At 42.7% G+C, this 57,671-nt stretch carries 49 protein-coding genes and 1 pseudogene (2 of these 50 cut by a window edge); 42 read left to right on the top strand and 8 right to left on the bottom strand.

Annotated elements, in window-relative coordinates; genetic code table 11:
- On the bottom strand, positions 1-687 hold the 5' portion of the coding sequence (locus A5868_RS13630; protein WP_086305245.1) for an epoxyqueuosine reductase QueH. 57 nt of this gene lie to the left of the window's left edge; only the first 687 of its 744 coding nucleotides appear in the window; its start codon is at positions 685-687; its stop codon lies beyond the left edge, outside the window.
- A gap of 273 nt (positions 688-960) precedes the next feature.
- Here A5868_RS13630 and A5868_RS13625 point away from each other — a divergent pair, with 273 nt between their 5' ends.
- The 9 genes from A5868_RS13625 to A5868_RS13585 all read left to right on the top strand — a co-directional run bounded on the left by A5868_RS13625 (position 961) and on the right by A5868_RS13585 (position 9,462).
- Positions 961-1,692 (top strand): GntR family transcriptional regulator, LSA1692 subfamily, encoded by a 732-nt coding sequence (locus tag A5868_RS13625; protein ID WP_086305243.1) that lies wholly within the window; start codon positions 961-963, stop codon positions 1,690-1,692.
- Positions 1,693-1,723: 31 nt separating this feature from the next.
- Positions 1,724-3,025 carry a Sapep family Mn(2+)-dependent dipeptidase gene (locus A5868_RS13620; protein ID WP_086305241.1) on the top strand — a complete coding sequence of 434 codons (1,302 nt, stop codon included), beginning with the start codon at positions 1,724-1,726 and terminating at the stop codon, positions 3,023-3,025.
- A gap of 171 nt (positions 3,026-3,196) precedes the next feature.
- Positions 3,197-4,150, top strand: a complete 954-nt coding sequence (locus tag A5868_RS13615; protein WP_176281347.1) for a N(4)-(beta-N-acetylglucosaminyl)-L-asparaginase — start codon at positions 3,197-3,199, stop codon at positions 4,148-4,150.
- Between the two features lie 24 nt (positions 4,151-4,174).
- Positions 4,175-4,507, top strand: a complete 333-nt coding sequence (locus tag A5868_RS13610) for a PTS sugar transporter subunit IIB (RefSeq protein ID WP_086305239.1) — start codon at positions 4,175-4,177, stop codon at positions 4,505-4,507.
- A gap of 21 nt (positions 4,508-4,528) precedes the next feature.
- A complete protein-coding gene (locus tag A5868_RS13605; RefSeq protein ID WP_086305237.1) occupies positions 4,529-5,872 on the top strand; it encodes a PTS sugar transporter subunit IIC in 1,344 nt (447 codons plus the stop codon).
- A gap of 11 nt (positions 5,873-5,883) precedes the next feature.
- A complete protein-coding gene (locus tag A5868_RS13600) occupies positions 5,884-6,405 on the top strand; it encodes a GrdB-related putative oxidoreductase (RefSeq protein WP_086305235.1) in 522 nt (173 codons plus the stop codon).
- Positions 6,406-6,427: 22 nt separating this feature from the next.
- A complete protein-coding gene (locus tag A5868_RS13595; RefSeq protein WP_086305233.1) occupies positions 6,428-7,492 on the top strand; it encodes a M42 family metallopeptidase in 1,065 nt (354 codons plus the stop codon).
- Positions 7,492-8,607 carry a M42 family metallopeptidase gene (locus A5868_RS13590; protein WP_254908344.1) on the top strand — a complete coding sequence of 372 codons (1,116 nt, stop codon included), beginning with the start codon at positions 7,492-7,494 and terminating at the stop codon, positions 8,605-8,607. Before A5868_RS13595 ends, A5868_RS13590 begins: the two co-directional genes overlap by 1 nt.
- A 114-nt stretch (positions 8,608-8,721) precedes the next feature.
- On the top strand, positions 8,722-9,462 hold the full coding sequence (locus A5868_RS13585) for a class I SAM-dependent methyltransferase (protein WP_086305231.1): 741 nt from the start codon (positions 8,722-8,724) through the stop codon (positions 9,460-9,462).
- Positions 9,463-9,497: 35 nt separating this feature from the next.
- Here the strand turns inward: A5868_RS13585 and A5868_RS13580 are convergent, their stop codons facing one another.
- Positions 9,498-10,040 carry a helix-turn-helix domain-containing protein gene (locus A5868_RS13580; protein WP_086305229.1) on the bottom strand — a complete coding sequence of 181 codons (543 nt, stop codon included), beginning with the start codon at positions 10,038-10,040 and terminating at the stop codon, positions 9,498-9,500.
- Between the two features lie 264 nt (positions 10,041-10,304).
- On the opposite strand from A5868_RS13580, the gene A5868_RS13575 reads away from it, so the two are divergent.
- The 13 genes from A5868_RS13575 (at position 10,305) to A5868_RS13515 (ending at position 25,120) form a co-directional block, all read left to right on the top strand.
- Entirely contained in the window at positions 10,305-11,084 is a 780-nt protein-coding gene (locus tag A5868_RS13575; protein ID WP_086305227.1) for a radical SAM protein, read from the top strand.
- Positions 11,085-11,161: 77 nt separating this feature from the next.
- Positions 11,162-13,564, top strand: coding sequence for a trans-4-hydroxy-L-proline dehydratase (hypD, locus tag A5868_RS13570; RefSeq protein ID WP_086305225.1), 2,403 nt, complete (start codon positions 11,162-11,164; stop codon positions 13,562-13,564).
- 563 nt (positions 13,565-14,127) lie between these two features.
- Positions 14,128-15,057 carry a thioredoxin-disulfide reductase gene (trxB, locus tag A5868_RS13565; protein ID WP_086305224.1) on the top strand — a complete coding sequence of 310 codons (930 nt, stop codon included), beginning with the start codon at positions 14,128-14,130 and terminating at the stop codon, positions 15,055-15,057.
- A gap of 80 nt (positions 15,058-15,137) precedes the next feature.
- Positions 15,138-15,455: a thioredoxin TrxA gene (gene trxA / locus A5868_RS13560; RefSeq protein WP_010778953.1), complete on the top strand. Its 318-nt coding sequence runs from the start codon at positions 15,138-15,140 to the stop codon at positions 15,453-15,455.
- Between the two features lie 46 nt (positions 15,456-15,501).
- Positions 15,502-15,966 carry a glycine/sarcosine/betaine reductase complex selenoprotein A gene (gene grdA, locus A5868_RS13555; protein WP_086305222.1) on the top strand — a complete coding sequence of 155 codons (465 nt, stop codon included), beginning with the start codon at positions 15,502-15,504 and terminating at the stop codon, positions 15,964-15,966.
- Between the two features lie 83 nt (positions 15,967-16,049).
- Positions 16,050-17,585, top strand: coding sequence for a glycine/sarcosine/betaine reductase complex component C subunit beta (grdC, locus tag A5868_RS13550; RefSeq protein ID WP_086305220.1), 1,536 nt, complete (start codon positions 16,050-16,052; stop codon positions 17,583-17,585).
- Positions 17,586-17,588: 3 nt separating this feature from the next.
- Positions 17,589-18,749 carry a glycine/sarcosine/betaine reductase complex component C subunit alpha gene (gene grdD, locus A5868_RS13545; RefSeq protein WP_086305218.1) on the top strand — a complete coding sequence of 387 codons (1,161 nt, stop codon included), beginning with the start codon at positions 17,589-17,591 and terminating at the stop codon, positions 18,747-18,749.
- Between the two features lie 107 nt (positions 18,750-18,856).
- Positions 18,857-20,182 (top strand): glycine/sarcosine/betaine reductase component B subunit, encoded by a 1,326-nt coding sequence (locus tag A5868_RS13540; protein ID WP_086305216.1) that lies wholly within the window; start codon positions 18,857-18,859, stop codon positions 20,180-20,182.
- A gap of 49 nt (positions 20,183-20,231) precedes the next feature.
- Entirely contained in the window at positions 20,232-21,551 is a 1,320-nt protein-coding gene (gene grdH, locus A5868_RS13535; protein WP_086305214.1) for a betaine reductase selenoprotein B, read from the top strand.
- Between the two features lie 75 nt (positions 21,552-21,626).
- Entirely contained in the window at positions 21,627-23,090 is a 1,464-nt protein-coding gene (locus A5868_RS13530) for a BCCT family transporter (RefSeq protein ID WP_086305212.1), read from the top strand.
- A 175-nt stretch (positions 23,091-23,265) separates the two neighbouring features.
- Positions 23,266-23,964 carry a GntR family transcriptional regulator gene (locus A5868_RS13525; protein ID WP_086305210.1) on the top strand — a complete coding sequence of 233 codons (699 nt, stop codon included), beginning with the start codon at positions 23,266-23,268 and terminating at the stop codon, positions 23,962-23,964.
- A 41-nt stretch (positions 23,965-24,005) separates the two neighbouring features.
- Entirely contained in the window at positions 24,006-24,563 is a 558-nt protein-coding gene (locus A5868_RS13520; RefSeq protein ID WP_086305208.1) for a DUF3841 domain-containing protein, read from the top strand.
- Positions 24,521-25,120 carry a DUF3841 domain-containing protein gene (locus A5868_RS13515; protein ID WP_086305206.1) on the top strand — a complete coding sequence of 200 codons (600 nt, stop codon included), beginning with the start codon at positions 24,521-24,523 and terminating at the stop codon, positions 25,118-25,120. The genes A5868_RS13520 and A5868_RS13515 overlap by 43 nt, the downstream gene beginning before the upstream one ends.
- 52 nt (positions 25,121-25,172) lie before the next feature.
- On the opposite strand, the gene abc-f is transcribed toward A5868_RS13515, so the two are convergent.
- Entirely contained in the window at positions 25,173-26,666 is a 1,494-nt protein-coding gene (gene abc-f, locus A5868_RS13510) for a ribosomal protection-like ABC-F family protein (protein WP_086305204.1), read from the bottom strand.
- A gap of 637 nt (positions 26,667-27,303) precedes the next feature.
- On the opposite strand from abc-f, the gene A5868_RS13505 reads away from it, so the two are divergent.
- The 8 genes from A5868_RS13505 (at position 27,304) to A5868_RS13470 (ending at position 38,691) form a co-directional block, all read left to right on the top strand.
- Complete coding sequence (locus A5868_RS13505) at positions 27,304-29,052, top strand: glycoside hydrolase family 13 protein (RefSeq protein WP_086305202.1); 1,749 nt, start codon at positions 27,304-27,306, stop codon at positions 29,050-29,052.
- 98 nt (positions 29,053-29,150) lie between these two features.
- The gene (locus tag A5868_RS13500) at positions 29,151-29,522 is read left to right on the top strand and encodes a DUF1304 domain-containing protein (protein WP_086305200.1); all 372 of its coding nucleotides are present in this window, start codon (positions 29,151-29,153) and stop codon (positions 29,520-29,522) included.
- Positions 29,523-29,605: 83 nt separating this feature from the next.
- Positions 29,606-30,118 (top strand): DUF1456 family protein, encoded by a 513-nt coding sequence (locus A5868_RS13495; RefSeq protein ID WP_010778968.1) that lies wholly within the window; start codon positions 29,606-29,608, stop codon positions 30,116-30,118.
- A gap of 243 nt (positions 30,119-30,361) precedes the next feature.
- Complete coding sequence (gene ppdK / locus A5868_RS13490; protein ID WP_086305198.1) at positions 30,362-32,992, top strand: pyruvate, phosphate dikinase; 2,631 nt, start codon at positions 30,362-30,364, stop codon at positions 32,990-32,992.
- Between the two features lie 418 nt (positions 32,993-33,410).
- The gene (pepV, locus tag A5868_RS13485) at positions 33,411-34,829 is read left to right on the top strand and encodes a dipeptidase PepV (RefSeq protein WP_010778970.1); all 1,419 of its coding nucleotides are present in this window, start codon (positions 33,411-33,413) and stop codon (positions 34,827-34,829) included.
- A gap of 86 nt (positions 34,830-34,915) precedes the next feature.
- A complete protein-coding gene (locus tag A5868_RS13480; protein ID WP_010778971.1) occupies positions 34,916-36,835 on the top strand; it encodes an OPT/YSL family transporter in 1,920 nt (639 codons plus the stop codon).
- Positions 36,828-37,193: a PqqD family peptide modification chaperone gene (locus tag A5868_RS13475; RefSeq protein WP_086305196.1), complete on the top strand. Its 366-nt coding sequence runs from the start codon at positions 36,828-36,830 to the stop codon at positions 37,191-37,193. The genes A5868_RS13480 and A5868_RS13475 overlap by 8 nt, the downstream gene beginning before the upstream one ends.
- Positions 37,194-37,530: 337 nt before the next feature.
- On the top strand, positions 37,531-38,691 hold the full coding sequence (locus A5868_RS13470) for an MFS transporter (protein WP_086305194.1): 1,161 nt from the start codon (positions 37,531-37,533) through the stop codon (positions 38,689-38,691).
- Between the two features lie 39 nt (positions 38,692-38,730).
- On the opposite strand, the gene A5868_RS13465 is transcribed toward A5868_RS13470, so the two are convergent.
- Positions 38,731-39,009 carry a zinc ribbon domain-containing protein gene (locus tag A5868_RS13465; protein ID WP_010778974.1) on the bottom strand — a complete coding sequence of 93 codons (279 nt, stop codon included), beginning with the start codon at positions 39,007-39,009 and terminating at the stop codon, positions 38,731-38,733.
- A gap of 211 nt (positions 39,010-39,220) precedes the next feature.
- On the opposite strand from A5868_RS13465, the gene A5868_RS13460 reads away from it, so the two are divergent.
- From A5868_RS13460 to A5868_RS13445, 4 genes are all read left to right on the top strand, one after another.
- Positions 39,221-41,611, top strand: coding sequence for a Xaa-Pro dipeptidyl-peptidase (locus A5868_RS13460; protein WP_086305193.1), 2,391 nt, complete (start codon positions 39,221-39,223; stop codon positions 41,609-41,611).
- A 98-nt stretch (positions 41,612-41,709) separates the two neighbouring features.
- A complete protein-coding gene (locus A5868_RS13455) occupies positions 41,710-42,624 on the top strand; it encodes a DMT family transporter (protein ID WP_086305191.1) in 915 nt (304 codons plus the stop codon).
- A gap of 84 nt (positions 42,625-42,708) precedes the next feature.
- A complete protein-coding gene (locus tag A5868_RS13450) occupies positions 42,709-43,653 on the top strand; it encodes a TMEM175 family protein (RefSeq protein ID WP_086305189.1) in 945 nt (314 codons plus the stop codon).
- A gap of 95 nt (positions 43,654-43,748) precedes the next feature.
- The gene (locus A5868_RS13445) at positions 43,749-44,297 is read left to right on the top strand and encodes a hypothetical protein (RefSeq protein ID WP_176281346.1); all 549 of its coding nucleotides are present in this window, start codon (positions 43,749-43,751) and stop codon (positions 44,295-44,297) included.
- A gap of 59 nt (positions 44,298-44,356) precedes the next feature.
- On the opposite strand, the gene A5868_RS13440 is transcribed toward A5868_RS13445, so the two are convergent.
- Positions 44,357-44,686 carry a hypothetical protein gene (locus A5868_RS13440; RefSeq protein ID WP_010778979.1) on the bottom strand — a complete coding sequence of 110 codons (330 nt, stop codon included), beginning with the start codon at positions 44,684-44,686 and terminating at the stop codon, positions 44,357-44,359.
- 236 nt (positions 44,687-44,922) lie between these two features.
- Between A5868_RS13440 and A5868_RS13435 the strand changes: the two genes are divergently transcribed.
- Positions 44,923-45,417, top strand: a complete 495-nt coding sequence (locus A5868_RS13435) for an Lrp/AsnC family transcriptional regulator (RefSeq protein WP_010778980.1) — start codon at positions 44,923-44,925, stop codon at positions 45,415-45,417.
- A complete protein-coding gene (locus A5868_RS13430) occupies positions 45,414-46,577 on the top strand; it encodes an aminotransferase class I/II-fold pyridoxal phosphate-dependent enzyme (protein WP_086305188.1) in 1,164 nt (387 codons plus the stop codon). Before A5868_RS13435 ends, A5868_RS13430 begins: the two co-directional genes overlap by 4 nt.
- 65 nt (positions 46,578-46,642) lie before the next feature.
- On the opposite strand, the gene A5868_RS13425 is transcribed toward A5868_RS13430, so the two are convergent.
- Complete coding sequence (locus A5868_RS13425) at positions 46,643-47,833, bottom strand: AI-2E family transporter (RefSeq protein WP_086305186.1); 1,191 nt, start codon at positions 47,831-47,833, stop codon at positions 46,643-46,645.
- Between the two features lie 207 nt (positions 47,834-48,040).
- On the opposite strand from A5868_RS13425, the pseudogene A5868_RS13420 reads away from it, so the two are divergent.
- A pseudogene (locus tag A5868_RS13420) lies at positions 48,041-49,148 on the top strand (AI-2E family transporter).
- Positions 49,149-49,401: 253 nt separating this feature from the next.
- Here the strand turns inward: A5868_RS13420 and A5868_RS13415 are convergent.
- Positions 49,402-50,796 carry an amino acid permease gene (locus A5868_RS13415; RefSeq protein ID WP_010778984.1) on the bottom strand — a complete coding sequence of 465 codons (1,395 nt, stop codon included), beginning with the start codon at positions 50,794-50,796 and terminating at the stop codon, positions 49,402-49,404.
- Between the two features lie 318 nt (positions 50,797-51,114).
- On the opposite strand from A5868_RS13415, the gene A5868_RS13410 reads away from it, so the two are divergent.
- Complete coding sequence (locus tag A5868_RS13410) at positions 51,115-52,107, top strand: hypothetical protein (protein ID WP_086305183.1); 993 nt, start codon at positions 51,115-51,117, stop codon at positions 52,105-52,107.
- Positions 52,108-52,124: 17 nt separating this feature from the next.
- On the opposite strand, the gene A5868_RS19475 is transcribed toward A5868_RS13410, so the two are convergent.
- Complete coding sequence (locus A5868_RS19475) at positions 52,125-53,090, bottom strand: response regulator transcription factor (RefSeq protein WP_010778986.1); 966 nt, start codon at positions 53,088-53,090, stop codon at positions 52,125-52,127.
- Between the two features lie 273 nt (positions 53,091-53,363).
- Here A5868_RS19475 and ptcA point away from each other — a divergent pair, with 273 nt between their 5' ends.
- The 4 genes from ptcA to arcC all read left to right on the top strand — a co-directional run.
- A complete protein-coding gene (gene ptcA / locus A5868_RS13400) occupies positions 53,364-54,383 on the top strand; it encodes a putrescine carbamoyltransferase (RefSeq protein ID WP_010778987.1) in 1,020 nt (339 codons plus the stop codon).
- 121 nt (positions 54,384-54,504) lie between these two features.
- Positions 54,505-55,926 carry an APC family permease gene (locus tag A5868_RS13395; RefSeq protein WP_086305181.1) on the top strand — a complete coding sequence of 474 codons (1,422 nt, stop codon included), beginning with the start codon at positions 54,505-54,507 and terminating at the stop codon, positions 55,924-55,926.
- Positions 55,880-56,977, top strand: coding sequence for an agmatine deiminase (aguA, locus tag A5868_RS13390; protein ID WP_010778989.1), 1,098 nt, complete (start codon positions 55,880-55,882; stop codon positions 56,975-56,977). The genes A5868_RS13395 and aguA overlap by 47 nt, the downstream gene beginning before the upstream one ends.
- A gap of 9 nt (positions 56,978-56,986) precedes the next feature.
- Positions 56,987-57,671: the 5' portion of a carbamate kinase gene (gene arcC / locus A5868_RS13385; RefSeq protein ID WP_010778990.1), read on the top strand. 245 nt of this gene lie beyond the right edge of the window; 685 of the gene's 930 nt are visible here — the first part of the coding sequence; its start codon is at positions 56,987-56,989; its stop codon lies beyond the right edge, outside the window.

The following is a 57,671-nucleotide window of genomic DNA, read 5'->3' as shown; positions in this document are numbered from 1 at the left end:
GATCGTTTTCAAATCACAGCCCTGTTGTTTTGCGGCAAACACACATCCGCAGTAGCATTGACGGTAAACATCGTATTCTTTACACATTTCGATCGACCGTTGATAGCCGGAATTTTTCTTGAAATCGCTTGGCAGATAATGAGTATTGTAAATTTTTTGAATATCCATCCCGATCTGATTGATCAACTGGCTGTTCTTTTTCGGCGAGATCGTCAAGGCGCTGCCGAAATAATCGTACCCGCGGTCCAGTGCTTCTTTTGCGGCCAAATCTAGGCGCATATTGAAACAAGCCGTGCAGCGTTTGCCGCCCTCGGGCTCTTCGGTCAGTTCTTTTTTCTGCATCAATTGAATAAATTCATTCGGCTTATAATCATCAATGATCAAATCTACATGATTCCCCGTTGTCGCATTAAAGTCATTGATAAACTTTTCTTGGACCAAGACGCGACGTTGGTATTCACTTTCAGGATGGATGTTTGAATTTGAGAAAAAGATCGTCACATCTGCATGCTGGGTCAAAAACTCCAATGTATAGGTACTGCAAGGAGCGCAACAAGAATGAATCAAAATTCGGGGGCGAACGTCTTCTTTTTCCCACGATTGGATCATCTTATGGAGCACACGATCATAATTTATTTTCTGATTGCTCATTTTTTCAACGATTTCCGTTGCATCTATTGTATTCATCAAATCACCTGAAGGTATTATAAGCGAAAAAACTGTGGAAGGAAAGCGGACTTTGAGGCCGTAATGATTAAATTTAGTTACGATAAAAGTAAAAAAATCTGATAATGATTGAAATAATAGCTATTTGGATATAGTATATACTACAAGGTATATACCGATATAGAATCGAAAAACTCTAGCCAAGAATTTCAAGAATCCACTATAGTAAACTTGATATAGTAAGGAGCGGAACACTGTAGTTTAATGAAATAATTAAAATAAAAAGGAGAATGTATGGAAGAGAAGAAAACAACAAAAGCGAAGTTTGATCAAGTTTCCGCTGAGATTGAGAAGCGGATACACGAGGGCATTTATGTTAGCTCGCAAAAATTGCCCTCGGAATATGATTTAGCTAAAGAATTCGGCTGTAGTCGCTTAACGATTCGAAAAGCCATTGATGATTTGATTAGTAAAAATATTTTAGTGAAGCGCCGAGGCAAAGGCAGTTACGTTATGTCGCAGCCCAAAATACAAAGTGGACGTTCTGGATTACAAGGTTTTACAGAAGCTGCAAAAGCGTATGGAAAAACGAGTAGTACAGAAGTCATTTCATTTAAAAAAGTCAATGAACCATCAGAAGAAATTCTGAACGCTTTGCAATTAGAAGAGGGACATCCAATCTATGAATTGGTTCGCCGTAGAATTTTAGACAATGAACCGATGACGGTGGAGAAGATTTATTTGTCCGAGTATTATGTTAAAGGTTTGAAAGCAGAAGACTTCAGCGGTTCTTTATTTAAATTGCTGGAGGAAAAAACCGAGATCGCTTATTCTCATCAAGAAGTCGAGGCAATTCTGGTTAAGCCAGAATTATCGAAATTATTAAATGTTCCGATGGGCGATCCGCTGCTGCAAGTTTTTTCAGTGACCTTTTCATTGGATGCGACACCGATCTTTTATGATATCTCTTATTATCGTTCAGATCGTTATGTATTCAAAACAACACTTACTCGCTATGGCAACTAAAAGTATATTCCAGTGAATTAGGAGGTATCTTATGTCCATTGATTTTAGAACAGTCATTGAAGAAAACAAAGAACAGTTTTATCACGATCTTGACAAAGTGATGCAAATCGAAAGCGTCAAAGGTTCACCTACAGAACACGCGCCTTTCGGAAGAGGACCGAAAGAAGCATTAGAAGCAGTCATGACTATGGCAGAAGAATACGGATTTAAAACAGCAATCGTTAATGATGCGGTAGGCTACGCTCAGTGGGGGGAGGAAGAGGAATATGTAGGAGTATTCGGTCATTTGGACGTTGTTCCTGCTGGAGAAGGCTGGTCGTATCCTCCATTTAGATTAAGTAAAAAAAATCACCGTTTTTATGGACGAGGTATTTTAGATAATAAAGGTCCAATCTTTGCATGTCTGTTTGGTTTGAAACTGTTAAAAGACATGAATCTACCTATCAAAAAAACGATTCGAATTGTTTTTGGTACAGATGAAGAAAATGGTAGCGGTGATATTCCGAAGTATTTAAACGAAGAGAGAGTCCCTCAATTTGGATTTACACCTGACTGCAAATATCCAGTTGTCTATGGAGAGCGAGGCATTGTTAATTATGAAATATTGACACCGCTTCCTGAAAATGAAATGGAGTATCTTGGTGATTTTATCGGTGATCAGGCGCGTGATCATGTGCCCGATGTGTTATCCGTGACCTTAAATGGGAGGAACATCCATGTAATCGGGAAAAGAGCTCCCTCAAATGCGCCAAAGCTTGGTGAAAATGCAATCACTTTACTAGCTGAAAAAATAGTTCGTGAACAATCTGCTTCGGAAAAGTTGACTGAGTATTTTTCGTGGATTGTGGAAAGCTTAGCGAATAAACACTATGGTGAAGGTTTGGGTATCGATTTTTTTGATGCTGATAGTGGAAAATTAATGATTACCCCTTATCAATTAGTCAAAAAAGACAATCAATTATCCCTTTCTCTAGCAATTCGTTATCCGGTAACTATTACGGAAGAAGAAGTAACTGAAGCATTAGAAAAGCATCTGCCAGTTAAAAGTCAACTAACGATCACTCGCCGGATCAAAAGTAGTCATTTTTCTAAGAACGATCTCAATGTCCAAAAGTTATCTGCTGTTTATGAAGAAGTAACGGGATTAGATGGAACGCCTGTCACTACAACAGGAGCTACCTATGCGCGTTTTGTGCCGAACATCGTCGCATTTGGACCTTCTTTCCCGGGACAGAAAGGAATCGCTCATAATCACGACGAATATATGGGTGAGAATGACCTGCTAATAAATATGGAAATTTATATGCGAGGAATGCTAAGCTTAATTGAATAATGCCTTAATGAAGACGCAGCAGTAGTAGCTGGGTCTTTTTTTGCAATTTTTTAACTTAGAGAACGCTAAAAAATAAAAAAATTTTACTTTTAGTATATACAAAAAAGTATATACTATCTATAATGAATTCAGATTTTAAAAAATGTAAACGGTAACGAAAGGGGTGCGACGATGACATGGGGAGCGATTGCCACATGGCGGATGGCACATGATGGCGTAGTGGAAGCATTGCGGTTGCTAGAAAAAAAAGAAGAAGCTGGTGATGCAGTAGAAACCTTGATCAAAACGGTAGAGGATTATCCTTACTATAAATCGGTCGGTTATGGCGGATTGCCTAATGCAGAGGGTATTTTAGAAATGGATGCTGCTTTTATGCATGGCGACACATTTGAAATCGGTGCAGTGGCCGGCATCACTGATGTAAAAAATCCGATTTCCGTCGCGCGGAAACTTAGCAAAGACAAATTCAACAGTTTTCGTGTCGGTGAGGGGGCAACAAAGTATTCAATGCTAGAAGGCTTTGAAAGAAGGAGTATGCTAACTGAGCGCGCGCATAAAATATGGGAAAAGCGTCTTAAAGAAATTCACGAGAACAATTTAAACCCTTATGATGGGCACGACACAGTTGGAGCGATTGCCTTGGATCAAATGGGAACCATGACAGTAGGAACTTCTAGCTCTGGCTTGTTTATGAAAAAACCAGGACGCGTCGGAGACTCTCCCTTATCAGGCTCTGGTTTTTATGTTGATAGCGAAATCGGGGGTGCGGCGGCTACAGGTCTGGGAGAAGATCTGATGAAAGGTTGCTTGTCGTACGAAATTGTTCGGCTGATGAGCGAAGGATTAAGGCCACAGGAAGCTTGCGACAAAGCGGTTTACACATTCCACGACAAGTTGACTGATCGTTATGGAAAAGCTGGAGCTTTTTCATTGATTGCTATGAACACACAAGGCGAGTGGGGTGTAGCAACCAATGTGGAGTTTACGTTTAGTGTCGGAAGTGATCAAGAAGAACCACAGATATTTATTGCCAACATGGGCAGCAATCACACCACCGATATCCAACCAATTACACAGGAATGGCTAGAAGCGTATGAAAAAAGAATCAAGGCACCGATTAATTAGTTATACGAAGGGGAGAACGAATTTATGAAGAAAAAAGTTTATCTATTTTGTAGTCAAGGAATGTCAACAAGTATGTTAGCACAAAAAATGCAAAATGTGGCAGATGAGCACAATTTGCCGATGGAAGTTGCGGCATACTCTCATGGACTCTTAAATCAAATCATTGCCGAAAAACAACCAGATGTTATCATGTTGGGTCCTCAAGTTAAATACTTATATGAAGATACCGTCAAAAACTTTGGTTCTTATGGTGCCCCAATCTTAATGATCAGTCCAGAAGACTATGGTGTGATGAATGGTGAAAAAGTTTTAAAGCAAGCAATTTTAGCTTTAAAAAAGAAAAAACAACAACAATAAATCAATAGAGGGGGATATCAAATGTTTGATGCACTAGAAAGAACAATGATGCCATTAGCGGAGAAATTAGGGAAGAACAAAGTTTTGGTCGCAATCAGGGATGGCTTTTTAATCACTACACCACTGATTATCGTAGGATCTTTATTCTTGTTATTCAGTAATTTTCCGATTCCGGGTTGGGAAAATTTTTGGACTGGAATTTTAGGTTCACAATGGAGTTCTTGGTTTAGTAATGTTTCAGGCGCAGTTTTTGATGTTGTTGGTTTCTTGTCATGTCTAGGTACAGCCTATGCTTATGGCAGAGAGTTGGAAGTTGATCCGATTCAATCTGCAGCGGTGGCAGTTGTTGGTTTCTTAATTTTAACACCGATGAGAATGACAGTTGAGGGAGCCGCAGATCCAGTTGGTGCGATTGATTTACAGTATTTAGGCACTAATGGTATTTTCTTAGCTTTAGTAGTTGCGATTGTTTCTGTTCTAATTTATGCTTTTGTATCAAAAAGAGGTTGGACGATCAAGATGCCTGATGGTGTGCCGCCAGCGGTAGCAATGTCTTTTGAAGCGTTGATCCCAAGCGGAATAGTTATGTTATTATTTTTCTTCATACGAATTGGATTTGAATTTACTCCATATGAAACAGTGCATAATTTTATTTTTGAAATTCTGCAGACACCGTTAAAAGGTGCTGGAAATACTTTATTTGCACAAGTTATTTATTCAATCGCTTGTACTGTTTTTTGGTTTTTCGGAATTAATGGGCCAGCTGTAGCAAATTCAGTGTTTGCACCAATCTTAAAAGTGTTGACGTTTGAAAATTTAAACGCTTTTCAAGCAGGCAAAGAGTTGCCTAATATTTTCACTGATCCTTTTTCTAATTTCTTCACTAATTATGGTGGTGGAGGTAGTACATTATCACTTGTCATCGTCATGATTCTATTCTGTAAATCTGAACGGATTAAAAAATTAGGAAAACTATCTCTTATTCCAGGTTTCTTCGGTATAAATGAACCGATCATCTTTGGATTGCCGATTGTGCTGAACCCAATCATTATTATTCCGTTTATCCTGACGCCAACAATTAATTTATTGCTTTCTACTTTAGTAACTAATCTTGGTATCATCCCTTATACTAATGGGGTAGCGTTACCTTGGACAACACCAATCGGTTTTTCGGGATATTTATCAACCGGAAGCTTCGTTGCAGCTATATGGCAATTCATATTATTGGCTTTAGGTTGTGTTATTTACTATCCATTTATTAAAACTTTAGATAAACAATATTTAAAAGAAGAAGCAGAAGCTAGTAGTAAAAAAGATGAGGAAGAAGACATTTCATTTGATGACTTATCTTTTGATGACTTATAAAGAGGTGCAGCATGAAAATTTTAATGATATTTGATCAAATTCAAGCAGGGTTTGGCGGAAAAGAGAACGGTGATCTGGAACTAGGTGGTAAAAAAATGCCGATTGGTTCGGCGAATATGTTTGAAAAATATTTATCTGATGTTGATGGGCAGATCGTTGCAACGCTATATTGTGGAGATGATTTCTATTTAAGCAATAAAGAACTGGTTACTAAAAAGTTAGTGGCAATGACAAAAAAAATAGCTCCAGATATCGTAATTTGCGGTCCAGCGTTTAATTATGAAAAATATGGTTTGCTGTGTTCCGAAGTTGGCTATGCAATTGAACAGCATACGAACATCCCAGTTGTTGCTGCCATGTCAGCAGAATGTACAGCCGCTATTGCTGCTCATAAAGAGGATGTCACAATTGTCAAGATGCCGAAAAAGGGTGGGATTGGTTTGACGGACTCATTAAAAAACATCCTAGAATTAGCATCATTAAAAGTAGAGAATCAATCAATCGTAGAGTTTGTTCAAAAAAACTGTTACTAGTTTGAGAAGAGAGGAATAGCTTATGGCTTTAGATGAAGCTTTACTTAACAAGTTGTGTGAGATTGACAGTGTTTCAGGAGATGAAAAGGACCTTTCACTTTCGCTAAAAAAGGAATATGAACAGCTAGCAGATAATGTTATCTATGATAATTTGGGATCAATTATTGCAGTGAAGAAGAGCAATCAAGAAAATGCTCCACGAGTTATGGTTGTTGGGCATATGGATGAAGCGGGGTTCATTGTTAAAAAAATCAATCAAAACGGTACAATAAAAGCTTTAGCTCTTGGAAATATTACCTCAAATAGTCTTTTGGGAGCTACAGTGAAGTTAAAAACAAGAGATGGCGAGGCGATCATTGGAACTTTGCTTGCCTATAATGAAACAGGAGATGTTTTAGATGAGTCAAAAGAAGTTTTAGTAGATTTTGGCTTTGAAAATAGAGAAGCTGCCTTAGAAAGTACCCTAACTTATGGCGACCGCATTTCTTTTGTTAGTCAAGTTAAAAAATCACCGAGCAAACAACGCATATTTGCAAAAAATTGGGATGGTCGCTATGCTCCCTTAATGGGAATTGAACTATTAAGAGCAGTCAAGGATCTTGAATTTGATTTTGATTTATATGTTGGGTGTACTGTTCAAGAACAAGTTGGTTTTAGAGGAGTACAGACTGCCACGAACCTTGTAAAGCCGGATCTAGGTATCATTTTGGATACTAATAAAGCTTTTGACTATCAATCTGATCTTAAAGAGAAAAATGGCGAACTGGGAAAAGGAGTTCTAATTAATTTTTACGATACGACTGTATTGCCTAATCGCTTGTTATTGAACACGTTAAAAAATATTTGTAAAGAAAATGACCTGCCATATCAGTATTACTATTCAATGGAAGGCTCCGATGCAGCTTGGATCAATAAATTAAGAACAGGAGCACCGACACTTTTTGTAAATGTTCCAATAAGAAACATGAATACTCCGTGCTCGATTTTGGATGTCAGAGATTATCAAGTAGCTAAAGATGCTTTGCTTCTATTTTTAGAACGTCTTAATGCTGAAAAAATCCAAGAGTTCAAAGAAGAAAATCGTTGATGGAGGAGATTGATATGACGCACTTCAAAGAAATTGATCTCGACTTGTTAAAGCGACTATCTGAGGCTGATGGTATTGGTGGGATGGAAAGAGAAGTAAGCAGAATTGTTACCTCTTATGGGAGAAAATATTGCGATGAAATTCAATACGATAATCTTGGTTCTGTTATTCTGAAAACAACTGGTGAAGCGGACGGTCCTAAAATCATGCTTTCCAGCCATATGGATGAAGTTGGTTTTATGGTTAGAAGTATAACTGATGATGGGTATGTTAATCTTTTGCCGGTCGGAGGCTGGTGGGGACACGTTATGCCCGCGCAAGAAATGACAATAACTACTGCTAATGGGGATAAAATATTTGGGGTGGTCGGTTCAAGAGCCCCCCATGGATTACCTGCTGAAATAAAAAATAAAGTCATTCAACCTATGGACCTCTATTTGGATTTAGGAGTCACTTCGATTCAAGCAGTTGAACAATTAGGCGTAGAAATTGGTGATATGATCACACCCAATGTTCTATTTAGAGAGTTGAACGATCCCAATTATCTTATGGGAAAGGCATGGGATGATCGTTGTTGTGTTGGGGTAGGCTTAGAGGTTTTAAAAAATCTAAGCAACAATAGTCACGAAGCCAATGTTTATTTTGCAGCGACTACTCAAGAAGAAGTCGGTATTAGAGGCGCGAGAACAGCAGTTCATACAATAAAGCCTGACGTTGCGATTGCTTTAGATGTAACAACGGCGACAGATACACCTTTTGATAAGAACGGAATGAATCTAGGTGGCGGTGTCGTTTTATCAGTCTTAGATTCATTAACACTCGGTAATAGTGGGTTGGTCCAAATGATGGAGGAAATCGTAAAGGACTTAGATTTAAATGTTCGTTATGATTTTATGACTGTCGGCGGCACAGATGCCTGTAATATTCATAAGATGATGGAAGGCGTAGTAAGTATGACCTTATCCATACCAACCCGATATATGCATTCACCCCGACTGATTATCCATAAAGAAGACTATATTCAAACGATTAAATTGGTTACTGAATTTTGCAGAAGAATAAACTGGGAAAAATTAAAACAATTAAAATCTTCGATAGGAATCTCAAATCATTAAGCTTTTAGAAGCTGACAAAGAAATTTCTTTGTCAGTATTTTTTATTCATAAAAGCGAGTAGGACATCTATAATCAATAGAAGATATAAAAAATTCACTGGAGGAGATTTAAACAATGACCGATCGTAACGCGTTTACGAGAAAATTATTACTTGATTCAGGGATAGAAAAGGGACTGAGAGTGCTAGATGTTGGCTGTGGCAACGGTGCGGTGAGCTTCTTGCTTCAAGAGCTCATGGAAGGAACGGGTGAAATCATCGGTATCGACAGCAACGAGGCTGCAATTGCGGCAGCAAAGAACATGGCGGATGAAAAGCAGTTGATCAATGTGCGATTCATGGCAATGAATATAGAGGATGTGGTATCAACGTTAGGGCCATTTGATAGGATCGTCGGCAGACGCATAGTGATGTACTTGCCTGATCCGTTGCAGGCGATCAAGGCATTGGCGAAGGTGTTAGACGAAGAAGGCCGCATGATTTTTCAAGAAAGTGATGCGACGGGTTCTGGATCGCAGAGCGAGACTTTTCCGCTGCATACCATGGCCCAGCAGTGGGTCTGGCAAACAGTAGTTCATGAAAAGGGCAACAGTCATATTGGCACAGAGATGTACACGTTATTTAAAAAAGCGGGCTTACAGGTGGAAAGTGTCCGTGCAGAGCCTGTGCTGCAAACGGCTGAAACAGGGAGTGATCTAGGCTGGTTGCTAGGTGTGATGCGTGAGCGGATCGTTGCGGCAGGAGTCTCTGAGTCAGAAGTGGCACGTGTGACAGAAGCGGCTCTATCGGAAGAAATGGCCAATTCTCAAGCGATCTTCATCAGAGATATGAATTTCGGAATTTGCGTTTCTAACTAAAAAAAGCGTTCGATCATCAGTGATCGAACGTTTTTTTAATAATCATTTGGGTAATGGACCACGATGAATTTAACGATATTATTGGTTTGATTGTCCCAATTGTGGTTGATGGTTGAAAAATAATGGGCAGAGTCACCTGGGTATAGCTGGTACGTCGCCTCTTCGATCACTAACGTTAGAATCCCTTCTAATACATAGACAAATTCCTCTCCATGATGTGGGTAGGTCGTTGGAAGCTCTCGTTTTTCATGAGGCATGATCTCGATCATTTTTGGTGCGATTTTTTTGTCCTGTGGCGTGCGACTCAGTTGTTTGTAGATCATGTTATTCAACTTGTGGATCACAGGCTGATCATAGCCGCGAACAATGGGTTCGACCTCCGCTTCCTCTTCAAAAAAGTAATTGATTTTTACTTTGAATAACGCCGCGATCGTTGCCAAATGTTCGACTGCGATGGTGGTGATTCCGCGTTCAAATTGGGATAGAAATCCCGTAGATAAGCCTGTAGCTTCAGAAAGTTGTTTGAGGGTCATTCCGCGCTCGTTGCGTAAATTCTTCACTTTTTCACCAATAGTCATATGTATGCTCCTATATTCTCGTTCGGTTTAAAAAACGTTCCGTCCATTCATTTTACCAAATGAATCGGGGAATCGAATAGCGAACTAAAAAATTTTTTTGAATAGTAAGAAAATTGAAGATGTATAGTAAGTATACCTAAAAAGCGCACAAGCGTCATTGAAATGAAAAATATAGAAAAAAAAGCGCCAATAATTCACTATTATGAATAAAGCGCTTGCAACTGTTGTGGTGAGACTTTATAATAAAAGGTGGGAGGGAAGCACGTGAAAAAGCCGACGATTTTTAATATTCAGAAGTTTTCGACCCATGATGGGCCGGGCATACGTACGACGATTTTTTTCAAAGGGTGTCCGATTAGATGTGAATGGTGTCACAATCCTGAAAGCCAAATGTTTGGACCAGAGATCATGGTAAACAAATATGGGAAAGAGGAGCTAATCGGGAAAGAGTATTCATTACGAGAATTAGTGAAAAAGATTCAATCTGACCAAATTTTTTATGATCAATCCGGTGGCGGTGTGACGTTTTCTGGAGGTGAGGTCATGGCCCAAGATATGGATTATGTTGTGGCTTTGGCGCAGGAGTGTCAGCGTTTGGGAATCACTGTGACGATCGATACGTGTGGGGTAGCGCCAACGGAAAATTACCGCAGGATTCTGCCGTATACGGATTTATTTTTATATGATTTAAAGTTCATAAATTCACATATTCATCAGTTGTATACAGGCGTAGGCAATCAGTTGGTTCTGGAGAACTTGCGATTTTTATCTGAACAACAAGCGGAGATCAACTTGCGACTGATCCTATTAGAGGAAATCAATGCCGATGAAGTCGATGCCAAGGAGATTATTGATTGGCTGGCAAGTGAAAAAATTCATGTGAGTGAAATCTCGCTGCTTCCGTATCATGATTTTGGCCGAGACAAGTATGAGCGATTAAAACGAGTATGCACGCAAAACTTTGTCAAACCATCGGATGATAAAGTCGCTGCACTTCAAAAGGTTTATCAAGACGCAGGGTATCAAGTGACGATTGGCGGCTAAGTTGTAACATAAAGCCTAAACGTCAGGGGAAATAGTTTTTATCAGTTATTCCTAAAAATGGGACAGGAGGAAAATTAATGGCGGAATTAACACTGGAACCAACGAGAAGAGGAAGTACGGAACGGATCAAACGATTGCGGGAAATCAGCGACAAGGAATGTACACCGAGTATTTCTATGGAACGGGCAGTCCTATTGACGGAAGCCTATAAAAAATGGGAGGGCAAAGTTTCCGCGCCTGTATTACGAGGGAAAGCCTTCAAGTACATTATGGAAAATCGGACGAATTATATTGAAAAAGGGTCTTTAGTTTTAGGAGAAAAGGGCGATAAGCCGTGGGCGGCTCCGACGTTCCCAGAACTGTGCTGTCACACCTTAGAAGATTTTGAAAACATGAACAATCGTGAGAAAGTCTTTTTCCGTGTAAGTGAAGAAGATCGACGCATTCAAGAAGAAGTCATCATTCCTTATTGGCACGATCGTGCGATGATGACTCGAATGAATCGTCTGCTGCCGGAAGAGTGGCATTTGTTGTTTGATGCAGGATTATACACTGAATTTTTAATGCAGCGTGGACCAGGACATACGGTAGCCGATGGAAAAATGTATCAAAAGGGCTTTGCGGATTTCAAAGCAGATATCCAGCAAGAAATTGACAATCTAGATTACAACAAGGACATGGAGGCGCTGAATAAACGGGAAGAGCTGGAAGGCATGAAGCTGGTCTGCGAGGGCATGATCATTTATGGAAAACGCTACGCGCAGCAATGTCGTGACCTAGCTGAGAAAGAGACTGATCCGCAGTGGAAGCAGGAATTATTGGAGCTGGCTGACGTCTGCGATGTGGTGCCGGAACACGCGCCGCAAACCTTCCGCCAAGCGATCCAGATGTATTGGTTCACCCACATTGGCGTGACGGTGGAGATGAACAACTGGGATGCTTATTCGCCAGGGAAATTGGATCAGCATTTAGAACCCTTCTATGAAAAAGATATTGAAGAAGGGCGTTTGACGCGAGAAGAAGCGCGGGAATTATTAGAGAATTTATGGATTCAATTCAATAATCAGCCGGCACCGCCAAAAGTCGGGATCACACTGAAAGAAAGCGGCACGTATACAGATTTCTGTAATTTAAATACGGGTGCGTTGCGTCCAGATGGAACCAGCGGCGTGAGTGATGTGAGTTATTTGATCTTAGAGGTTATGGATGAAATGAAGCTGCTGCAGCCAAGCTCAAATGTACAGATTTCTCGCAAATCACCGGAAAAATTCTTGCGGGAAGCCTTAAAAGTCTCTCGCAAAGGCTGGGGGCAGCCAGCGATGTATAATTCGGAAGCCATTTTAGCAGAATTAAGTTATCTAGGAAAAACGGTGGACGATGCCAGAGAAAGCGGGATCTGTTCAGGCTGTGTCGAAGTTGGGGTGGCAGGAAAGGAAGCTTATGTATTAACAGGTTATTTAAACATTCCGAAAGTCTTTGAACTGGCGATGAATCGAGGCTACGACCATTATACAGACAAGCAGGTGGGGATCGACGTAGGAGACTTCACGAAGATGACCACCTATGAGGAAGTATTTGACGCCTTCCATCAGGAGCTGCAATACGTAGTGGACGTAAAGGTGGCTGGGAATAACCTGATCGAACGGATGTATATGGAATTCATGCCCGTACCGCTGCTTTCCGTTATGTCGGATGACTGTATCAAAGTCGGCAAAGACTACAATGCAGGCGGTGCCCGGTATAACACGAGCTACATCCAGTGTGTTGGAATCGCAACGATCACTGATTCGCTGGCTGCGATGAAGCACAATGTCTTTGAAGAAAAAACGATGACGATGCAGGAATTATTGGACGCCTGTGAAGCAGATTTTGAGAATTACGAGGAAATCTACGACAGAGTGTACAATGACACACCAAAATACGGCAATGACGACGAGTACGCGGATACCTTACTGCGAGATGTCGCAGCCTCTCTGCAAGAAGTGATCGCGGGTCGTCCGACACCAAAAGGCTCTAAAACCGTGGTGGAATTTTTACCAACGACGTGTCACGTGTACTTTGGTCAAGTGATGGAAGCTTCGCCAAATGGCCGTCACAAAGGGATTCCACTACCAGACGGCATTTCTCCTGAGAAGGGCGCCGATCGCAATGGGCCGACAGCAGTCATTAAATCGGCCTCTAAAATCGATCAGACAAAAACTGGCGGCGCACTGTTGAATCAGAAGTTCACACCAAGTGTGGTAGCAGGAGAAGCAGGAATCACCAATATGGCGTCACTTGTCCGCAGTTATTTTGCCTTGGATGGGCACCATATCCAATTCAACGTGATTGATCGGGACACCTTGTTAAAAGCACAAAAGCATCCAAAAGAATACGAAAACTTGATTGTACGTGTAGCGGGTTATAGCGACTATTTCAATAATTTAGAGAAAGCACTTCAAGACGAAATCATCTCAAGAACGGAACAAGCTTTTGGGTAAATCTTACTTTTATACGTGTTAAAAGCCAGAGTAAAATCCTCTGGCTTTTTTTTATTGAAAATAAAAAAACAGTTGTGAAAGAAGATTTTCAATTTTTTTAGGTAGTTAAAAAAACAAATTGAGAGCGAACGATTATTCCTATTGAAATCTCGATTTAGGAAGATAAGAGGACTATCCAAAGAATGAGATTAAAGTGAATCGTGTAACAAATTCGAGTTTCTAAATTAAAAATAGACAATAAGACAACAAAATAAAACGTCATTTCTACCAAATAAATAACGAAAAATTTGGATTAAAAATACATTGATTAGCGCTTCCAATACTGATAGAATAGTTTTTGTACAAATAGTCGTTTGTCGACAATCGACTTTAAACAGAGAAATACATAACGATAAATCGAGCATACGTGCTGCACATAGTAAGTTTTTTATTTCACAATTATAAGGCGATGAAATTCTCTCAATAGAGAGTCTACGTTTTTTTACAAAGGAGCAGAAAAATAGTCATTTCGTAAATCACGATGATTGTTCATCGTAGGTTATAAAAAAGAATGGGGGATAGGTATGCAAGTGTATGACGTTATCATCATCGGTGCAGGACCAGCGGGCTTGTCAGCAGCTATTTATGCTGGTCGAGCAAGGCTAAAAACGTTATTGATCGAAAAAGGAAAGGATGGCGGACAGATTATTTTGACTTCCGAGATCGAGAACTACCCAGGAAGTCTCGAAGAAGAATCAGGGCGTTCGCTGATTCAGCGTATGTCTGAGCGGGTAGCCTCTTTTGGTGTTGAGAGAGCAGCAGACACGATTGTTGATGTTGAGCTTTCCGGCGAAGTAAAGGTTCTTAAAGGGAAAAAGGAAGAATACCATGGCCGTTCGGTCATTATTGCTTCAGGAGCATTTCCTCGTCCGATCGGTTGCGAGAATGAAAAGGAGTTTATGGGGAAAGGTCTTTCTTATTGTGCGACATGCGACGCTGCCTTTTTCGAAGATATGGAGGTATTTGTTATCGGTGGGGGAAATTCGGCCGTAGAAGAAGCACTTTTCTTGGCCACATTTGCTCGAAAAGTAACGATTATCCAAAACTTAGCGGAACTAACAGCAGACGCGATCGCGATCGAACAAGTGATGGCCAATGACAAGATTCACTACATTTATCATTCGATCGTGGAACGTTTAGATGGGGATGGGATCGTCGAGTCTATTACGATTCGGAATACCCAAACCAATGAGACGACTCGCTTTGACGCTGACGAAGAAGACGGGTTGATCGGTGTTTTCAGTTTTATTGGCTATTTACCCCAATCGAAACTCTTTGAAAACATGATTGACATGGAGAACGGCTATATTAAAACCGATGAAAAAATGGCAACAAATGTTCCCGGTGTATACGCAGCAGGCGATGTGCGTGTGAAGAATGTTCGCCAAGTGGTGACCGCTAGTGGTGATGGGGCCACAGCAGCCGTCGCAATTGAGAAGTATCTGCATCACTAAAATTTTTCTTGAAGGAACCATCTGAGCTGTCTTTTATCAGGAGAGACAGCTACATCATAAGGGTAAGGGGTAATGAACCAATGAAAGTTTTAGACAAAAAGAATTTTGAAACAGAAGTAGTGCAAAGTGAAGGGACGATGCTCGTGGATTTCTTTTCAGAAACCTGTGAACCCTGTCAGGCTCTGATGCCGAGTATCGAGGCGCTGGATGCGAAATACAGCGATAAGATGCCCTTCGCAAAGCTGGATACTGCGAAAGCGAGAAGGGTAGCGATCGGGCAAAAAATTCTCGGTATCCCGGCGATCGCCATATATCAGGATGGAAAAAAAGTCGAAGAACTGGTAAAAGACGATGCGACACCAGAAAGTGTAGAAGCAATGATTCAAAAGTATATTTAACGGGTCACACCGATTAAATAATATAAAAAAACAAGGAGGAATCATTATGTTGCTGAAAGACAAAAAAGTTATCATCCTCGGCGACAGAGACGGCGTTCCTGGTCAAGCCATTGAAGAATGTGTGACACCACTAGGCGCAGATGTCGTATTCTCATCTACAGAATGCTTTGTCTGAACGGCCGCGGGCGCAATGGATCTGGAAAATCAAAAGAGGGTAAAGGAATTCACAGAGGAATTCGGTGCTGAGAATATTGTTGTTGTTCTTGGTGCGGCAGAAGGTGAAGCTGCTGGATTAGCAGCCGAAACTGTAACTTTGGGAGACCCTACGTATGCCGGTCCATTAGCGGGAGTCCAGTTAGGACTTGACGTATATCATATCGTTGAACCAGAAATGAAAGAAACGATCGACTCTGAGCTGTACGAGGAACAAGTTGGCATGATGGAAATGGTACTAGATGTTGACGATATCGTTGACGAAATGGCTTCCATTCGAAGTCAAATAGGTGAATAAGTTTGATGTGCAGCTTTTTATGATACTGGACATTGACTTGTTCAGTATCATTCCAAAATTGTGAAAAGAAAGGATGTTTCTATTTGTATAGCGTATTGAAAGGGTCGAGCTATTTTCTTGCCCATACCCCAGATATGGTAGTACACAATGGTACTACTCAAACACTTCAAAGAAAAATTGATCCTGATTCAGAATACTTAAAAAACATAAGCGAACACTTGCGGGACTATGACACTTGTGTATCCTATCCACCGAATCAAGTCTACATTGGCAATATGACACCAGATGAACTCGAAGTATTCGAGACCCCTTGGTATGATAAAAAAGCTGAAAACAAACGACAAGGAAAATTCGGCGAAATCATGCCTGAAGAGGAGTTTATCGGCATGATGAAATATGTCGATGTTTTTGACTTGGTTAAGTTAGAAGATCGTTTTAGTCAATCAATAAAAAGTAAATTGGATAAGCATCCTTTATTGGATGAACAAATCTTAGAAAAGCTTTCGGAAAAAGTAACGAAGGAAGATATTGACGGGTTCATCAAGAATGAAAAGGCGGAACCAATCTATTTTAATGGAGACACCGTTGGTTGTGTAAAAGCCGCTCATAATTTAGATGATACCTTATTTGCGCATGTCATTTTTGAGAACTTAGTCTCAAAAGCCTCTTGTACGATCGCGATTTTACATTTGCTAGAACAGACGGGCGTGGATAAAAATGAGATCGAGTATGTATTGGAGTGTTCAGAAGAAGCCTGCGGAGATATGAACCAACGAGGCGGCGGGAATTTTGCAAAAGCAGCAGCGGAAATGGCAGGCCTGGAAAACGCGACAGGCAGCGATGTCCGTGGTTTTTGTGCTGGACCTACGCATGCATTGATCCAAGCAGCTTCCTTGGTTAAATCCGGTGTTTTCAAAAATGTTATCGTTGCTGCTGGCGGATCAACTGCCAAGCTTGGCATGAACGGAAAAGATCATTTGAACAAAGGTCTGCCGATTTTAGAAGATTGTGTGGCAAGCTTTGCGGTATTGATCTCTAAAAACGATGGGATCAATCCAGAATTGAATATCGACATCGTTGGGCGGCACACGGTTGGAACAGGAGCGTCACCTCAGAAGGTGATTTCGTCATTGACGAGTATCCCTTTGGAAAACGCTGGATTAAAACTAACAGATATCGATAAATACTCTGTAGAGATGCAAAATCCAGATATTACAAAACCGGCAGGGGCTGGGAACGTGCCGGAAGCAAATTATAAAATGATCGGCGCATTGGCAGTAATGAAGGGACAAATCCAAAAAGCGGAGCTGCCAGATTTCGTGAAACAGCACGGTATGGTCGGATGGGCACCAACGCAAGGACACATTCCTTCAGGGATTCCTTATTTAGGTTTTGCAAGAGAGAATATGTTAGCAGATGGTATCAATCGAGCAATGTTTGTCGGGAAAGGGAGTCTTTTCCTAGGGAGAATGACAAATTTGTTTGATGGGATCTCTTTTGTCATGCAAAAAAATAGCGGCAAACAAGAAGAAACAATTTCTGAAGATCAAATCAAGCAAATGATCGCGGGATCTTTACGAGATTTTGCCAATCATCTTGCTGGAAAGCTTGAGGAATAGTTTATGGCAGGAAAAGAAACCGATCAACTCATTGCAAAGGTGTTTCAAGAGCTTGCGAACACCTTGGAAACGGGGCGAAAAACTACTTCAACAGTCGCTTTAACTGCTCTAGGAAGCGAACACGATGAGTCTGAGCTGATTGAAGCGGCAAAAATGGCCGCAGACAAAGGGATTTCGATAAAAGTAATCGGTACGAAAACCTTAGACTATTCAGGGATTGAGACGGTTTTGGTTTCTGATGCAGAGGAAGGCCATCAGAGGCTCGAGGAGCTGTTAACAAAAGGACTTGTGGATGCAGGCGTCACGATGCATTATCCTTTCCCTATTGGAGTGTCTACTGTTGGCAGAGTCATCACGCCCGCAAAAGGCAGACAGATGTATCTTGCGACAACGACTGGAACATCTGCGTTAACACGCGTGGAAGCACTGGTGCTGAATGCGTTATATGGCATCATTACAGCCAAAGCTTGCGGTATTGCAGCGCCGACAGTCGGTCTATTGAACCTTGATGGCGCTCGTCAAGCGGAGATCGTGTTGAAACGTTTGGCAGAAAACGGCTATCCGATTCATTTTGCAGATTCCAGCCGCAGCGAAGGTGGTGCGATCATGCGAGGCAATGATGTTCTCAACGGAACCTGTGATGTTATGGTAATGGATTCATTAACCGGAAACGTCTTGCAAAAAATATTTTCTTCCTATACTACAGGCGGAAATTATGAATCGTTAGGTTTCGGCTATGGTCCGGGCGTTGGCAAAGGCATGGATAAATTGATTATGATCGTTTCAAGAGCTTCAGGTGCGCCGGTCGTTCGTGGTGCGATCGAATTTGCGGATGAATTGATTCGCGGAAATTTCAAAAAAATTCAGGAATCAGAGTTCATTAAGCTCGAACAAGCTTCTTTAAGCACGCTGTTAAAGGAAGCACAGCCGCAAAAAGAAAGTCTTCAAGAAGAAGAAGCAGTTCCTCCAGAAAAGGAGATCGTCACAGAAGAAATCCACGGCGTTGAAATTTTAGATCTAGAAGAAGCTGTACAGCATTTATGGAAGAAAAACATATACGCTGAAAGCGGGATGGGCTGTACAGGTCCAGTAGTGATGATCGCTGAAAAGAACCTTTCTGAAGCAAAAATATTTTTAGCAGAGGCAGGCTATATCGGAAAGTAAGTTCAATATCTGAAAAATCATATTCATTGCTATAAGGGTACAGGGATCGCAAATCAAATGATTTTTTCTAAAAACCGATTCCTGGAAATGAGAAAGGAGCAAGCAACATGAAATTGGATATCGCAAATTTTCATGTTAATGAGATTCAATTCGGTGAGAAAACAACCTACACGAAGGGTCTCTTGACAATAAATAAAAAAGAAGCGTTAGACGTTGTGTTTGAGGATGAACACATCACGGAGGCAGAATTGCACATCGTTAACCCGGGAGATCACGTTCGGATCGTCCCAGTAAAAGAGGCAGTTGAACCAAGGTATCGCGTCGGTGGTGGTCCTGTATTTCCCGGAGTGACAGGCAAACTGATGCAGGCAGGAGACGGTGTAACCCATGCGTTGAAGGGAATGAGCGTGCTAGCTGTCGGCAAACATTGGGGCGGCTTTCAAGACGGACTGATCGACATGAGTGGCGAGGGCGCGAAATATACGTATTACTCTCAACTCAAAAATGTCGTATTAGTAGCCGATACAGATGAAACATTTGAGCATCACGAACAGCAAAAGAAAAACCATGCTTTGCGCTGGGCAGGAATGCGTTTAGCTGAGTATATCGGTGCTTGTACGAAAGGGTTGAAATCGGATGAGGTAGAAACCTATGCCTTGGACCCAATAACGAAGCGTGATGAGGCTGTAGCTAAATTACCAAGTGTTGTCTTTGTTTTACAACCGCAGTCTCAAATGGAAGACGACGGGTACAACGACTTAAATTACGGCTGGAATTGCAACTGGATGCTCCCAACGCTCATGCATCCGAATGAAGTGCTGGATGGCGCGATGATTTCAGGATCATTTATGCCATGTTCATCGAAATGGTCGACCTATGATTTCCAAAATTTCCCGATGATCAAACGATTGTATGAAGAGCACGGACAATCGATCAACTTCCTGGGAATCATTATGTCGAATCTAAACGTTGCTTTAGAGCAAAAGGAACGCGCAGCACTTTTTGTTGCACAATTAGCGAAAAGCTTGGGCGCAGACAGTGCAATCGTTGCCGAGGAAGGTTATGGCAATCCTGATGCTGATTTTACAGCGTGCTATGTGGCATTGGAGGATGCGGGCATCAAGACTGTCGGATTGACCAATGAATGTACTGGACGCGACGGCGCGAGCCAACCGCTGGTATCAATGGATGAAAAATGCGACGCGATCGTCTCTACTGGGAACGTTTCGACATTGATCGAATTACCACCGATGGAAACTGTGTTAGGTGAATTGGAAGCTTTGGCGCGGGACGGACTTTCGGGAGGCTGGTCAAATGATGAGATTCTTGGTGCGTCTGTGAAGCCGGATGGTTCTATTATTATGGAAAATAATGCCATGTTCTGCGGCGATCAAGTAGTGGGCTGGTCAACAAAGACGATGGTGGAATTCTAACAAGAGAATAGACACGTCTAGTAGTTGAGTAAGAATTAGGAGGGAAAATATGAAAGCGATTTTATATATCAATCAATTTTTCGGACAAATCGGCGGGGAAGAATTTGCTGGTCATGAGCCGGAAATAAGAGAGGGAATCGTCGGTCCGGGCATGGCTTACGCTAAGGCGTTGAAGGACGAAGTAGAGATCACCCACACGATTATTTGCGGGGATAACTTTATGGGTTCGGAAACCGATGAAGCAATCAAACGAATATTGGAATTTCTAGAGGATAAAGAATTCGATATTTTCTTTGCGGGACCAGCCTTTCGAGCGGGGCGTTATGGTGCTGCCTGCGGGCATATTTGTTCTGCTGTTCAAAAGAAATTCGGTGTACCCGCAATCACGTCAATGAACGAGGAGAATCCGGGCGTAGAAATGTACCGTAAAGAAATGTACATCTTTCAAGGCGGTGCTAGTGCTGCGGCGATGCGTAAAGATGTAGCGAAGATAAGCGCGTTTGCTTTGCGTTTATTATATGGAGAGACACTTTATTCGGCAGAAGAGGAAGGGTATTTTGGGCGCGGTGTTCGCGACCAAATTTGGTTGGACCCGCCAGTTCCTGCGACGGATCGTGTCATGGATATGTTGCTGAAGAAGGTGAATGGGGAAGCGTATCACTCTGAATTGGTTATTCCAAAATCTGAGAGAGCCCCTATCGCTCCAGCTATTTCTGCCGAAGAATTGACAAAACTGAAAGTTGCTCTCGTTACGTCAGGCGGGATCGTTCCCGTTGGCAATCCGGATCGTATCCAATCGGCATCGGCAACAAAATGGGGGAAATACAATGTGGAATCGATGGATAGCCTGAGAAAAGGTGAATTTATGACGATCCATGCGGGATTCGATCCAGCCGCAGCCAATGATGACCCAAATGTTGTCCTGCCATTAGATGTATTGAAAGAGTACGCGGAAGAAGGCAAAATTGGCGGCGTATATCCTTATTTTTATGCGACTGTCGGCACAGGGACGACTCAAGCCGAAGCAAGTCGGATGGGACAAGAGATTGCAGATGAACTGATCGAAGATGGCGTTAAAGCTGTTATTTTAACCTCCACCTGAGGCACCTGTACTCGTTGCGGTGCAACGATGACCAGAGAAATTGAAAAAGCAGGAATCACGATCGTTCAAATGGCGAACTTGATCCCAGTTGCTCGAACCGTGGGCGTCAATCGAATTGTGCCAACGATCTCAATCCCGTACCCATTGGGAGACCCTGCGACACCAAAAGAAGTTCAACATCGCCTGCGTTACCATCGAGTAGGGGTCGCATTGGACGCTCTGTCGACAGAGATCGAAGAACCTCGACTTTTTGAAGTGAAAGTTTAATTTGTACACACGGACGAACCGCCAAACTGCGGTTCGTCTAATAAAAAAACTTTAAAGAGAAGAGGAGACCTACAGATGAAAAAAAATATCGTTTTTTATGTTTCGCTGTTGATTACTGGGATAATCGTACTGATCGGCTTGATTGCTCCAGACCCATTTGCGCAAGCGATGAATAGCACAAAAGCTTTTTTGGTGGATACATTTGGCTGGTTTTATTTGATCGCGATGTTTGTTTTTGTCATCTTCTCGTTACTTATTGCTTTTAGTCGTTTTGGGAAAATAAAGCTTGGACCAGATGATTCGGTTCCAGAATATAGCAACCGTTCGTGGTTTGCGATGTTATTTGGTGCAGGAATGGGGATTGGATTGGTTTTCTGGGGTGTTGCGGAACCGCTGAATCATTTTACGACTTTTGGCGGTACGGAAAAAGCAGCAGATATGGCGATGCAAAAATCCTTTTTACACTGGGGATTTCATCCGTGGGCAGCCTATTCGATCATTGGAATGGCACTGGCCTATTTTCAATTTAGAAAAAATACGCCTGGACTGATCAGCAGTATTTTTTTACCGATTCTAGGAGAAAAAGGCGTGAGAGGACCTATTGGTAAACTCATTGATATTTGTGCAGTTTTTGCGACCGTAGCGGGAATCGCTACATCGTTGGGACAAGGAACCTTGCAGATAAATTCAGGGCTGAACTACCTATTTGATATTCCAACGACGAGGTTGGTTCAGATAGTGATCATCGTCGCACTGACCATTGTCTATACGTGGACCGCAGTCAGCGGGATCGATAAAGGAATCAAGCTGTTATCAGATATTAATTTGTTTTTAGCGATTGCGATTTTGCTCGGCGCATTTTTGGTAGGGCCTAAAATCATGGCTTTGAATATTTTTACGAACTCATTTGGCGGCTATATCAATACGATCGTGTCAGAAAGCTTTTCAATCAATCCTTTCGGGGACAATGCGTGGCTCGGATCGTGGACAATTTTTTATTGGTCGTGGTGGATCGCCTGGGGGCCGTTTGTTGGAACGTTCATCGCTAGAATCTCAAAAGGAAGAACCATCAAAGAGTTTGTTTTGGGCGTCATCATCGCTCCTTCAATGGTGTCGTTTATTTGGTTCTCGATTTTTGGCAGTCTTGGTCTTCATTTAGACATTGGGATCATTAACAAGGCAAAAGAGGTCACAGAAACGGCTCTTTTTGTTGTTTTTGCTGAATACCCATTAGGCATGCTCTTTTCTATTATCGCGATTTGCCTATTGTGTACCTTCTTCATTACATCGGCCAATTCGGGTATTTTTGTTCTATCAATGTTCTCATCGGAGGGCGACTTGAACCCCGGAAACGATAAAAAGATTTTGTGGGGTGTCATTCAGGCGATGTTGGCCTTGGTTCTATTGATGACAGGCGGATTGGATGCGCTACAAACGTGTTCAATCGTAGCGGCGCTCCCCTTGACGGTGATTATGCTGTTATGTGCGGTTTGTTTATTTAAAGCCTTGCTGCTAGAAAAGCCTGAATCAATAGAATGATCTAACTGTTCATGTGAATACAGGCACAATTTTACTTTGCTCATTTTCCGTAAACGAGTACGGAGGTATGGTTGTAATAAAAGGCAAAAACAACCAAATCCCGAACGACAAGAGACTTAGTAAAGGCTTTCTGATATAATTAATAAGATATATCAGAAGGGATGCTGATTCATTTATGGATATTATGCCTAGATACGAAAAGCAAAGTTTAAGCGACATGGTCGTGTCGTATGTGAAAAACAGAATCTTGTCGGGCACATTAAAAGGCGGCGACCGTTTGATTGAGACAGACATTTCGAATAACTTCAATATTAGTCGTGCGCCTGTGAGAGAAGCGATGCGCATTTTAAATGAGCAAGGATTGATCACGTTTTCCCCTCGTAAGGGAAACCACGTGATTGAAATGGGACCAGCAGAGATCATGGAAGTGTTTGAGATCCGAACTTCTCTTGAAACGCAAATTTTACGTAAAATTTTGCGGAATCAAATGATCAAGGAAGCACATTTTCAGAAACTAACGGAAATTGCTTTAGAAATGAAGGATGGCGAAGAGCGTTGCCGCAATGAAGAGGACAAAGTCTTTTTGTTCAATACGCTTGATTTGTCGTTTCATAGATACATCTGGCAATTGTCAGGGAGTGTCAGGCGGGCGCAGATTTTAGAAAGTCTATACTATCAATTGCTTATCGCAATGAATGAAGACCTGTCCTCTTTAGGAATCCTTGAAAAAAAATCGGAGGAACACTTGGCTTTTGTAGAGGTTTTACGGAAAAATGAACTACCATCCGTGGTCCGCGCGTTCCACAAGCATATTCAAGATTATGTCAGAGCTACGTTGCCAAATGAAGAGAAAAATTTTTGTTTGGATTGTTAAGAGAAACCGATTTTTTGTCTCTTTCAATCTAAGGAGGAGACATGGCAAATAAAGTAAAGGTTTGGACGAAACAGCATGAAGGCATTTTGCAGGTGCTAGACCAAACAGGGCGTTTTCTGGCGCAAAAAACCTATATTCAGCAGAAAATGGAAGACCATGCCCCATTGTACCTTGGTGTGTATGAATGGTATTTTCATAGAGCTTCAAAGATTGTTCCGCCGCCCGTCGATGCAAAATACCCGATCTGGGTCTCCCTTTCGAAAGAAGAAAGGATCGCGAACAGTGAAGGGAATGTTATTTTAGAGGTCGAACTGGAGGAAGAGCAGCTGCTCATTGTTGATCTGTTGAAGTGGGGCAATATCGTCAATCATTTGTATATCCCTAAAGATTTAGCGGATCAAAAGGAACATGCCAGAATGCTGAATACGTATGGAATTGATGATGTGACTGCCTTTATGACACCGTTTTATCCCAATATCAAACGAAAAATCGAACAAAGCCATGACCGCCTTTTCGACGACACTAGTGTGTTAGGAGAGAGGAAAGTGGGGACGATATGGGAAATTCGCAAGGAATGGATTACGAAGATAATAAGGTAACACTGTACACGTCTCAAAGCCAAGAGGTTGTTGCGAACCTACTCGAATCGGGCAGGCATTTAGTTAAAAACGTGTATATAAAGGAAAAGTATGGGGAGACTTCACAAGTATTTCTCCAAGCCTATGGGTGGTATTGTCAGCACGCTGCACAGATCGTTGAGCGACCGCCAGCAGCAGAGTCTGCGATCTGGACGTTTTTAGATGCGAAATATGTCAATTATTCGCTGGATTCACAAATAATTAAATTACGTGTTCCAATTGAAAAAATCGTTTTTTTCCGTATGTCTGATTGGAATAAAATTTTGAATTTACGTTTATTGGGCACGCTTGAAGAGCAAGCGGCCTATGCTGCTCAGTTAAAAAAATATAGGATTCGTTATGAAGGCGACGTGTACACCACTGGTTTTTATCCGCATCTGAAAGCAGAATTGGTGCGCAGCTGGCAAAAGCTTTTTCAGTATGATCAAGCGATCAAAGAGATGAAATGCTTGCCATTTGAAGATATCCAAGGGGGAATCTGGGAGATTCAAGCTTGTTGGATCGATGCAATTTTTTAAATCAGAGACAAGAATAAAACGAACCGGCTGAGGAAAACTCGGCCGGTTCGTTTTATTTTTTCAGAGGTTGCTGCTGGGCGTGGATGTTTTCCAAAAATGTTTGGTCGTGTTCTACGATCAGCATCGCAGGCTTCACTTGCAATAAGAGGTCCTCCAGTTGTTTTTGATTAAAGACGTCGAGATAATTTAGTGGTTCATCCCAGATATACAGCTCTGCCTCTTGCGCAAGGGATTTGGCCAGCTCGACTTTTTTACGTTGGCCCATACTCATTTCCTCAATTCGATTTTGAAACACATTGCGTGCCATGCCTAGTTTTCGCAAGTTGTTCAAGAAGGCAGAGTAATCCAGCCGATGGGTCTCCGCAAAATCTTGCAGGGTCCCACGATTGTTTTCGTAATTCTGTCGAACATAACTGATTTTTATTTCTGGGTGAAGGCATATTCCCTTCGCTTCGCCTGAAAAAGTTCCCAACAGGTAATGAAGAACACTGGATTTTCCAATGCCATTGGGACCGGTCAAGGCAACGATCTCACCACGCCTTAGCTCAAGAGAAAGAGGTGAAAATAGCGCGTCGTGATCAGGATAGGACAAACTCAAATCTTCTAACTTTAATAGTTGCGTGTGTCGGCTGGCTTGGTAATGCATCGTTAAGCGGTCGACATCTTCTAAATCTTTTAAGAGACCTTCTTTTGCTTCGATTTGATCGTACATTCGTTGTTCGATGTTTTTTGAACGCTTCATGGTACGTGCAGCGCGTGCGCCGATAGCTCCAGTATCAAAAATGCCGCCGCTGCCTTTTTCTGTAGATTTTCCGTATTTATCTTTTTCTCGTGAACGAGACCATTCCGCTTTTTCAGCCGCCGTTTTTTTCAAGCGGCTGACTTCTTTTTTTATTTTTCTATTTTGAGCCAGTTCAAATTCATCGCGCAACGCCTTTTGTTCTTCATAGATTGCGAAATTTCCTTGATAAAGAACGAGCTGACTTTTTTCAATCGCGAGGGTATGGTCGGTCACCTGATTTAGAAATTGGCGGTCGTGGCTGACGATAATAAAGCCGTCCTTTTGTTTCAAGTATTCGGCCACATGCTGCCGTCCTTGCAGATCGAGATGATTGGTCGGCTCATCGATCAAAGGAAAGAAATTTTCCTGAGTAAAGAGCAAAGACAGTAAGACTTTTGTTTGTTCGCCGCCCGAGAGTGTCTGATAAGGCTGCCACAAGACTTGCGGGTCTAAATGGATCAAATTCATTTCCCGTTCGAGCTTCCATAATTCAAAATCGGCCGCTGCTTGCAAGGCGTAATAGGTTAACTGTTCGGCCTCTTCAATCGCGGTGGGAAAATAAATAGGGTGTAAAGGAAACTGAATCTCTCCTTGATACGGGTAGTTTCCTAATAGTAACTGCAGCAATGTTGTTTTTCCACGACCGTTGCGGCCGAATAACCCTAATTTCCAACTGCTATCGATGGTTAAATTGGCTTTGTCAAACAAGGGGTCCACTTGTTTATCAAAACCAAACGTTAACTGTGTAATTTTAATTGTAGACATAAAAAATCCTCCTCCTGTTCCACCATGGAACAAAAAAATCCTCCCCATTTTCAGGAAAGGAGTAGGAGTTTGATAGTCGTTTGCGGAAATAGTTGAGAAGCTGGCAGCTCGCTTAGGAAAGAAGAATGCTTTCTTCTAGGGTCGGAAATCAAGTTTATTTTCCTGCACCGATTCCTCTGTTAAACTGCGTAGTCACTAAATGCGCGAATTGATTGAATGCCTGCTTGCGCTCAGCAAATTGCGACCGCAAACCAACAAAAAAAGACCATCCGTTGAAAACCTAAGCCAGTCCTGAAAATCTGCCCACTGATCCCATCAACATAAGTCAATTCTAGATCGGTTTGCAGCTTCCAACAGTCGCTTAGTTTTTCAATGGCATGATCCCTCGTTTCAATAATTATTATAGTAATTAAAACAAAATTACTTGGCTTTGTCAAAAAAATACGGACGCAGCCGCTTCCCCAAACATGCTACGCCCTGGAGTGATCCTCGATAAACGAGGCGAAGAAAATTTTTTCTTCTATAATTATAGTAGCATATTTCAAGGAAAAAAATGTATTTGAACGCTCGAAAAAGGTCAAAGTGGAGTCGCTCACATTTTTTTTGGTACAATAAAAGTAGAAATGGAGGTGGAGGGATGAACGAAGCAGGAATATATCATCGTCCCGAAAGTGAATTTGCGTTTCTTTACACGAAAGAACGGATGAGGATTCGCTTGCAGACAGCTCGTAATGAGATAAAGAGCGTCGGATTGATCGGTGGGGACTTTTATCTCTTTGCCGAAGAGCAATGGTACCATCAGCAGCGGCCAATGGAGAAAAATTATACGACGGATACCCATGATTTTTGGGAGATTGAAGTCACGGCTCCCCACCATCGTTTGGCCTACGCTTTTTGTATTACGGATTATGCGGGAAAACAGGTTTTTTATACAGATCAAGGACTATTCAGCTACGACGAGGATCACCTGACACAGGATAATTTGTATTTTCGGATGCCTTATTTTCAAGAGATTGATCGTTTTAAGGTTCCAGGCTGGGTCCATCAAACGGTCTGGTATCAAATTTTTCCAGAACGTTTTTACAACGGAGATGCTTCGAACGATCCTGAAAATGCTCTTGCTTGGGGAAGTGAAAAGCCGACACGGGAAAACTTTTTTGGCGGTGATCTACAAGGAATCATCGACAAGTTGGATTACTTGGAGGAACTGGGGATAAATGGCTTGTATCTCTGTCCGATCTTCACTTCGCCGTCGAATCATAAATATGACACGGTCGATTATTATGAGATTGATCCTCATTTTGGTGATAAGCGAATTTTTCGTGAGTTGGTGGAAAAAGCCCATGAGCGCGGCATGCGTGTAATGCTAGACGCGGTCTTTAATCATCTTGGCGCGAGCGCTCACCAGTGGCAGGACGTCATCTTGCATGGGGAAGAATCCGATTACGCGAATTGGTTTCATATTGAGACTTTCCCACCACGGTACACGGCGGTCGAGAATTCTGAAAATGCGAAAAATCTAACTTACGATACGTTTAATTTCAATCCGCACATGCCGAAGCTGAATACGGCGAATCCAGAAGTGCAGCGCTATTTGCTTGATATAGCGACGTATTGGATTCGCGAATTTGACATTGATGGCTGGCGGTTAGATGTTGCCAATGAAGTCGACCATCATTTTTGGAAAAAATTTCATGAAACGGTGTTGAAGCAAAAGGAAGACGTGTATATTTTAGGAGAAATTTGGCATTCGTCACAGCCCTGGCTGCAAGGAGATGAATTCCACGCGGTCATGAACTATGCTTTTACCGACAGTATCAAAGGTTTCTTTGTGGAACGATCATTGTCGATCTCGCAAATGATTTTTGGGATGAATCGCCAGCAATTGCTTTATCGGGATCAAACCAATGAAGTCAGCTTCAATCTTTTAGATTCTCATGACACTCCACGAATCCTAACGTTATGCAACGGAAACAAGGACATGATGAAAGCAGTCTTAACGTTTATGTTCATCCAAAAAGGCACCCCTTGTCTGTATTACGGAACCGAGGTGGGGATGGAAGGAGCAATGGACCCGGATTGCCGGCGGTGTATGATCTGGGAAGAGCAAGACCACGAGCTGCACACCTTCTTTAAGCAATTAATCGCTTTGCGAAAGCAATTTTCTGAAGTATTTAGTTACGGAACGATGACGTGGCACTACGATGATGATAGACGAGCGGTTTCTCTAACGCGAACGTATAAGGAAAAAACGGTGGTTGCGACTTTTAATGAAGGCGACATGCTGGAAACGAAAAAGCACGGCCGTCATTTATTTGGCGCCAATTACCATGAAGAAGACGGGTATCAGTTACGGACCCATGGATTTATTATCGAAGAGGTGTAAGCATTTTTGTTTGGAGAATCCGAAGAAGATGACTATAGTAGAGGGATAAACGAACGCTACCGTAATGAATCGGCAGACGTCTAAGGGAGAAAACAACCATGACAGTTATCATCTTGCTAGTATCAGGAATCATCGGTCTCCTTCATTTGGTGATCATGGGATTAGAGATGTTTGCTTCATCCGAAAAACAGGCAAAAACATTTGATATGCCCTATGAATTTGTTACTCAAAAGAATGCGCAGATCGCCTTGAAAAATATGGGGATTTATAACGGCAGCTTAGGTCTGGCGATCTTAGCAAGTCTTCTCATGTTTGAAGGGGATGTACGGCTAAAAATCTTGCTACTGTTGAATCTTTTTGTGGTGATCGTAGGGATCTACGGCGGGAAAACCGTCACAAAATCCATTTACATGATTCAAGCAGCGCCCGCGATTCTTGCGGTTCTGTTGATCCTCCTGCATCTGATGTAACAAGATTCGACTAGGATTAACTTCTTAGTCGAATTTTTTTTGTGGTATAGTAAAAGGATCAGGCGAAGGTACGGAGGAAACCAATGAATAATAATGATTTGTTGTTACGATTAAGATATGCGCTGGACATTAAGGATACAGAGATTGTAAAGGCATTCCAGCTTGGCGGCATGACGATCTCCAGAGAAGAAGAAAAGTCGATGCTGACGAAAATAAACAACCAGGATGAAAACGAGAGCGACGGCTTCGACAAAAATGTCTATGAAAAAATGATCAACAATAAGACACTAGACACTTTTTTGAACGGGTTTATTCTTTTGAAGCGGGGTGAGCCGAAAAATGCAGCCGCACAACCACCGGCACCGAAAAGCTCGGAACTCAACCACATGAACAATGTGCTGATCAAAAAGGTAAAAATCGCGCTGGCCCTAACTAGCGATGATTTGCTGGATATTTTAGCAGAGGCAGGGGTGTATCCTTCAAAGGGAGAACTTGGAGCGATTTTGCGAAAAGAAGGGCATCGTAACTTCAAGCCTTGCGGCGATAACTATACACGGAACTTTCTAAAGGGATTGGGTCTGTGTTATCGAGAGTAGTATCATGAAAGAAATAAGAAATTCGACAGACGATTCTTTTTATAGAGAATCGCCTGTTTTTTTGTACGCTGCGAATGATCAGGGGAGCGATTGAAGGATGTAAGTGTCTGATTTATTGTGTGCTGCACTTTTCATACGCATATATAATCGTAATAAAATTATATAAACATCTTATTGACTTTATATAATACTCGTATTAAACTGAAAATAGATTAAATAAAACTTTTTTAAGAGGAGAAGCGCATGAATCGTTGGGTTTATTTATTTTCAGAAGGATCAAAAGAACAAAAGGATCTATTAGGCGGAAAGGGAGCCAATTTGGCAGAGATGACGAAATTAGGTCTGCCTGTACCGACCGGGTTCACCGTCACAACAGAAGCGTGTTTGTACTATTTAAATCACGGCAATCATTTGACCGATGAAATGAAGGACCAAGTGATGGCTGCTGTGGAGCAGTTATCCGTAAAAACGGGGAAACGATTTGGAGACGTAACGAACCCATTGCTGGTTTCGGTCCGAAGCGGATCAAAGTTTTCAATGCCTGGTATGATGGACACGGTGTTAAATTTAGGATTGAATGATCAAACGGTAGCGGCTCTCGCAGAAAATAGTCAAAATGAGCGCTTTGCTTACGACTGTTATCGTCGCTTGCTGCAGATGTTCGGCAATGTCGTGATGGGGATGGACAACAACGATTTTGAGCATCGCATCACCGCGTTGAAAAAAATAAATGGCTTGTCGTTTGATAATGAATTGACGGCTGACCACTGGAAACAAATTGTAAGCGAGTACAAGGAGATCTATCGGAAAAAATTGCAACGGGAATTTCCGCAAAATCCGATCGAACAGTTACAATTAGCGATCGAAGCGGTCTTCGGGAGCTGGAACAACCAGCGCGCGAAAACGTATCGTCGTCTTCATGACATCAGCGACGATCTAGGAACTGCTGTAAATATTCAGGAGATGGTTTTTGGGAACTTTGGTGAAAGTTCGGGGACAGGTGTGGTCTTCTCACGCAATCCGTCACTAGGAGACCCAGGGTTGTTCGGGGAATATTTGATCAATGCTCAAGGAGAAGATGTCGTTGCGGGCGTTCGGACACCGAAACCGATTCAGGTGCTGGCGGATGAGCTGCCAAAACAGTACAGCCAGTTAAAAGAAATTTGTGAAGACTTAGAAAAGCACTATCACGACATGCAAGATGTGGAGTTTACTATTGAGCGGGAAAAATTATTTATCCTGCAGACCCGCAGCGGAAAACGGACCTCCAAAGCGGCGCTTACCATTTTACTTGATCTCCATAAAGAGGGGATCATTGACGAAAAAGAATTAGTCCGCCGCATCGAAGCGAAGGATTTAGAGGCGGCCTTGCATCCAAACTTTGATGAGCAAGAATTGAAGAACCACGAATCTTTCTTATCTGGCTTGGCGGCTAGCCCGGGCGCTGCAACAGGAGCGGCATATTTTACTGCCGAAGCAGCGACCGAGGCCAAGGCGCGCGGCGAAAGAGTCGTGTTGGTTCGAGAAGAAACATCACCAGAAGACATTGAAGGAATCGCGGTCAGTGAGGCGGTCATTACCAGTCGTGGCGGTATGACCTCCCATGCGGCAGTTGTGGCGCGCGGAATGGGGATTTGTTCCGTCGTCGGCTGTGAGCGGTTGACCGTATTGGAAGAAAATAAAGCTGTGGTGGGGGATAAGGTCATCGAAGAAGGGGCGATCCTATCTGTCGATGGAACAAGCGGACGTGTCTATTTCGGTGAGATTCCGATGGAGGAAGTGACAAATACCGTGGCCTTGGATGAATTGCATGTCATCTGGGATCGCCACGCAGCCATCAAGGTACGAGCGAACGCGGAAACACCGAACGACATTGAGACGGGCATGGCGTTAGGCGCAGTGGGCATCGGTCTGGCTCGAACGGAGCACATGTTCTTTGAAAGAAGCCGGTTGCTGCAATTTCGGCAGTTGATCCTTGCAGACAGTCTGGAAGAACGACTGGACGTACTGAAGGATCTCAAAGAAGTTCAAAAGCAAGATTTCAAATTTATTTATGAAGCTGCCCAGGGAAAATCTACCACTATTCGTTTGCTTGATCCGCCATTGCATGAATTTTTACCAAAAGGAACCGAAGAATGTCGGGAAGTCGCGAAGGAATTGGGCAAAACATTCAATGAAGTAAAACGGAAAACGGATAATTTGGCAGAGGTCAATCCAATGCTGGGATTCCGCGGACTGCGCTTAGGCGTTGCCTATCCAGAAATCTATCAAATGCAGGCAGAAGCGATCATTGAAGCTGCCTGTGAAGTGACCTTAGAAAAGGGGTACCCGATCGCGCCGGAGATCATGATTCCCTTTACCATCGATGCCGAAGAATTTGCGCGCGTGCGTACCTCTATTGAAGGGGCGATCCAGAAGAGTCTTTCTGCCCGTAAACAGGTTTTAGAGTATCAGATCGGGACGATGATCGAGATTCCGAGAGCCTGCTTTGTAGCGGATGAAATTGCGAAGCACGCGGATTTCTTCAGTTTTGGAACCAATGATTTGACCCAGATGGCTTTAGGCTTGTCTCGCGATGATTCTCCAAGGATCATCAATCAATACATGGAGGCGGGGATCTTTGCGGATGACCCATTCCAAGTGCTTGATGTAGCGGGTGTGGGTGCGTTGATGAAGCTTGCCATTGAAAGAGGAAGACAGGTCAATCCACAATTGAAGATCGGTATTTGCGGAGAAGCAGCAGCACATCCAAAATCAATCGCCTTTTTGAACGACCTGTCGATCGATTATATTTCGTGCTCGCCTTTCAGAATTCCGCAGGCGAAAATGACGCTGGCGCAAACAGCGGTGAAGGATCAAAAGCAAGTGGGATAAAAAAACAGATATATGAGTTTTGGATTAAAAAAGTATAGGAATTTGAAAAGAGAGCGCACAATTACGTGTGCTTTCTTTTTTGTTATTGTCTGGATAATTCAAAAATTTAAACTTATTTATATCAAATGATGGTTTCTTCACAATGACTTATGAATAAAAATACGGTATAATGCTAACTTGGGAGGTGAAACAAACTGCGGAATTAGGAATCATAGAATAACATTTTAACATTCATGAGCGGTCTTTTCCGTTGATTGTTTTGACGTAGTTCATCCTCAAAAGGGACCGTGAATTCGTCCAATAAAAAATAGTTATTCTACGCTGTCAAAATTTGAGAACTTTATTTAGACATGATCTTTCTAATGAATCTAACAGGTTTCAATACTTGTTACAAAAAAAAGAAAGCAGGGATTAAACAATGACAATTGATTGGCAAAAAGAAGTAGACGCACGTAAAGACGACTTAATGAAAGACTTAGGCGATCTTATTCGCATCAACAGTATCCGCGACGTGGAACATGGAACAAAAGAAGAACCTCTTGGACCTGGACCAGCTGCCGCTTTACGCAAAGTACTAGAATTTGGTGACCGCGATGGCTTCGTTACGAAAAACATCGAAAACGTTGCTGGACACATTGAATACGGTGACGGAGAAGAAATGTTCGGTCTGTTAGGACACGTAGACGTTGTTCCTGTCGACGACAACTGGGATACAGATCCATTTGAACCAGTAGTTAAAGATGGGAAATTATACGCTCGTGGTTCTGCCGATGACAAAGGGCCTTCGATCGCTGCCTATTATGCAATGCGCATCATCAAAGATCTAGAATTACCGATCTCTAAAAAAATCCGCTTTATCTTCGGTACTGACGAAGAAAGTGAATGGGTAGGGATCCACCGTTATATGGAAGTGGAAGAAATGCCAAAAGTTGGATTTTCTCCAGACGCACAATTCCCAATCATTAATGGTGAAAAAGGAATCTTATCTTATGAAGTAACTTTCGCAAACAAAGACAACGCTGCATCTGGCGACTTTGATCTAGTAAGCTTCAAATCAGGCTTACGCACGAACATGGTACCAGGAGATGCAACAGCAGTTCTTAAAGTCAACGACGAAGCAAAAGTTGCAGATATGAAAGCAGCATTTGACGCGTTTATTGAAAAATCAGACGTGAAAGGCGAATTCGCTGAAACCAATGGCGAAATCACACTTACTGTAATTGGTAAAGGTGCCCATGCACAAGAACCAAAATTCGGTGTCAACTCTGCAACCTTCTTAGCAACTTTCTTAGTGGACTACAAGTTAGACGGCAATGGTGCGAACTTTGTTCAAACAACTGCTGAATACATGCACTTAGATTACAACGGTAAGAAATTAAATGCGTACACAAAACACGATGTAATGGGTGAAACAACTTCTTCAGCGAACTTGTTCGACTATACTTCTGAAGGCGACAAAAAGATCACGATCAATGTTCGTCATCCAGAAGGCATCGACAAAGATACGATCTTAGCGAACATGGAAGACGTTCTTAAAGATGCAGGCGTTTCGATCGCGATCATTGGTGACGTGAAAACGCCTCACTATGTTCCAGCAAGTGATCCATTAGTGAAAACATTATTGGACGTTTACGAAGAACATACAGGTCTTGAAGGCCATGAAGAATCAATCGGCGGAGGTACTTACGGTCGAATCCTAGAACGTGGTGTCGCATACGGCGCAATGTTCCCAGGAGAAGAAAATGTAATGCATCAGCCAAACGAATTTATGCCTATTGATAGCTTGTTCAAAGCAACAGCTATTTATGCTGACGCTATTTATCGCTTAGTTAAATAGTCGGTATTGAGAGGACAGGGATCCTGTTCTTACAGGATTCCTTCACTCATTGGGGAAAAGATAGTAAGGAAGGAATTTCAAAGATAATGAAAAAACTCTCAAAAGACGCTTTTGGTGGAGTAGCTGGGAAAGATTATGTCCCGTACGTAGCTGATAAACCTAAAAAATCTGGTTCACCGATCATTATGGTTTTAGGTATTTTGCTTGCTGCACTTTTTGCTGCATCGACCGCTTATTCAGGTATGAAGGCCGGATTAACTGTAGCAGCTGGTATTCCAGGCGCAATTATTGGATCAGGGCTAGTCGCTCTATTTGTAAAACCTAAAACGATTTTAGGTAAGAACTTATTGCAATTGATGTCAAGTGGTGGGGAATCTGTAGCATCTGGGATGATCTTCGTATTACCAGCCGTAATTTTAGTCGGTGGTAAAGTGAATTTCATCGAAGGTGTTGGTTTAGGAATCGGTGCTGTTTTACTAGGTGTCGGAGTCTTCTCAATCGTTCAAGATTACATGTTGGTCAGCGAACACGGTAAATTAGTTTACCCTGAAGCAATGGCTATTTCAGAAACACTCGTTGCTTCTGATACTGGTGGCGATTCGTTGAAATACATGGGTATCGGTTTTGGTATCGGTGGTGTTTTAACTGCGTTGACTGGTTCAGTTTTCGGTGTGATGAACAATGTCATCAGCTTCGTAAACGAAAGTTTCTACAAATGGAAATTTGAAACAGAAGTGAATCCGTTATTGACAGGTATTGGTTTTATCGTTGGGATGGATGTTTCTGTCTTGATGTTTGCTGGTTCGATCTTAGCGAACTTCGCGATCGCACCATTGCTTGGTTACTTCATGGAAATGGCCAACAGCAACGCACATGTTTGGGACAACGCGTCTCAACTATTAAGTGCATCAAACTTTGCTGTGATCTCAGGTTCTTATGTGAAATACATCGGAGCGGGAATGATGATCTCTGGTGGATTGATCGGCGCGATCAAGTTGATCCCAACAATCATTTCATCTATTTCTGCAACTCTGCAAGGTCGTAAAGATGGCGTTGAGCAAGAAGGCGGCGGAATGCTTCCATTGATCGCTGGCGCTGTTATCGGAATCATCATGGGCTTCATCATCACTGGAAGTGTCGCTATGGCACTTGTTGGTGGGCTGTTGTCAATCATCTTGAGCTTCCTATTCGTTATCGTTGCTGGTCGTTTGACTGGTACGATCGGTACGTCAAACTTGCCAGTATCTGGTATGACGATCGCATCAATGGTTATCTTGACATTGGTTTTTGTTATGATGGGCTGGACGTCAGCTGAAAATACACAACAATTATTAATGTTTGGTACTTTTATCGTATTAGCGATCTCAGTAGCTGGTGGTTATTCACAATCACAAAAAGTGACATTCGTAATGGGCGGAAACTTCAACGAAGGACGCCGTTACTTCTTGATCTCTAACATCGTTGGTGTGGTTATCGTAACAGGTATGATGGTGATCTTGTCACCACAATTAGCGATCACTGGTTCAAATCCTCCATTTGGTTTGCCGCAAGCAAACTTGATGGCAACATTGACTTCAGGGATCACTTCTGGTTCATTGCCATGGCACATGGTTATTGCCGGTATCGTAATGGGTATCGTGTTGCACTTCATGAAAGTGCCGATCATGACATTCGCCATTGGTTTCTACTTGCCAATCTCAACAACCTCAATCATTTTAGTTGGTGCGTTGATCCGTCAATTGATCGATGTATTGAATAAAAAAGAAAAAGAAGAAGTTGCTGAAGAACGTATCACTCTAGGTGTCAGCTTGTCATCTGGTTTGATCGCTGGTGGATCGATCGTTGGTTTGATCGGAATCATCTTGCAAGTATCTGGTGTCATTACTCCAGGAACGCCAACAGGCTTCTTAGGATCTAACTGGGCAGCATTCTTGCTACTTGCAATTTTAGTTGTTGCAGTCATCGTTCCATTGTTAAGTGTGAAGAAAGTGAAACACAATGACTAATCAACAGCAACCTGCTGTGAATCCGGAAACGGAAGAGCTGTTGACGCGAGTGTATCGACTGAGAGACGGGCTGCATTATGAGGTACGTGATGGCATCGTGTTTGTCATTACCGAACAAAATGCATGGATTCAACGCGTGTTACGCAAAATCCACTACAAAATCCCGGAAACCTCTGAGATGGAACTCGACAAATACGGCAGCTTCATTCTTCAACAGATCAATGGAAAACGGACAGTCAAAGAAATTGGTGAAAACCTTGGCGTAGCCATCGAAGAAGCCAATGATCAATTGTACGACCGTTTATTGATCTACTTGAATCATTTAGAGAAGAATGAAAAATATATTGAGTTAGTTTAACGAAAAAGGCCTTCAAGCGTTCGCTTGAAGGTCTTTTTGTTTCTATAATATTTAATACTTCCTAGTAGTCGATTTTGATAACTTTATATTGTAAAAGAAAACCGCTAAAAAACTTTTTGGCTTGAAAGACTATGACTATTTTTCTTTGTTTTTGTTAAGGGTTCTAGTGAGTGACCAGTATTTAGTTAACAAGAAAATCAAATTCCTAAACAAATACCGATACAGACAAAAACGGAAAAGTTTAAAAAGAAGGTTTTAAAGAGCGATTCCTCCTGTACAATAGAAGATAGATTGCTTCTCTTCCAGACAATCAGGAAGAGAAAAGAGAGAGGGAAGTATGAAGAAGCGTTTGTTGTTTTTGGGTTTGATTTATTTGATATTTATTAGTCTGGGTTTACCGGATTCGATTTTAGGTGTGGCTTGGCCGATCATGAGCAGCGAGTTTCATGTTGCGGCAAGTTCAGCCGGGGTGATCGCCATGGTGGTTTCAATTGGGACGATTTTGTCCAGTTTTCAAACCAATCGTTTGATCCAGAAGATCGGTGTCGGGAATTTGATCGTCTGCAGCATCTTTTTGACCGTCCTTGGTTTGTGCGGTTTTTCGTTTTCGCAAAACTTTTTCTTTTTGATCATTAGCGCAATACCGCTGGGTCTAGGAGCAGGGGCGATCGACACGGCGGTGAATGATTATGTGGCTTTGCACTATAAAGCCCATCATATGAATTGGCTGCATGGCTTTTGGGGCATTGGCGCTACGCTGGGGCCGATCATCATGGGCTTCTATTTAAAAAATCAAAATTGGCGTGGCGGGTATCTGGTTCTGGCGGCTCTGCAATTTCTTTTAGTCTTGGTGGTCTATGCTTCGCGGAAACAGTGGAAGCAGCCTCAGCTGGTTTCCCACACTAGCAAGGGTCAAGATTCACTGGCAGCTTTGGTCAAGCAGCCAGGCGTCATATTTTCTTTGATCTGTTTCATTTTTTATGTAGGGGTAGAGGCTTGTATGGGCTTGTGGGGGAGCAGTTTCCTTGTCAGAGTCAAAGGCGTCCCAGTCTCAACGGCGGCTTTTATGACATCAACATACTATGCTAGCTTAACGGTCGGACGTTTAGCAGCCGGTTTTTTCACCTTCTTTTTGTCGAGCAGGAAACTTTTGTATTTAAGTGAGCTGTTACTACTAATTGGGGTCGTTTTCTTAGCAGTTGGAAGGGAAAGTTTCGCAGCTATCGGCTTTGTCTTTACCGGATTAGGCTCCGCCGCTATTTTTCCGACAATGCTCCATGAGACACCCAAACGATTCGGAACGAAAAACTCTGCGCGGATCATGAGCTTGCAGTTGGCATTGGCGTATACGGGAACGACCTTTTTACCGCCTTTATTGGGTCTTTTGGCGGAACGCTTCACATTAGCGATTTTCCCTTATTTATTGTTCTTGTTTGGCGGGATTGTTTTCCTGGCCACAGTAATTTTAGAAAGAAACGTACGAAGCAGTCGCCGGTGAGGGATTGCTTTTTTCGTAATCAAAAAGCCGTCGTAATTTTTACGACGACTTTTTCCAACGCTTCAATTCTGGGAAGAAGTCGTTCATAAATGCTAAGGCTTCTTCCTCGGTTTTTCCCTGTTCTTCTAATATTCCTGCTTCTTTCATGTGGGTCAAGCTGATCGCGATCATCTCTTCCATTGTATGGTCATCGACAAAAGCGCCGTGCTTGTAGCAGTAAAGGCAGTACTCCTTATTTTGAGAGCCATCGTGTTCTGTCCCGTGTGTTCCGCTTGTCAGGGGCATGCCGCAACTTTGGCAGTAGGTCATTTCTTCCATTCTTCTTCCTCCTCAGATAATGATCGGTAATCGTTTTCATTGAACTTTAACGAACTTATCGAAAGTATTTGTTATAATTATTTTATCAGAAAAAAGGGAAATCGGTCTGTTTTTTTATTGTTTATTTGAGCGATTGGATAAATGGGATAAAGAAAGAGTGAGAGACCCCATCGGTGTATCTGACAATCTGACTATACGAGGAGAAATGTACATGAAAATCAATCAATTTGGTTTAAAACGAGTCTCACTTGAAGAAGCAAAGAAAGAGTTGATGGCGGCAGGCTTTCTGACGATCGACGCCTCAAAGGACGCGACGAAATTATGGTTTGCGTTTTTACGAAAGAGTTTTTTAACCGTACGGGACGAAAGCGGCTTTATCAGCAAGCTTGGCAATTTTTTAGCCGATGAAACGACGGATTTAGCTGATTTCTATCGGGCAAAACAACTGGTCACAAAAGAAGTGTTTTATATGATGGGGTTGCAGCAGCTTGATTTTGAGCCGACGATTGATTTTGATCCCGGCAAAGTTTTAGAAGAAGCAGCTAGAATGGGCATCCCGATGATCGACAGTGACTTTTCCCATAGCGATACCCTCATTGAAGCGTGGTATCTCTTATTGACGAGTCACACTAAAAATGGATTGAATTATTTGGATAAGCTTGCTTCAGAGGGGTATTACGAGAACAACGAAGTGAGCAGACCGTTCTTTTTTAATGGCAAAGCGCAGGCAGTGTTTGATACGGCGAAACTGATTCGTGAAGTCGTTTATGTGGAGGCACCTCTAGATACGGACAACGATGGGCAGCGGGATTTATTAAAATTAGAAATTTTACGGCCGATTGAAACAGAAGACGGGCTGCAAGTAGGGACCTTGTTTACAGCGAGTCCCTACAGTCAAGGTGTAAACGGACCTGCCGGCGAAGCATTGACCTACGATGTCAACGTGCCATTGGAACGAAAAGAACCGACAGAGACGACGTATGAAGAAATACAATACCAACCAACACCAGTGGAATTGCCAGCAGAACGAGAGGTCAAAGGGAAGGCGACTCATGGGACGGAGACCTTTAGCCGTGAAAACAATCATAGCTTAAATGATTTCTTCCTGGCGCGAGGGTTTGCGGTAGTCTATGGTGCCGGGATCGGAACGAGAGACTCTGACGGTATCCAAACCTGCGGCTCTGTCGAACAAACAACGGCTATGGCAGCATACATTGAATGGTTAGCGGGAAACCGTCGTGCCTTTACGAACCGTACAGACAACATTGAGATCAAGGCGTGGTGGAGCAATGGCAAAGTTGCCATGACCGGAAAATCATATCTAGGGACGCTGGCAACGGCGTGTGCGACGCGCCAGATCGAAGGCTTAGAAACGATCATATCTGAAGCCGCGATCTCTGATTGGTATCAATATTACCGCGACAACGGTTTAGTTATCGCACCGGGAGGCTTTCCTGGGGAAGACGCGGATGTACTGGCGATCGAGACCTTCAGTAAAATGCGCAATGCGGGCGATTGGCTTCATAGTAAGAAATTCTTCATGGATTATCTAAACGAGATGGCGAAGCTGCAAGACCGCAAAACAGGAAATTATTCTACTTTTTGGGATGAGCGAAATTATCTTCCCTTCATTAAAGATATCAAATGTGATGTCGTGATGGTCCACGGATTGAATGACTGGAATGTGAAGCCGCGTCAAGTTGCAGATTTGTGGGATGCCTTGAAGGAGGTTCCTGTTGCGAAGAAGTTGATCCTGCATCAAGGACAGCACATCTATATCAACAATATGCCTTCTTTGGACTTCCAAGACATGATGAACCTTTGGTTGAGCCACAAGCTTTACGGTATAGAAAACGATGCGAAGGCTCTCTTGCCAGACATCGTTTATCAAGAAAACACCGCGCCTGAAACTTGGCATACGTTGACCGACTGGGCACCGGCCAGTGAAAAAGTCTATCATTTGGGGGCACAAGCATTAACGAATGCTGCTGCGTCTGGACAGGTGACCTTCAACGACCAATTACCAAAGGAGCAATACGAAGGGTACACCAAAAACATCCCGCTCTGGGAGAAGGAACTAAAAGAAGCGGGACCGATGGATGGGCATCGCTACTTAGCGAAAACAGAGGTATTAAAGGAAGCTGTTTTCTTGAATGGACGACCAAGAGTCTCTATAAAAGTAGCTTCGAGCGTGGATTTGGGCATGCTGAGTTTTGAATTGATTGATTTCGGATCGGCGAAACGATTGAAACCTACTCCAGATGTCTTAGCGCCACATGGCTTGCCACTAGGAAGAAATTGGCGTGAAGACAATCTTGTCGAATTCAAATTAGGTGCAGAGGATGAGTACAAGCTGATCACTCGTGGTCATATCAATCTGCAAAATCGGGAAAATGCCTGGAAGAACGACGACCTGAAGGCCAATGAATTTGTCGAGATCGACGTAGTCTTGCACCCAACGATGTATCATTTACCCGCAGGACGGCAAATCGGGTTAGCGGTCTACGGGACTGATTTTGGAATGACTGTACGAGGAAATCAGGATATTGCGTACACGATTGACTTAGCAGAGTCGCAAGTGATCTTGCCACTCGGAGAATAAAAAAGGAACCAATCACAAAGCGTTTTTTGTGATTGGTTTTTTGTCTGTCTGAGAATGCTATAATGAATCAACAAGAAAAGGAATGGAAGGAGTAAAAAATGAAGTTTAAGGGTGTGTTGCTGGCGTGTTCGTCAGGGGCTTTGTGGGCCTTATCGGGTATTATGTGCCAAATTCTTTTTGAGGAGTATTTTGTTTCGCCGGAATGGCTGGTCAGCGTGCGTCTTTTGTCAGCAGGGGTGCTGTTGACTGGATTGACGCTCCTTCAAGAAAAAGGCCGACGCAAGCGGAAAAAATTCACGCCGCGAGATTTTGTCGGTCTGCTGCTGTTTTCTTTGATCGGGATGCTGGGTGTTCAGTACACCTACTTTAAGGCGATTCAATATAGCGGTGCAGCGATCGCGACGATTTTGCAGTTTACAGGGCCGATCTTTATCTTTCTATTTTTAGTGGCAAATAAGGAAAAGCGGCTTAATTTTTTTGAATTTGTATTGATGGCAGCGACCTTTATTGGTGTTTTCTTTATCGTGATGGAAGGTGGTACGGCATCGCTCAGTCTGTCGACGATGGGCTTTTTTATGGGCATCGCGTCAGCGGTCACGCTCGCCTTCTACACGATTCAGCCGCGGCTGCTGCTAATAAAATACGGGGAAATGCGGATCGCGGGATTAGGGATGCTCATCGCTGGTCTGGCTTTTCAACTGATTCATCCAGTCTGGCGTCCAGATTTCCAGATGGATCGCTATTCAGTTGGACTGGTCATCAGCATCATCATTTTTGGGACGGCACTGCCTTTTTTGTTTCAATTGTCGAGCTTACGGTTCATTGAGGCCTCTTTGGCTAGTGTGCTGACCGTAACGGAGCCGATTTTGGCAACGATCTTGAGTGTGCTGCTTTTTAATAGTCAATTTGCTGGGATGCAGGTCGTGGGATTTGGCTTGGTTCTCTTCTCCGTCATTTTTCTGACACGGTTGTCTGACAAGAATGAGCAGCCGAAAGAGGAGCGAGTAGACTAATCGTTTCATCTGCTTCCTTATCTTTATTCTTTTTTGCCTGTTTGTTATATGATAGGTCAGAAGTATGAAAAAGAGGTGGCAGAAATGAAGGAACGCGTGGTGGTTTTCGGTGATGCGATCATTGCGATCATTTTGACGATCATCGTTTTAGAATTACCGATCCAGACGGCGGCGAACGGTGCTGTCGATATGGTGTCGCTGTTGCGGGCGGTGGGGATCTATTTTATTAGTTTTTGCTTTGTCGCGAATTTGTGGTTTCAGACAGGGTACGCGTTTAACAAAATTGATCAAGTGAAGAACAAAGAATTGGTCATCTATTTATTGTTACTGTTTTTCTTATCGCTGGTCCCTTCAGCGACAAGACTGCTGATCGACGATACGACGAAGCAGACGCTATTGATCTATGGGGTGTTGACCTTGATCGTGACCTTCGTCATGCGTCGATTAATCGTCGCACTAACAGGGCAAGCATTGAAGGATGAGGAACAGCGCAAACGCCGAGTGAACGAGCTGAACAAACAAGACATGGGGGCGATCGCCTTTCGAATTGTCTGGCTGTTTCTAGGAATGTTCTTTGTGAAGCCGACCTTGATCGTTTATTTAGTCTTGCCGATCATGGCATTTTTACAAAATATCGTGGACCGCGAGGAAGACAGTTTGATTGCCTCGTTGGACGATGAGCAGCAAGCCGATTATTTCCAAGACCGCAACCAGGTGTGGGGGAATTCCGTTCGGCGGTATTCCACCTTGCTGCGAGACTCGATGAAAGCTAACGGTGGCGATGACCCGGATCGCTGGAAGCAGGTCATGGCTGACTGGGAAAGCCACATCAATCATGAGATCGATAAACGCCAGCAGCAATTGTCTTCCTTAGATGGGACGGACAAGCGGCGAGCGGAGAATGAAATCGCCCGCTTAGAAAAGCAAAAACAGAAACTGGCGATGCAAAAAGCCATGACGGAGCGCCGATTCAATCAGCAAAAGGGCTCAAACGATCCGCGGCTAAAACAACCGAAAAATCGTGATTAACTACTGAGGCGAAGAGAAGCTATTCTTTCGCCTTGGTATTTTTTTGTACCCATTATATAATGAAGTATAAATATCGCAAAGGAGTTAAGTGGACTATGTCTGGAACAATGATCGAACACCCAATAAAAATGTACATTCGACGAGATTTAGGCATCACAGTCGAGCAATTCGGCAAGGTCGCGGGGATTCCGCAATCAACATTGGCTACTTGGATCAAACGGGAACGACGGGTAGAAAAATTACCGATTGATTTTTATAGTGCGTTGGCAACCGTTCGCAAGCAGCCGATCGAGAGTGTTTATGGTGAATTGTTAGGCTGGCAGCAGCGCTATGATCGCTACAAGCAAGAAAGCTTACAGGCTATTGCCGAGGAGCAGCCGTTGTTTTCTTTGGCGGCTGAAGAAGGACGCAAGGTTTATCGGAAGTATCGAACCCGTCAGATGGAAAGTCAGTTGCTAGAACCTGCGAGACGTCTGCGTAAAGCGATCGATCAGTTGAACACGCAGGCGTTTATTCAAGCAATGATCGAAATCTATGGAAACATCGAGTTGGCGATGCCGACGTGGGTCGCGAAATCATTCAATAAAAATGAGTTAAAGGAAATAGGGCAAGCCTTTTACAATGAACTCTTGATGAAAGGCTAGACAGCTTTTTTCTAAGTGATGAAGAAACAAAAAAATTGTAAAGAAGCAGGTACGCTTCTTTACAATTCTTCTCGAACCGTATTCGTGATTTTTTTAAGGTCGTCTGTCATTTGTCCAGAATGTCTGATGATATCGGATACGCGTAAGAAGCTGTTTTTATACATCGCTACTTCGCGAAACTTCTTATATTTTTCTTCGATCTCATTAAAAGTCGCTGGTTTACGATCGTCTTTTTCGACGGTTTCTGACCCGTTTACGTAATACATTCCTAAAAATGAAAGCGCGTCGTTGATGCCATCTAAGAAAGCCTCGTACTCTTCTTGGCGAATCTTTCCGTCAGCTAAACGCTGCCTCTGTTTTTCAATAAATATTTCGATTACTTGTTCCATTGTCAATCCTCCTGTCTCTACACCATTTTCATATTGCTCATCTCATTTATTGTACTATGAAACCCGGTACTTGTGTTATAAAAAAAGAAAAAATTTTAGTATAGATAAAATACAAAAAATCGTTCCGGCGTATTTAGCGAATTTTCAAAATCATTTGACAGTTTTTCTTTTTTTGGGAATAATAAACGAAAGATTAAAATAATCTAACAAATGGATAAATCGAAGGAGACCTTTCTATGGAACAGAGTAAACGCAAACAATTATTGAAACTAATTGAATCCGATTGTCGGTTAAGCGTAGAAGAATACGCCGTGATGTTAGGCGAAGATGAAGTGATCGTTTCTGCAGAAATCAAACGAATGGAAGAAGAAAAAATTATTTGCGGCTATCGGGCCTTGATTGATTGGGATAAAGTAGAAGACGATTGGATCGAAGCCTTAGTGGAAGTGCAAACGATCCCTAAAGGCGAGGATGGGTATCGTGAGATCGCGGAGCGCGTACGAAAATTTCCTGAAGTCAAATCCTTCTTTTTTGTCAGCGGCGGCTTTGATTTTATTTTACTGCTGCAAGGACGCAATATTAAGGAGATCTCAAAATTCATCTCCACCAACCTCGCGTCGATCCCAGATGTTTCGGGGACGCAAACGCATTTCTTGTTAGACAAATACAAGGAGTGGGGCATCGATATGTATCAAGATGACTCTGATCCTAGAATTCAGGTGAGCCCATGAGAAATTTTTTAACGAAAAAAATCACAGATATTCAGCCTTCGGGCATTCGGAAATTTTTTGATATCGTTTCGGAGCAGCCGGATGCGATATCTCTAGGGGTGGGTGAGCCGGATTTTGATACGCCGTCCCATATGACGCAAGAAGGGGTTCGATCAATTCAGGAAGGACGAACATTTTACACGGCAAATGCCGGGATGATCGAGCTTCGAGAAAAAATCAGCGACTACCTGCTTTTCAGGAACAAAGTTCAGTATGATCCTAAAACCGAGATCATCGTAACAGTCGGCGGCAGTGAAGCCATAGACATCGCTTTACGGACCTTTGTTGATCCGGGGGATGAAGTCATTATTCCTCAGCCTAGTTTTGTCTGCTATGAACCAATCACACAAATGGTCGGCGGAACGCCAGTGACCATTGATCTTCAATCAAACAATCATTTTATGCTGACAGCGGAAGAGCTGGAGAGCGTATTGACGGAAAAAAGTAAAATTTTGATTTTGTCATTTCCTAACAATCCAACAGGGGGCACGATGGACCGCGAAGCGTTGATCAAAATCGCGGATGTTGTGAAGAAGCATGATCTATTAGTTATTTCCGACGAAATCTACGCGGAATTGGTGTATGATGAGCCTTTTACCAGTATTTCAGAATTACCGGGAATGCGTGAACGGACGATCGTTATCAATGGTTTCTCGAAGGGGTTCGCTATGACCGGCTGGCGGTTGGGCTTTATGGCCGGACCAGAAATGTTCATAGAGCAATTATTGAAGCTTCATCAATACACGATCATGGCAGCACCGACAGCAAGTCAGTACGCAGCCTTAGCTGGATTGAAAAATAATTGGCAAGAGACAGTCGAACCGATGCGCTTATCCTATGAAGAGCGGCGCAATTATTTGCACCATGCATTAGAGAAAATGGGGTTGCCGTGCTATAAAGCCAAAGGCGCTTTTTACCTTTTCCCGCAAATCAGTCAATTCGGCATGAGCAGCGAGGATTTTGCTTTGCGTCTGCTTGAAGAAGAAAAATTAGCAGTTGTACCGGGGTCGGCATTCGGTAAGAGCGGCGAAGGATTCTTACGTCTTTCATATGCTTATTCGATCTATGAATTAAAAGAAGCGATTAAACGGCTGGAACGATTTGTTCAACGGTTGAACTAACAAGCTGGAGCGGGAAATCCGCTCCTTTTTTGATGCAAAAAAACCTGCTCGAAAGCGAGCAGGTTTTAGTTTGCCGGGTATTCTTCTTGCGAAAACTCCGTATCTTCATATTCGCCTTCGTCTTTGCCGTAATAGCGGTTGTATCGCTGCTTGAACTTACGGAAAAGAAAGACACCGAAAGCTTTGAAAATCGTATAGGTCGGGATACCAAAAACGAGACCAAACAATCCGAAGAGATTTCCCATGACCAATAGGACTAAAACGATCGTAACAGGATGGACCTTTAATTGATCCCCTAAAACTTTTGGCTCAATCACATTGCCGTTTAAGATTTGCTCGACGATCCACACAAGAACCAAGCCAATCAGCATTTGGAAAGAGTGGAGCAGGGCGATCACTGCACAGGGTACAAAGGCGATGAAAGGCCCGATATAAGGAATCACGGAGGTAATTGTGACGAGAATCGCTAAGGGCAGAGCGTAAGGCATACTGATGATCAAAAAGCCGATAAAGACGATCACGCCGTTGGCTAAAGCGACAATAAATTGACCCTTCAAATAATCCCCCACTTGACTATTCAAAATTCCCCCTAGTTCTTTGGAATCCTCACGAAACTTCGGTGGCAGTAATTTCAAGAAATAGCCGTGAAAATTGTGAGCATCTTTCAATAGAAAGAAAGTGATGATGGGTGCTGTAAATAAAATAACGAAAAAGCCGCTGACCGTCGAAAAGAGATTTCCAACAAAGGTCTGGATGTCTCCAAGAGAATTGGATAAAGTGCTGATAATCTGATAAACGACATCCTCTAAAGAATCAAAGATTTCTTCGATGGGGCTCTCAAAAACCGTTCCGGCCGCGAGATCCTGTAAGGTTAAATTGAAATTTTCTACATGTTGCGGAAAATCATTGACCAAACTAGCGGTTTGGCTGTAAATTCTCGGGACTGCCCAAACGAAGAAGGCGCCTAAGAGCAATAACAAAACAACGACGATCCCTAAAATCGAATACATTCGTTTGACGCCTTTTTTTTCAAAATAGTTCACGATGGGATCTAGTAAGTAATACAAAATCAGTGACAGCAGTACAGGTGCAAAAACCGTTTTAAAAATGATCGCTAGCGGGGTAAAAATGAACCGTACATGATAGAAAACAAAAATTAGTGCCCCCAACAGGACACCGGCAATCAATGTAAAAATAAGGTTCCGGCCGCCGATAAACTTGATCCAACGGGTCGCTTTTGTCGATGGTCGTTCCATTTTTATCAAATCCTTTTTTCTTTTAATTGTAGCGGATAATGAAGACCTACACAAAAAATAGGCTTAACCAATTAAAAGAAAAACCAAAAATAATGCGTAAAATTCACAAAAATTATTTTTTATTTTTACAAAAATTGCTCTTCCTCCACCCATAAATGATAAGATGAAGCCATACCATACAAGGAAATATTTTTAGAGGAGGCGTTTATGCTGACACGTTTCAAACAGTCCAAGCTATTTTTTTGGACAGCGGAAATAGTCTTAACGATCATAGGTATTTATTTTCTTCTACTTCAAACCGGTGATTGGGATGGCTTCGGCGATCTTACTGCCGTTGGTGATTGCAGGATTTCTTTATTACATGTTTGATCCAATCGTTGTATTTTTAGAGGAGCGAGGCGGACTGCCGAGAGTGATCGGGTTTCTCCTGTCCTTTATCGTGATCGCTTTTGTGATTGCTTTAGTATTGATGAATGCAGTTCCTAAAATGATTGAACAAACCGTTCAGTTGACGCAAAATTTACCGATCTATGCGGAGGAAACGGGCCGCTGGTTAAATGAACTTGCAAATAAGGAAGAGTTTAAAAACTTCCATTTAGGGGAACAATTGGCCGCAGCGAACTTAACGATCAATAATTTGATCAAAGTGGGGATCGTCAGTGTGACCTCTAGTTTGTCACGAATCGTGGGATTTGCGATGAAGTTCTTTGTGCTGTTGTTCACAGTGCCGTTTATTTTGATTTTCATGTTTAAAGATGGACACAAATTTTTAGATGCTGTTTCGCAGTTTTTCCCGCTAACGATCCGCAAAGAACTGCGGCAAACGGTACGTGAATTGAACGAGACGCTGTCTGCGTACATCAGCAGTACGGTTTTAGATGCGTTCATCATTGGGATTCTAAGCTTTTTAGCGATGACGATCTTCAAACAGCCTTACAGTTTGTTGTTGGCTATTTTTTGCGGTGTCACGAACATCATTCCGTATGTTGGGCCATTTATCGGTGCGGTACCGGCGGTGATCGTCGGACTGTTCATTTCGCCGCTTCAGGCACTGTACATGGGACTTTCGATCCTAGTTATCCAGCAGTTGGACGGCAATTTGATCAAGCCATTGCTATTTGGGAAGTCCTTGAACGTCCATCCGCTGACCATTATTTTAGTGTTGATCGGGGCTGGGAGTGTCGCGGGCATCTTGGGCATGTTGATCTGTATTCCGGTGTATGCCGTCATAAAAACGTTGGTCATCAATATTCATAAGATTTACCAGCTCCGCCGCGAGAGCCATCTGCTGAAAGACCCTAGAGAAGAGCAATAAGAAAATACGAAAACGTCTTTTTAAAAAATCGATTTTTTGTATAGGCTCTACAGTAGGATTCATTTCATACCAATCAAAGGCATACCAAAAAGGAAGCAGTGAGCCACTGCTTCCTTTTTCATCTTCTGATAACGTGAATGAAATCAAGACTCATGAGCGATTTATAAGAGGGTTTAACGTATAGACCAATTCTATAAAAATCGTCAAAAGACAAGCGTTTTTCACAATCAGTGTGTGAAATAAATAACTGAATTTACTCCCGCTCGTCAAAATCATGCAAAATTTTGGTTGATATCGGTTTATTTCGCTCGAATTTGAAATGGTAAATTGCCAGTAGTGCGATAAACCAGATCGGTGAGAAAATCAACGCTTCCCGCGTATCTGAGGCAAGTGCCAAAACAAACAAGACAAAGGCTAAAAAGGCGAAGACCAGATAGTTTGCATAAGGGAACAGCGGCAATTTAAACGAACTTTTTGCTGCTAGCTCAGGTTTTGTTTTACGAAAACGCATATGAGTAAAGACGATCATGCCCCAGATGAAGATAAAGCAAATCGTTGCGATGGAGCTGATCATCGTAAAGATATGACTCGGAACGAAAAAGTTCAAGATCACCGCGATGAAGATCACCAGCGTAGAGAACACTAACGCATTTCCAGGGACGCGGTTTTTAGTTAATTTTTTGAAGCGACTAGGCGCGCTGCCTTCTTGTGCCAATGAACGAACCATCCGGCTCGTACTATAGATGGCGCTGTTACAGGCGGACATAGCGGAGCTTAACACGACTAAGTTGACGATCGATGCGGCCGCTGCGATACCGATCTCGGAAAAGACTTGGACGAAAGGGCTTTGATCGGCCGACAGGCTTGTCCAAGGATAGATCGACATGATCATAAATAAAGAGCCTAAATAGAAGAGAATGATCCGTACAGGGATCGTATTAATGGCCTTTGGTAAAACCGATTTCGGATCAGAGGTTTCTCCACCAATCAAGCCTACCAATTCCACACCGCAAAAAGCGAAGGTCGCCATTTGGAAGGAGAGGACGAATCCGCCCGCACCTTTCGGGAAAAACCCGCCGTGACTCCACAAATTAGTGACGGTCACGTGACCTGCACTTGTTTTGAAACTTGTGAGGATCATAAATGCGCCAGCAAGAATCAGGGCAATGATCGCCACGACTTTGATCAACGCGAACCAAAACTCCAATTCGCCAAACAATCCAACGGCAACCAGATTCAGCCCAAGCAACAAGACCAAAGCAATAATTTCAGGCAGCCATTGTGGAATATCTGGCAGCCAGTAATTCACATACATCCCTGTGGCTGTTAAATCTGCCATCGCAATCGCGATCCAGCAAAACCAATACGTCCAGCCGGTAACAAACGCAGCCTTATTGCCCAAGTAGTCCGCTATAAAATCTAAGAAAGAATGGTAATTCAAATTTGATAACATTAATTCACCTAACGCACGCATGATTAAAAAAATGATGCAGCCGGTAATTGCGTAGGATAGAAGAATCGACGGCCCCGTTAGCTGGATCGTTCTCCCTGAACCGAGAAACAATCCAGTGCCAATGGCTCCCCCAATTGAGATCAATTGGACGTGACGGCTTTTTAAACCTCTATCCAATTCTTCATGACTTTCCAATTAAATCAGTCCTTTTTTTAAGATTAGAACGAGTTTATCAGAAAAAAGACAGCGATTAAAGAAATCCATGAAAAATAAAAAAAGAGTAAAAATATTCTAATTTTTTTAAAATAACAAAACAATTAGAAAGAGTTACTAAAGTTTCACTATTATTTGTGCTTTGCAGGTATTAAAATGCTATAATATTGGCAGCTTGGCCGTTCAATCCTTTGCTGCTTAGAGATAAGCTAGACAAAGTGCTTGAATCTAAGGTCAATAAAAATAAAACGTATTTTCCACTTTCGGAGAAATAAATACCTGAATGAAGGGGGAGCCGGTTTGAATAAGAAAACAATCGGTTGGGTGGTACTCGGACTGGTTGTGTTGGGCGCCGTTGGTTTTGCCAGCTATCATATCTATCAAGAAAAAGTGATTCAATCAGAGAACGAAACCAAAAAAACACTGAATGCTCGTCTGACCAATCTTTATGAAGATCAAAAATCAGGCTATTTCAAAGCAGACATTTCAGCATCTGCATTTGACGACCTTGCCACTGAAGTAAAAAATCAGCGCGGGGAAAGCAGAACGCTGGAGGACATTGATCAAGCAAAGAAAAATTTTGATATCCAAACAGAATTAAATGCTCTTTTTGAAAAAAGTGTCCTCAATGGTTTGGATCTATCCGCACATCCTGTATTGAAAAAACCAGATGGGGAGCAGATCAGCAAAATCAAAGAGCAATTGGACCAAAGTTCCGCGAAGGAGAAAGACTGGGGGCAGGACATCAGCATGCTCCTAGGGATCGCGGAAAATCAGTCGAAGGATTTTTCAAGTGCCGAAAATGATGTCACAACGCTTGTTAATAAAGGAAGCAGCTTGTCCTTGTCGGATTATTTGGCGGGAATCAAAACGTTGGCTGTGTTGCCGGACGGAAAATTCAAGCAGCAGCTTTTAGATAAGTTGACACCGGTAAAAAATCAATTGGCAAATGAGAATGCGAGTTTTGCTTCGCAGATCCAGCAAAGTGACGCCTCGATGGCTGCAGCAGAAAAAAGCTATCAAGAACGTCAGGCTAAAGCTTTGGCAGATCGTACAAAGGAACTGAATGAGCTGAAAAAGACATTGGCAGAAAAGCAATCAACCTATGATTCTTACAAAGACATTTTGGATTCCATCAGCGACAGTCGCAAAGAAGATTCTTCGCGTAAGAAATCTGAAGAGGATTCACGTTCACGCGAATCGGATACGTCTCGTTCCTCCGGTTCATCAAGTTCCAGCTCCAGCAGTTCATCAAGCTCGTCCTCTGAACAACGTCAACCTGAAGACGATTAAAAGAGCAACGATTTCTTCTAAGAGAAATCGTTGCTCTTTTTTAGCGTCATCTTTTGATTGGCAACTTGTTGGTATTCTTCAAAAAGAGGAAAGATCTGCGTTCGTTTCTTAATGTCGAGTTTTATGAAAATGTTATGGACATGGGTCTTTACGGTTCCTAAAGAGAGGAACAGGCGGTCCGCAATTTCCTGATTCGTACAGTGGAACAGTAAAAGCTCGAAGACTTCAGATTCCCTCTGCGTGAATTGGTGAGCATGGCAAAACCGTTGAATCAAGAGTGCTTCCTCTTGTTCTTCTGAGGAGAGTTCTTCAGAATGCTGCCGTTCCTTTAGGAAATAATGGCAGAGCAGAAGACAGACGGTGATCGAAAAAATATCCTCTGAAATACTTCGATTATAAATTTTCGTCGTTAAAGAGCTGTATTGATCAATATTGAAAATCACGAAGCTGTCCTCGATGACGATCAGGACACTAAAAAGAAAACTGATAATGGACAACTTTTTCAAATACCCGATATTTAAATCGGGAAGCGGCAATCGTGTCCCTCGCCAGCAATAAAAACCGAGATAAAATAGGAAAAGCTGATTGCCCAAATAATAGAGCCAGACTTTAAATGCAGAGTTGGCCATTAAAGGAACTGTGATCATCCAGACAGCCAAAGCGATCAGCAGGCCATAGTGGGGAGCTTTGAGCTTTTCGTTTCGCAGATCGGCGATAATGGAGATCGAAAAGAAAGCATTCCCCATAAAAATGATCGTTTTGATCGCAGGACCGCTCATAAACGATTGGTCATAGCTTTGCGCAAAGGAATTGATAAATTCAGTCATATAAATAATGACGTTGTCAAAAATAAAAAAGGCCAGATAGAAACTAATCAGTAAAAACACTTTGTTTTTTTCTTTTAGATAGGAATTTATTGCGAAAGCCATAGTGATGGAATATAGAATGATCAAAAGTATATTGTAAACGAAGATAGCAATCATATTGAATCCCCTTTCATTAAAGAATTATTAGACTCCTTTTTTCTTTCTAAGTATAACACCATTTATTCCGTCTTCGCTCCTAAAATCGCTAAACTTTTTTCTAAACTTTTCTAAACCCTTGTAAAATAAAAGGTTTATACCTAAAAATAAACCGCATGAAAATGTCTGTTTTTCAAAATGTTAGCGTTTACATCCTTTAGCTTATCGTAAACTTGCTTATTTATCAGTAAATTGAAGGAGCAAAAGCAAACAAATTACTTAGGAGGCGTCAACATGGCAAAAAGAGATTTCATTACAACAGAAAATTACACGAAGGAGGAAATTCAATACATCGTCGATTTATCTTTGAAAATCAAAGCTTCTATTAAAAACGGTTATTATCCGCCATTATTAAAAAATAAAGTATTGGGCATGATCTTCCAACAATCTTCTACTAGAACACGGGTTTCATTTGAAACAGCGATGACACAATTAGGTGGACACGCAGAATACTTGGCACCAGGCCAAATCCAATTAGGTGGGCATGAAACGATTGAAGATACGAGCCGCGTATTGTCTCGCTTAGTCGATATCTTGATGGCACGGGTAGAACGTCATCACAGCGTGTACGACTTAGCAAACAATGCAACGATTCCAGTTATTAATGGGATGTCTGATTTCAACCATCCGACACAAGAATTAGGCGACTTATGTACAATGATCGAACATTTACCTGAAGGCAAGAAAATTGAAGACTGCAAAGTATCCTTCATTGGCGATGCGACACAAGTATGTTTCTCATTAGGCTTAGTAGCAACAAAAATGGGCATGGAATTTGTACAATTCGGTCCTAAAGGCTTTCAATTGAATGAAGACCACCGTGAACGATTAGATGCGATCTGTAAAGAATCAGGCGGATCATACACTGTATCTGATGAAATCGAATCTATCGAAGGCTCCGATTATGTATACACAGACGTTTGGTACGGATTGTATGAAGCAGAATTATCTGAAGAAGAACGGATGAGCACATTCTATCCGAAATACCAAGTAAACGATGAATTGATGAAACGTGCTGGCGAAAATGCGAAATTCATGCATTGCTTGCCTGCAACTCGTGGCGAAGAAGTGACAGATGAAGTAATGGACGGACCAAACTCGATCTGTTTCGATGAAGCAGAAAACCGTTTGACGTCGATCCGCGGCTTGCTGGTTTACTTGATGCACGATTATGCAGAAAAGAACCCAACTGATGAAAAGAAACAAGCAGAAGCAAAAGCAGATTTGGAAGTCTTCTTAGGCAAAGCACTATAGACCCAAAAGGTGAGGACGGAAATGATCTGCGGCATTCAGTAAATTCATCAGGATTATTTCCATTCGGGGATTGAGGAAATCCTCAATCCCCGTTTCCCTTGTACCGGAAAGGAAGAAAACAATGGGAGAAAAAAAGAAAAAATTTAGTTTGATGAGTGCAATCTTATCCGTTATCTGTGTCGTATTCGTAGCGGAGGCGGCAGCGCCAGTGGCAGCAATCGGAAATTCACAGTTTTTTTGGTGGATCTTCTTACTGATCGCGTTCCTTTTGCCATACGGGTTGATTTCGTCAGAATTAGGAACGACCTATATTGGCGACGGCGGGATCTACGATTGGGTGACGCAAGCATTTGGTCACCGCTGGGGCTCGCGCGTGTCTTGGTATTATTGGATCAATTATCCATTATGGCTGGCTTCTTTAGCGGTGGTTTGTCCAGATTTATTAACAACGATCACGGGCATTGAATTCCCGACGATCGCGGCAATTCTGATCGAGCTGGTCTTTATTTGGGTGATCGTGTGGATCAGTTTTTACCCAGTCGCGGACAGTGTGTGGATCTTAAATGGGGCAGCAGTCATTAAAATGCTCTTAGCGATTTTGATTGGTGCATTAGGACTTTATACTTTTGTGACAAAAGGCGCAGCGAATGAATTTACCTTGTCTTCAATGCTTCCAAGCTTTGACTTGAACAGTTTATCCTTTATTTCAGTAATCATCTTTAATTTACTTGGGTTTGAAGTTATTTGTACCTTTGCAGACGATATGGAAAATCCAAAGAAACAAATTCCGCAATCCATTATTGCCGGCGGTCTAGTGATCGCAGCAATCTATATTTTCTCTGCATTCGGGATCGGGGTGGCGATTCCAACAGATCAAATCAGTACCGGCAGCGGTTTGATGGACAGCTTCAAGCTATTGACAGGTTCGACTGGCGGCTGGTTCATCATCGCGATGGCTTTCTTATTCTTGCTGACGTTGTTCGGCAACATGATCTCTTGGTCATTAGGTGTCAACAATACCGCTTGCTACGCAGCAGAAAACGGCGACATGCCGAAAATTTTTGCAAAACGCGGCGGAAAAGACGAAATGCCGATCGGCGCAGCTATCATGAACGGGATCGTTGCAACCGTGGTGGTCGTTATTGCACCGATCTTGCCAAATCAAGACCTATTCTGGGCGTTCTTCTCATTAAACCTTGTAATGTTCTTGATGTCTTATGTTCCAGTATTCCCAGCATTCTACAAATTACGCCAAATCGATCCAGACACACCGCGACCATTCAGAGTCGGCGGCAGCGACGGCGTATTGAAGCTTTTAGTGGCATTGCCAATGATCATGATCGTGATTTCGTTGATCTTTACTGCCTTGCCATTGCAATTTGATCCAGAAACATTGAGCCAACAACTTCCGATCACGATCGGAGCAATCGCCTTTACCATTTTCGGTGAAGCGATCATATGGGTGAAAAAAATCAAAAAAGAAGGAGTAATTTATCATGGCGAAGAGAATCGAAAAGACAACACCGAAGCAAGACGGGTTTAGAATGCCCGGCGAGTACGAACCACAGGAAAAGGTTTGGATGATTTGGCCAGAACGTCCAGATAACTGGCGCGACGGAGGAAAACCGGCTCAAGAAGCCTTCACTGAAGTAGCGAAAGCAGTCAGCAAATTTACACCAATGAACGTGGTCGTTTCGCAGCAGCAATTCCAGAACTGCCGTCGTCAATTACCAGAGGACATCACGGTTTACGAAATGTCTAACAACGATGCATGGATTCGTGACTGCGGGCCGAGCTTCGTGATCAACGGCAAAGGCGAACTGCGCGGGAATGACTGGGGCTTCAATGCTTGGGGTGGACTTGTCGACGGGTTGTACTTCCCATGGGACCAAGACGATTTGATCGCACAAAAAATCTGCGAGATCGAACACGTTGATTCCTACCGCACAGATGAGTTCATTTTAGAAGGTGGTTCTTTCCACGTGGATGGCGAAGGGACTGTCTTGACGACTGAAATGTGTTTGTTAAGTGAAGGGCGCAATCCTCACATGACGAAAGAGGAAATCGAAGAAAAATTATGCGACTACTTGAACTGTGAAAAAGTTCTTTGGTTAGGCGACGGGATCGATCCAGAAGAAACCAATGGACACGTGGATGACGTGGCGTGCTTCGTTCGTCCTGGAGAAGTGGCTTGTATCTATACCGAAGACGAAAACAGCCCATTCTATGAAGCTGCTCAAGATGCATACAAACGTCTGAATGAAATGACAGACGCAAAAGGCCGCAAACTAAAAGTGCATAAGATCTGCTGCCCAATCGAAAATGTGACGATCGATGGCAATTTCAAGATCGATTACGTGGAAGGAACGATGCCGCGTGAAGACGGCGATATCTGTATCGCGTCATACATGAACTTCTTGATTACCAATAACGGCGTGATCGTGCCGCAATACGGTGACAAGAACGATGCGTTAGCTTTAGAACAATTAGAAATGATTTTCCCAGATAAAGAAATTGTGGGCGTTAATACAGTAGAAATCGTGTACGGCGGCGGAAACATCCACTGCATCACGCAACAACAACCACAAAGATAGGAGACCCTAATGTCAAAAATCGTGATCGCTTTAGGCGGGAATGCGCTAGGCAACTCCGCCAATGAGCAATTAACCAAAGCAGAATTAGCAGCGAAATCCATCGCGGATCTGATCACCGCCGGACACCATGTCGTGATCGCTCACGGCAATGGCCCGCAAGTCGGAAAAATCCGTTTGGCCTTCGAAGAAACCAGCAAGACGGCGGAAGATACGATGCCGTTCCCAGAATGTACAGCGATGAGCCAAGGCTACATCGGCTATCATTTGCAGCAAGCCATTGATGAAGAATTGGTTTCCCGCGGAATGGAAGACATTCCAGTCGTTTCGATGCTGACACAAGTCGTTGTTGATCCGAAAGATCCAGCCTTCTCAAATCCGACGAAGCCGATCGGCGGGTATTACACGGAAGAAGAAGCCAAAAAACTGATGGATGAAACAGACGACGTGTATGTGGAAGACGCAGGTCGCGGCTGGCGGCGGGTCGTTCCATCACCAAAACCAGTAGATATTTACGAAAAAATCAGTTTAAAAACCTTAGTCGATGCGGGGCAAGTCGTCATCGCCTGTGGTGGAGGAGGTATTCCGGTAATCTATGAAGGCTCACGCTACAAAGGCGTCGATGCCGTCATCGATAAAGATTTTGCCGCAGCTAAAATGGCTGCGCTGATCGACGCAGATGTCTTCATTATATTAA

Source organism: Enterococcus sp. 12F9_DIV0723 (assembly GCF_002174375.1).
In the GTDB taxonomy this organism is placed as follows: Bacteria; Bacillota; Bacilli; order Lactobacillales; family Enterococcaceae; genus Enterococcus_A; species Enterococcus_A gilvus.
Note: the sequence above shows the minus strand (reverse complement) of the source record. Positions and strands in the feature narration are given on the sequence as shown.

Excerpts from the sequence above, each read along its gene's own strand:
- A5868_RS13625 (WP_086305243.1), top strand. The coding sequence starts at position 961 with ATGGAAGAGAAGAAAACAACAAAAGCGAAGTTTGATCAAGTTTCCGCT.
- A5868_RS13620 (WP_086305241.1), top strand. The coding sequence starts at position 1,724 with ATGTCCATTGATTTTAGAACAGTCATTGAAGAAAACAAAGAACAGTTT.
- A5868_RS13615 (WP_176281347.1), top strand. The coding sequence starts at position 3,197 with ATGACATGGGGAGCGATTGCCACATGGCGGATGGCACATGATGGCGTA.
- A5868_RS13610 (WP_086305239.1), top strand. The coding sequence starts at position 4,175 with ATGAAGAAAAAAGTTTATCTATTTTGTAGTCAAGGAATGTCAACAAGT.
- A5868_RS13605 (WP_086305237.1), top strand. The coding sequence starts at position 4,529 with ATGTTTGATGCACTAGAAAGAACAATGATGCCATTAGCGGAGAAATTA.
- A5868_RS13600 (WP_086305235.1), top strand. The coding sequence starts at position 5,884 with ATGAAAATTTTAATGATATTTGATCAAATTCAAGCAGGGTTTGGCGGA.
- A5868_RS13595 (WP_086305233.1), top strand. The coding sequence starts at position 6,428 with ATGGCTTTAGATGAAGCTTTACTTAACAAGTTGTGTGAGATTGACAGT.
- A5868_RS13590 (WP_254908344.1), top strand. The coding sequence starts at position 7,492 with ATGGAGGAGATTGATATGACGCACTTCAAAGAAATTGATCTCGACTTG.
- A5868_RS13585 (WP_086305231.1), top strand. The coding sequence starts at position 8,722 with ATGACCGATCGTAACGCGTTTACGAGAAAATTATTACTTGATTCAGGG.
- A5868_RS13580 (WP_086305229.1), bottom strand. The coding sequence starts at position 10,040 with ATGACTATTGGTGAAAAAGTGAAGAATTTACGCAACGAGCGCGGAATG.
- hypD (WP_086305225.1), top strand. The coding sequence starts at position 11,162 with ATGGCGGAATTAACACTGGAACCAACGAGAAGAGGAAGTACGGAACGG.
- trxB (WP_086305224.1), top strand. The coding sequence starts at position 14,128 with ATGCAAGTGTATGACGTTATCATCATCGGTGCAGGACCAGCGGGCTTG.
- trxA (WP_010778953.1), top strand. The coding sequence starts at position 15,138 with ATGAAAGTTTTAGACAAAAAGAATTTTGAAACAGAAGTAGTGCAAAGT.
- grdD (WP_086305218.1), top strand. The coding sequence starts at position 17,589 with ATGGCAGGAAAAGAAACCGATCAACTCATTGCAAAGGTGTTTCAAGAG.
- A5868_RS13540 (WP_086305216.1), top strand. The coding sequence starts at position 18,857 with ATGAAATTGGATATCGCAAATTTTCATGTTAATGAGATTCAATTCGGT.
- A5868_RS13530 (WP_086305212.1), top strand. The coding sequence starts at position 21,627 with ATGAAAAAAAATATCGTTTTTTATGTTTCGCTGTTGATTACTGGGATA.
- A5868_RS13525 (WP_086305210.1), top strand. The coding sequence starts at position 23,266 with ATGGATATTATGCCTAGATACGAAAAGCAAAGTTTAAGCGACATGGTC.
- A5868_RS13520 (WP_086305208.1), top strand. The coding sequence starts at position 24,006 with ATGGCAAATAAAGTAAAGGTTTGGACGAAACAGCATGAAGGCATTTTG.
- A5868_RS13515 (WP_086305206.1), top strand. The coding sequence starts at position 24,521 with ATGGGAAATTCGCAAGGAATGGATTACGAAGATAATAAGGTAACACTG.
- abc-f (WP_086305204.1), bottom strand. The coding sequence starts at position 26,666 with ATGTCTACAATTAAAATTACACAGTTAACGTTTGGTTTTGATAAACAA.
- A5868_RS13505 (WP_086305202.1), top strand. The coding sequence starts at position 27,304 with ATGAACGAAGCAGGAATATATCATCGTCCCGAAAGTGAATTTGCGTTT.
- A5868_RS13500 (WP_086305200.1), top strand. The coding sequence starts at position 29,151 with ATGACAGTTATCATCTTGCTAGTATCAGGAATCATCGGTCTCCTTCAT.
- A5868_RS13495 (WP_010778968.1), top strand. The coding sequence starts at position 29,606 with ATGAATAATAATGATTTGTTGTTACGATTAAGATATGCGCTGGACATT.
- ppdK (WP_086305198.1), top strand. The coding sequence starts at position 30,362 with ATGAATCGTTGGGTTTATTTATTTTCAGAAGGATCAAAAGAACAAAAG.
- pepV (WP_010778970.1), top strand. The coding sequence starts at position 33,411 with ATGACAATTGATTGGCAAAAAGAAGTAGACGCACGTAAAGACGACTTA.
- A5868_RS13480 (WP_010778971.1), top strand. The coding sequence starts at position 34,916 with ATGAAAAAACTCTCAAAAGACGCTTTTGGTGGAGTAGCTGGGAAAGAT.
- A5868_RS13475 (WP_086305196.1), top strand. The coding sequence starts at position 36,828 with ATGACTAATCAACAGCAACCTGCTGTGAATCCGGAAACGGAAGAGCTG.
- A5868_RS13470 (WP_086305194.1), top strand. The coding sequence starts at position 37,531 with ATGAAGAAGCGTTTGTTGTTTTTGGGTTTGATTTATTTGATATTTATT.
- A5868_RS13465 (WP_010778974.1), bottom strand. The coding sequence starts at position 39,009 with ATGGAAGAAATGACCTACTGCCAAAGTTGCGGCATGCCCCTGACAAGC.
- A5868_RS13460 (WP_086305193.1), top strand. The coding sequence starts at position 39,221 with ATGAAAATCAATCAATTTGGTTTAAAACGAGTCTCACTTGAAGAAGCA.
- A5868_RS13455 (WP_086305191.1), top strand. The coding sequence starts at position 41,710 with ATGAAGTTTAAGGGTGTGTTGCTGGCGTGTTCGTCAGGGGCTTTGTGG.
- A5868_RS13450 (WP_086305189.1), top strand. The coding sequence starts at position 42,709 with ATGAAGGAACGCGTGGTGGTTTTCGGTGATGCGATCATTGCGATCATT.
- A5868_RS13445 (WP_176281346.1), top strand. The coding sequence starts at position 43,749 with ATGTCTGGAACAATGATCGAACACCCAATAAAAATGTACATTCGACGA.
- A5868_RS13440 (WP_010778979.1), bottom strand. The coding sequence starts at position 44,686 with ATGGAACAAGTAATCGAAATATTTATTGAAAAACAGAGGCAGCGTTTA.
- A5868_RS13435 (WP_010778980.1), top strand. The coding sequence starts at position 44,923 with ATGGAACAGAGTAAACGCAAACAATTATTGAAACTAATTGAATCCGAT.
- A5868_RS13430 (WP_086305188.1), top strand. The coding sequence starts at position 45,414 with ATGAGAAATTTTTTAACGAAAAAAATCACAGATATTCAGCCTTCGGGC.
- A5868_RS13425 (WP_086305186.1), bottom strand. The coding sequence starts at position 47,833 with ATGGAACGACCATCGACAAAAGCGACCCGTTGGATCAAGTTTATCGGC.
- A5868_RS19475 (WP_010778986.1), bottom strand. The coding sequence starts at position 53,090 with ATGATTGCTATCTTCGTTTACAATATACTTTTGATCATTCTATATTCC.
- ptcA (WP_010778987.1), top strand. The coding sequence starts at position 53,364 with ATGGCAAAAAGAGATTTCATTACAACAGAAAATTACACGAAGGAGGAA.
- A5868_RS13395 (WP_086305181.1), top strand. The coding sequence starts at position 54,505 with ATGGGAGAAAAAAAGAAAAAATTTAGTTTGATGAGTGCAATCTTATCC.
- aguA (WP_010778989.1), top strand. The coding sequence starts at position 55,880 with ATGGCGAAGAGAATCGAAAAGACAACACCGAAGCAAGACGGGTTTAGA.